Here is a 57,671-nt window from a genome sequence, read left to right as displayed (position 1 = left end):
AAGGACTTGAAGCCGTTCGTAAACGACCTGGCATGTATATCGGTTCGACTAGTTCTGAGGGTCTGCATCACCTTGTTTGGGAAATTGTCGATAATTCGATCGATGAAGTATTAGCAGGTTTTGCAACGAAAATCCATGTGATTATTGAAAAAGACAACAGTATCACCGTTATTGACGACGGTCGGGGGATACCTGTAGATATCCAGGCAAAAACTGGACGTCCTGCAGTTGAAACGGTCTTTACTGTTTTACATGCTGGAGGAAAATTCGGCGGTGGTGGGTACAAAGTTTCTGGTGGACTTCACGGAGTAGGATCTTCTGTTGTAAACGCGCTTTCTACACAGCTTGATGTCAAAGTATACAAAGAAGGAAATGTGTACTATCAAGAATATCGTCGTGGAGCTGTAGTGGACGACTTAAAGATTATCGAACAAACGGATCGCCATGGAACAACGGTTCACTTTACGCCAGACCCTGAAATTTTTACAGAGACAACTGAGTTTGATTTTTCAAAATTGGCTACCCGGATCCGTGAACTTGCTTTCTTGAACCGCGGGATGCGTATATCGATTGAAGACAAACGAGAAGAAGAACCAGTCATCAATGAATACCATTATGACGGCGGGATCAAAAGTTATGTCGAATACTTGAATGCAAACAAAACCGTGATTTTTCCAGAACCTGTATATTTGGAAGGTGAACAGCAAGATATCGCAGTTGAAGTCTCTATGCAATATACAGACGGCTACCATTCCAATATCATGAGTTTTGCCAACAATATCCATACGTATGAAGGCGGAACACATGAATCAGGATTCAAGACTGCTTTAACTCGTGTGATAAATGATTATGCCCGAAAACAAAAGCTGATGAAAGAAAATGACGACAACTTGACCGGTGAAGACGTGCGAGAAGGATTGACAGCTGTTATTTCTATCAAGCATCCTGACCCTCAATTCGAAGGACAAACAAAAACAAAATTGGGCAATTCCGAAGTACGGACAGTCACTGATCGGTTATTTAGCGAACATTTCATGAAATTCTTGCTGGAAAACCCAAGTGTGGGCCGTCAAATTGTTGAAAAAGGATTACTAGCTTCCAGAGCTCGTCTAGCAGCGAAACGTGCGCGTGAAGTAACGAGACGTAAAGGTGCTTTAGAGATTAGTAATCTGCCAGGAAAATTAGCGGACTGCTCTAGCAACGATCCTGAAAAATGCGAATTGTTCATCGTCGAAGGAGATTCGGCCGGCGGATCAGCTAAGCAAGGTCGTAATCGAGAGTTTCAAGCCATCTTGCCTATTCGTGGGAAAATCTTGAATGTTGAAAAAGCAAGCATGGACAAGATCTTGGCAAATGAAGAGATCCGGTCTTTATTTACTGCTATGGGTACAGGGTTTGGAGAAGATTTTGATGTATCGAAAGCTCGCTACCACAAATTAGTTATCATGACTGATGCCGATGTCGACGGCGCGCATATCCGTACATTGCTGCTGACTCTTTTTTATCGTTACATGCGTCCTATTGTTGAAGCTGGATACGTCTATATTGCTCAGCCACCTTTATACGGGGTAAAACAAGGGAAGAATATTACGTATGTACAACCAGGAAAAAATGCAGAAGAAGAGTTGAAACAAGTCGTTGCTTCACTTCCTGCCTCACCAAAACCAAGCGTTCAGCGTTATAAAGGACTTGGAGAAATGGATGATCATCAACTATGGGAAACAACTATGGACCCAAGCAATCGGATGATGGCCCGCGTCAGTGTGGACGATGCTATTGCAGCAGATCAGATATTTGAAATGTTGATGGGGGATCGAGTAGAACCCCGTCGTGCATTCATCGAGGAAAATGCACACTATGTGAAGAACTTAGATATTTAATCATGAAGGAGGAAAAAGAATGAGTGAAGAAATCAGAGAAAACATCCATGATGTCAATCTAACCAGCGAAATGAAAGACTCCTTCATCGATTATGCGATGAGTGTTATTGTCGCACGTGCACTTCCTGATGTCAGAGATGGTCTGAAACCCGTTCATCGCCGTATTTTATACGGCATGAACGAATTAGGTGTAACACCGGATAAAGCCCATAAAAAATCTGCCAGAATCGTCGGAGATGTCATGGGTAAATACCATCCTCATGGAGACAGTGCGATCTATGAGTCAATGGTACGGATGGCACAGCCATTCAGCTACCGTTATATGCTAGTGGATGGCCATGGAAACTTTGGTTCTGTTGACGGTGACGGTGCCGCTGCTATGCGTTATACCGAAGCACGGATGAGTAAAATCGCTACAGAAATGCTGCGTGATATCAATAAGAACACTGTTGATTTCCAAAGCAACTATGATGATACAGAAAAAGAACCAGTTGTACTACCTGCTCGCTTCCCGAATCTTTTAGTGAACGGAACAACGGGGATCGCCGTAGGTATGGCCACGAATATCCCACCTCATAACTTGTCTGAGGTAGTAGCGGCTATCGATTTGCTGATGGATAATCCTGATGTGACGACCAATGAATTGATGGAAGTATTACCTGGACCAGATTTTCCAACAGGTGGTTTGGTTATGGGAAAATCAGGAATCCGAAGAGCGTATGAAACAGGTAAGGGTTCTATTACCGTACGTGCAAAAGTTGAGATTACTGAGATGCCAAATGGTAAAGAACGGATCATCGTGACAGAATTGCCTTATATGGTCAATAAAGCAAAATTGATCGAACGGATTTCTGAACTGCACAGAGACAAGCGTATCGAAGGGATCACAGATTTGCGGGACGAATCTTCCCGTGAAGGTATGCGGATCGTCATTGACATCCGTCGTGACGCCAGCGCATCCGTTATCTTGAATAACTTATATAAATTGACATCCTTGCAAAATTCATTTGGATTCAATATGTTGGCGATCGAAAAAGGTGTGCCGAAAGTTTTGAGCTTGAAACAAATTCTTGAAAACTATATCGAACATCAGCGCGAAGTCATCACAAGACGGACAGTCTTTGAAAAAGAAAAAGCAGAAGCAAGGGCACACATTTTAGAAGGTTTGCGTATTGCTTTGGATCATATCGATGAAATAATTGCGATTATCCGCGGGTCTAAATCAGATGACGAAGCAAAAGCGACGATGATCGAACGGTTCGATTTATCCGATCGCCAGTCTCAAGCTATTTTAGATATGCGTTTACGCCGATTGACCGGTTTGGAACGGGAAAAAATCGAAAATGAATACCAAGAACTCTTAAAACTGATTGAAGATTTAACTGACATTCTGGCAAGACCAGAACGTGTTACAGAAATCATCAAGAATGAATTAGCAGACTTAAATCAACGATTTGGTGATAAACGACGCACAGAATTACTAGTCGGTGAGGTCTTAAGTCTGGAAGATGAAGATTTAATCGAAGAAGAAGAAATCGTTATTACATTGACAAACAATGGTTACATCAAACGTTTGGCAAATAATGAATTCAGAGCTCAACGAAGGGGTGGACGTGGTGTCCAAGGAATGGGTATCCACAATGACGACTTCGTCAAAAATCTGGTTTCTTGCTCTACCCATGATACATTGTTATTCTTTACGAATAACGGAAAAGTGTATCGGGCAAAAGGATACGAAATTCCAGAATACGGGCGCACAGCCAAAGGAATACCAATTATCAATTTACTAGGTATCGATTCGAGTGAAAGCATCCAGGCAATCATTGCGGTGACGGGAGAAGCAGAAGAAGGCCACTATCTCTTCTTTACGACGCGTCAAGGTACAGTAAAACGTACTTCTGTCACTGCTTTTGCTAACATCCGAAGTAATGGTCTGATCGCAATTGGTTTGAAAGAAGACGATGAGCTCGTCAATGTGCTACTGACAGATGGTCAATCTAATATCATTATTGGAACACATAACGGCTACTCTGTCACTTTCAAAGAAGAAGCAGTCCGCGATATGGGACGTACAGCTTCCGGGGTCAGAGGAATACGCCTGCGTGAGGAAGATTATGTCGTTGGGGCAGCCTTAATGAAGGAAGATCAAGAAGTATTAGTGATCACAGAAAAAGGTTACGGAAAACGGACAAAAGTATCGGAATATCCAGTGAAGGGCCGCGGAGGTAAAGGGATCAAAACGGCGAACATCACTGAAAAAAATGGTCCACTAGCTGGATTGACCACTGTTTCTGGAGATGAAGACATCATGCTGATTACAGATAAAGGTGTCATTATCCGTTTCAACGTATCGACTGTTTCTCAAACTGGACGTTCAACATTAGGCGTACGTTTGATGAAGATGGAAGCTGATACGAAAGTTGTCACGATGGCAGCAGTCGAACCAGAAGCTGCAGAACAAACAGTTGAAGAACAAGGATCAGAAGAATAACCATCAAGACTAAGTGTGTAAGCTAGCAAGAATAACCGATTAAAAAATCTGGTTATTCCTGCTGGCTTTTTTGATTAGTTGAATTTCTCTTAAAATATTCGAAACTGTTCATTCTGTATTGCTTTTGACCAAAATAGAGTGTATAATCAGAGCTTGTGAGTAGTCTAATTAATTAGATAACTCTCCTTGCTCTTAGGAACCTAAGAGCCGAAAGTCCACAGGGAGGTGAATATCAATGGAAAACACGAAATATGAAATCATGTACATTATTCGTCCAAACATTGATGAAGAAGCAAAAACTGCTTTAATCGAACGTTTCGATGCAATCTTGAAAGATAACGGAGCAGAAGTTATCGAATCAAAAGATTGGGAAAAACGCCGTTTCGCTTATGAAATGAACGGTTACCGTGAAGGTATCTATCACATCGTTAAAGTATCTTCTCCATCATCAGCAAATGCTGTCAATGAATTTGACCGTCTTGCTAAAATCAACGACGATATCATTCGTCACATGATTGTTAAAGAAGAAGCTTAATTGTTGTTTCATGTGAAACAATAGAAAACGATGAGAGGAGATGACTATTTTGATTAATAATGTTGTATTAGTTGGACGTCTGACGAAAGATCCAGATTTGCGTTACACAGCAAGTGGTACGGCAGTCGCAACATTTACTTTGGCTGTGAATCGTAATTTTACAAACCAAAGCGGCAATCGCGAGGCTGATTTTATCAACTGTGTGATTTGGCGCAAATCAGCAGAAACTTTAGCAAACTATGCTCGTAAAGGAACACTTTTAGGTGTTACTGGACGTATCCAAACTCGTTCTTATGATAATCAGCAAGGACAACGTGTATACGTGACAGAAGTAGTAGCTGACAACTTCCAATTGCTGGAAAGTCGTTCTGCATCTGAAAATCGCCAACAAAGCGGCGGATTCCAAAGTTCTGGTCAATCAGCTGGCGGATTTGGCGGAAACAATAACTCTAATCAAACATCTCAATCATCCAACGGTATGCCTGATTTCGACCGTGATACTTCTGACCCATTCGGCTCAAGTTCAACGATCGACATTTCAGACGATGATTTACCATTCTAAACGAATTTGATAGGAGGGAAATAGAATGGCACAACAAAGAAGAGGCGGACGTAAACGTCGTAAAGTAGACTACATTGCTGCTAACCATATTGAATATATCGATTATAAAGATATCGAATTACTAAAAAGATTTATTTCAGAACGCGGTAAAATCTTGCCACGTCGTGTAACTGGTACAGGCGCTAAAAACCAACGTAAAATTACTGTTGCAATCAAACGCGCTCGTATCATGGGCTTGCTACCTTTCGTTAGCGAAGACTAATAAATCCTAGGAATTGAATGACTGATCCTTTTGATCAGCTATTCAATTCCTTTTTTTCTGTAAAAATACCCTCTATTCGTTTAGTCGCTCGAATGACGAAAGTTATGGTAAAATCAAATTAGTCATATATGGGAGGAAAATTATGGAAAATAAAAACAATCATTTATCCCCGAAACCTCTCTTCCTTATCCTGTTTATATTAATCGAAGTATTGGTAGTCTTAATTTTACCATTTCGTTTTGTTAGCGCTTCGGTCATTCTATTGATGAATTTATGGGGTGTTCGCTATTGGTTGAAAATGAAACGTTGGCTTATTTTAAATAAACGTGAAAAAATCCAGCAGGCTTCGACTGTAGCTGAAACCAATCTAGCTTATGTCTCAGAAGTCATGCCTGTAGGAGTGATTGCTTATCAGCCATCAAGCCAAAAAATCGAATGGCTCAATCCATTAGCATTGAAAATCAAAGATCAAAGTGGATTAACAGAGGAAGAATTGCTAGATACTTTTTTTACTGCAAAAGAAAAAAAGAAAAACCAAGTCTATCTAGCAGATAAAACATTTCAGTTTGATATGGATACAGTAAAGGGTGTTGTTTATTTTAATGATATTACCCAAAACCAGTTGTTAAAACTCCATCAGACGAACAGTCAGCCGGTGATTGGTATTTTATCTATTGATAACTATGCAGATGCCATTGATAAATTAGATGACAAAGAGATTTCTTATTTGAACTCTTTCGTCACTACACTAGTTTCTGACTGGATGAATGAATACCATGTCTTTTTCAAAAGAATCAACGCAGAACGGTTTTTCTTCGTCGCACAGATGATCGATCTGAAAAAGATGATGGATAAAAAATTTGATTTGCTGGATCGCTTTCGAGCAGAAGCTGAAAAACAGAGCTCGCCTATCACCCTTAGTATGGGGATTGCTTATGGCTCAAGAACCCTCGATGAAATCGGTGGAGAAGCTCAGAATAATTTAGATGTTGCTTTAGTCCGTGGAGGCGACCAAGTTGTCGTGAAAGAGGTAAAAGAAGGAGCAAAACCTGTTTATTATGGGGGGAAATCTGCTAAGAATGTCAAACGCACGCGTGTTCGTTCTCGAGCGATGAGTACCGCTTTGCGTCGGATTTTTGATGAAACAGGCGATGTGTTTATCATGGGGCACAAGTTTCCAGATATGGATGCTTTAGGCTCTGCTTTTGGTGTCAGTTGTCTGGCACGCTTCAACCAGAAAAAAGCTTACATCGTTATCAATGAGAACGAGATCATTCCAGATGTAGAACGGTGTCTTGAAGAAATCCATAAGCATCCTGAATTAGAAATGCAACTAATCTCTCCAGAACGTGCCATAGAGCTGAAAAAAGAAGAGGACCTCCTCGTGATGGTGGATTACCATAAACCTTCTCTATCGATCTCTCAGGGCCTATATGAGCAATTTGATAAGATTGTGATCATTGATCACCATCGTCGTGGGGAAGAGTTTCCAAGTAAACCTCTGCTGACTTATATTGAATCTTCAGCTTCTTCAGCTTCAGAGCTAGTTTCTGAGCTGATCCAATACCAAAGCAGCAAAACAAATCGCTTAGATCGTTTTGAGGCCACATTATTGCTTGCAGGGATGGTTGTAGATACAAATAGTTTCAATGTCCGTACAACTGCACGAACTTTTGACGTTGCCAGCTATTTAAGGTCTTGTGGAGCAGACGCATCCTTAGTACAATATTTATTGAGCTCGGATTTAGCGACATACTTGGAGATCAGCAATTTGATTGCTGGAAGCGACTATGTGACTTCTGATATTGTTGTGGCGGCAGGGACAGACGAAAAAGAGTATAATAGTGTTATAGCAGCAAAAACAGCAGATACATTGCTTTCGATGATCAATATCAATGCAGCTTTCGTCATTACAAAGCGGACAGACGGCTTGATTGGGATCAGTGCCAGAAGTACCGGCACGATCAACGTCCAAATCATCATGGAATCCTTAGGTGGCGGAGGACACTTCACAAACGCAGCTACTCAACTGGAAAATACGACAGTTGAGGAAACAAAACAGAAGCTATTTGCTGCAATCAAAGAAAATATGAATCAAATATATGATAAGGAGTAATCCAAATGAAAGTAATTTTTTTACAAGATGTAAAAGGAAAAGGTAAAAAAGGGGACATCAAAGAAGTTCCAGCAGGTTATGCACAAAATTATCTAATCAAAAATAACTTGGCAAAAGAAGCAACGAAAAGCAGTATCAGTCAGTTAGCAGGACAAAAGAAAGCGCAAGAAAAACACGAAGCTGAAATCTTGGAAGAAGCTAAAAAGTTAAAAGAATTCTTGGAAAAAGAAGATACTGTAGTCGAATTGAAGGCGAAAGCAGGGGAAGACAGCCGTTTGTTTGGTTCGATCCCTTCAAAACAAATTGCTGAAGGGTTAAACAAACAATACAAAATCAAATTAGATAAACGAAAAATCGAATTAGAAAATCCGATCCGTTCACTAGGCTACACAAACGTACCTGTTAAGCTTCATCATGAGGTGACGGCTACGATCAAAGTTCATGTCGTACAAGAATAACAAATCTTGATAGCGATGTTCAGCTGGTAAGTATAACCAGAAGGAGAAAAGACAAACCGAAATTTATCTGAGAAAACAGCTGCAGCAATGAAAGCAAAAGCTGCAAATCGATTTCAGATTGATTTCGGTTTCTTTTTTGGGAACAGCAAAATAGCATAAAGAAAACGAGTATAATAAAAGAGAACTATTTTTTTATTACACTTTCGGTACGAATGATGACTTTTCTCTCATTTTCTTGTAAAATGAAGCAATTGAAGACAAGGAGCGATACGTATGAATGAAGTGTGGCAGGATCGAATCCCACCGCAAAATATTGAAGCTGAACAAGCGGTTTTAGGCTCTGTTTTTCTTGACGCAGAAACGATCATTGATGCCATGGAGTACATAGAGCCAAAAGACTTTTATCGTCGCGGCCATCAAATTATTTTTGAGACAATGATCGAGTTAAATGATCGTAATGAAGCGATTGACGTGGTTACTGTCAAAGACCGGCTGGAACAAGCCAATTTGTTAGAAGATGCCGGTGGTTTAAGTTATCTCTCAGACTTGGCATTAGCAGTTCCGACAGCAGCAAATATCGTCTACTATGCGAAAATCGTTGAAGAAAAATCATTGCTGCGTACATTGATCCAGACAGCAACAGGAATCGTTACGAAAGGATTCGAGCAAGGAGAAGAAGTTCAAACAATTTTAGATGATGCCGAACGCAGTATCTTGGAGGTTTCGGAAAAAAGAAATCGAAGCGGCTTTTTATCTATTGCTGAAGTACTGAACTCCACGATTGAAAATATCGATCGACTAGCTCAAAACAATGAAGAAATCACAGGTCTACCAACTGGCTATCAAGGTCTGGATAAAATGACAGCAGGTTTCCAGCCCGAAGAACTAATCATTCTTGCTGCACGTCCAGCGGTAGGTAAAACAGCGTTTGCATTGAATATTGCTCAAAATGTAGGAACAAAAACAGATCGTTCTGTTGCGATATTTAGTTTGGAAATGGGGGCAGAATCTCTTGTAAATCGGATGCTTTGTGCAGAAGGTTCGATTGAGGCCAGCCATTTACGTACAGGTCAGCTTTCGGAAGAAGAATGGTCGAATCTGATCGTTGCGATGGGGAGTCTTTCTCGAGCAAATATTTTTATCGATGATACACCAGGGATCAAAATCTCTGAAATCCGTGCGAAATGTCGGAAACTAGCTCAAGAAAAAGGCAATCTAGGCTTGATATTGATCGATTATTTGCAGTTGATTGAAGGTAACGGTAAAGAGAACCGTCAACAAGAAGTATCAGATATCTCTCGCCAACTGAAAAAACTGGCGAAAGAGCTGAAAGTACCTGTCATTGCTCTTTCACAGTTATCTCGTGGAGTAGAACAGCGACAAGACAAACGACCAGTGCTAAGTGATATTCGTGAATCCGGATCAATTGAACAAGATGCGGACATCGTAGCCTTCTTGTATCGAGATGATTATTATGAAAGAGAAGGCGGAGATGACGATGATGGAAACGAGCCAAAAAATGACAACGTCATCGAAGTCATCATCGAGAAGAACCGAAGCGGTGCACGAGGAACAGTTGAACTACTGTTTATCAAAGAATACAATAAGTTTTCGTCGCTTTCGCCAAGAGAAGAATTTTAAAGAAGAGGTTGTGAGCCTTGAGCAATCCCGAGAGCTCTCGTAAAAAGATGCAAGGAGTAACCGCAGGAACGACTAGAGTACTTAATTTAAACAGATCTCCAAAGGGATTGTGACAAAAGTCTTGTCACAGTCCCTTTTTCCGAATAAACGGTGTTCAATCAGCTGACCCTTGGTATTAGCTCAGCAAACGTCAAAATATGAGGAACTATTTTGACGTTTGCTTCTCTAATACTCAGGTCAAAACGCTGATCTTACGACCTCTTTTCCTTAAACGGTGTTCTCCTGCCAACTCCTCGGTCACAAGTCACAATATCATCAAACATGAGAAGCAGTTTTTTGAAATTGCTCCTTGTGACTCAGAGTTAAACGGCAGGCTCACAACCTCTTTCTTAAACGGTGTTCAAAAGCTTGCATCTGCGGTAATACGCCCAATCAAACGAAAAATATGAGAAGCTATTTTTGTTTGGCTGTTCTTATTACTTGATGCAGGACAGCTTTTTCACAACCTTTGATTCACGGTGTTCCAAAAGTAGCTTCTTCGAAAAGTAAGTCGGAATTTCACAAAAATATGAGAAGCAATTTTCGTACATTCCTTCTTATTTCTTGAAGCTGACCACTTCTGTTACAACCTCTTTTTTAATAACCACTCTAAAAAGATAAAGTTCGTTTTTTAAGCGTTTTTATAAAATAAAAATAAAAATCATTCGATTTTATTTGAAATATGTATCTATTATTGATACAATGGTTCAGGATTAAATAATATAGAACGAGGTGTTCACATGTCATCTGTAGTAGTAGTAGGTACGCAATGGGGCGATGAAGGGAAAGGAAAAATCACAGACTTTCTCAGTGAAAATGCTGAAGTGATTGCACGGTACCAAGGTGGCGACAATGCAGGGCACACAATTAAGTTTAACGGTGTGACTTATAAACTGCATTTGATTCCTTCTGGGATTTTTTATAAAGACAAGATCAGTGTGATCGGAAACGGCGTTGTAGTCAATCCTAAATCATTGGTTAAAGAATTAGCTTATTTACATGAAAAAGGTGTAGAAACAAGTAATTTGCGTATTTCTGACCGCGCGCACGTAATCTTGCCTTATCATATCAAATTGGACCAATTACAAGAAGATGCTAAGGGCGAAAACAAGATTGGTACAACGATTAAAGGAATCGGACCTGCCTATATGGATAAAGCAGCTCGTGTAGGTATCCGTATTGCAGACTTATTAGATAAAGAAATTTTTGAAGAACGTCTTCGTTTGAATCTAGATGACAAAAACCGTCAATTTGTAAAAATGTTTGATTCAGAACCACTTGATTTTGACGATATTTTTGAAGAATATTATGAATACGGACAACAAATCAAACAATACGTCACAGATACTTCCGTTATCTTGAATGATGCCTTGGATGCAGGCAAACGCGTGTTGTTTGAAGGAGCACAAGGTGTAATGCTGGATATCGACCAGGGAACTTATCCTTTTGTTACTTCTTCTAACCCAGTAGCCGGTGGGGTAACAATCGGAAGCGGTGTAGGGCCTTCAAAAATCAATAAAGTTGTCGGCGTCTGCAAAGCCTATACGTCACGTGTCGGTGATGGACCATTTCCAACTGAATTATTTGATGAAACAGGAGAACAAATCCGCGAAGTAGGACGAGAATACGGTACGACAACTGGTCGTCCGCGTCGTGTAGGCTGGTTTGATTCTGTAGTTATGCGCCATTCTAAACGAGTTTCAGGTATTACCAACCTATCTTTAAACTCGATCGATGTATTAAGTGGATTGGAAACAGTAAAAATTTGTACGGCTTATGAATTAGATGGCGAACTAATCTACCACTATCCAGCAAGCTTGAAAGAGTTGAACCGCTGCAAACCAATCTATGAAGAATTGCCAGGCTGGTCAGAAGACATTACAGGATGCAAAACACTTGCAGAACTGCCAGAAAACGCACGTAACTATGTACGTCGTATCTCAGAGCTTGTTGGTGTACGTATCTCAACATTTTCTGTCGGACCTGATAGAACACAAACAAACATCTTAGAAAGCGTCTGGGCGCAAATCTAAGGATAAAAACGACGACTGAATCAGGACGTTCTTACCAGAGCGAGTCGAAGTGTTTATCTATACGATAATAATAACTTGAACACTGTTTATTCAGAATAAGGGACTGTGACAAAAACCGTGTCACAGTCCCTTTTTTCGAATAAACGGTGTTCAAAAGCTTGCATCTACGGCACTAAGCCCAATCAGATGAAAAATATGGAGTGCTATTTTTATCTGATTGTTCTTACTGCTTGATGCAGAGCAGCTTTTTCACAACCTCTCCACTAAACGGTGTTCTCCTGCCAACTCCTCGGTCACAAGTCACAATATTCAACAAACATGAGAAGCTGTTTTTTGAAATTGTTCCTTGTGACTCGGAGCTAAACGGCAGGCTCACAACCTCTTGGTAAACGGTGTTCAATCAGCTGACCCTCGGTATTAGCTCAAAAAACGGCAAAATATGAGGAACTATTTTTTCCGTTTTTTGAGCTAATACTCAGGTCAAAACGCTGATTTCACAACCTCTGATTCACGGTGTTCCAGAAGTAGCTTCTACGGAAATAAGCCGAAATTTCACAAAAATTTGAGAAGCAATTTTCGTAAATTCCTTCTTATTTCTTGAAGCTGACCACTTCTGTCACAACCTCTTATTTTGATTAGAACTTGCGAAAATAAACCGGTTAAAGTGTGTCTAGCGCAAGAGATTTGCTATAATAGACGATAAGGGTAAAATGTAACGAGAAGGGGTTGAAAAATGTGTATCAAATTGTAACAGATTCTTGTTGTGATCTGCCATACCATGTATTAGCAAAAGAAAAAGTTGATTTTTTATCAATGAATCTCCAATTGAATGATCAAGAGTTAGTAGATGACCTCGGAAAGACATTCAATTATGACCGCTACATGAATCAGCTGAAAAATGGTGCGATGCCTACGACATCACAAATCAATGTTGGCCGATATTTAGAATTTTTCCGTTCTTATGCGGAAAAACAGATTCCTGTTTTATATGTGGCTTTTTCCAGTGGATTAAGCGGCTCTTACAGTAGTGCGCTTCAAGCGGTTGAATTGCTGAAGGAAGAATATGAAGACCCTGAGATCTATGTTTTTGATACAAAAGCTGCAAGTATTGGGGAAGGGCTTTTAGTATTGGAAGCTGTAAGATTGAAAAAAGAAGGTAAAAGCATCGAAGAAACCCTAGAGTGGCTGGAAAGTAATTATTTGAAAGTCCATTCATGGGTAACAGTAGACGATCTGAAATATCTAGAACGAGGCGGTAGGATTTCCAAAGCAAGTGCTACTCTTGGCAGTCTATTGAGTGTAAAGCCTATTATTACGGTGGATAAAGAAGGAAGGCTGACGAATGTTGACAAAGTTCGAGGAAGAAACAAGTCGATCCAGACAATCGTCAATGAGACGGTAAAAACAATCGTTGCACCACTTGATCAAATCGTTTATGTGGCTTACGCTGGGGACCTAGAGAGTGCGGAGAAGGCAAAACGGCTTTTGGAAGAACAGATAAAGATGAAAGATGTGAAACTTTATCCATTAGGCCCAACGATTGCCAGCCACACAGGCTATGGCTGTATCGCAATTTTTTCGATGGGAATCAGTCGATAAAAGCAGTAACTCATTCTGTAAAAAAGCCCAGAAATTGATTGTAACAAAAACAGCGACTCTTAAAAGATAGATGAGCATCCTATCTCTTAGAGGTCGCTGTTTTTTTATTTTTTAAGCTAAATAGGCCATTATGCCCATAACTCGTTCAATTGTTTTTGAATATCTGCATTTTCCAAAAATTCATCATATGTCGTATCAGCTCGATCGATCACACCTTTATCCGAAACGGCAATGATGCGGTTTGCCAATGTTTGGATAAATTGATGGTCATGTGACGCAAATAAGATTGAGCCAGTAAATGCCATCAAGCCGTCATTCAATGCTGTGATTGATTCTAAGTCTAAATGGTTCGTTGGATCATCTAATACAAGTACGTTAGCTTTCGAAAGCATCATTTTTGAAAGCATGCAACGGACTTTCTCTCCACCAGATAAAACATTCACTGGTTTCAATACTTCTTCACCAGAAAACAGCATTCTTCCTAAGAAGCTTCTTAAGAAGGTGTTATCATCTTCTTCTTTACTTGCATATTGACGCAACCAGTCTAAAATCGTTAGATCAGTATCGAATTCTTTCGTTGTATCCTTTGGTAAATAAGAATTACTTGTTGTCACACCCCAACGTACTGTTCCAGTATCTGGCGTAATTTCACCCATGATAACTTTGAATAGCGTTGTTGTTGTTATATCATTTTCTGCGACGAAAGCGACCTTGTCTTCTTTGCTCAAATTAAAAGATATATCATCTAAAATTTTCTTTCCATCAATCGTTACACTTACATTTTCTACCTGCAATAAGTCGTTTCCAATCTCACGTTCAGGTTTGAATCCAACGAATGGATAACGTCTAGAAGAAGGTTGGATATCGTCTAAAGTAATTTTTTCAAGCATTTTTTTACGTGAAGTTGCTTGTTTTGATTTTGATGCATTCGCACTAAAGCGGGCAATAAATTCTTGGAGTTCTTTGATTTGTTCTTCTTTTTTGGCATTTGCGTTTGCTTGAAGTTTAGCCGCTAGTTGACTAGATTCCAACCAAAAATCATAATTTCCTACATAAAGTTTGATTTTACCAAAATCCAGATCCGCCATATGTGTACATACTTTGTTCAAAAAGTGACGGTCATGGGATACAACGATCACAGTATTTTCAAAATTGATCAAAAATTCTTCCAGCCAATTGATCGATTGGATATCCAGACCGTTTGTTGGTTCGTCTAGCAAAAGAACATCAGGTTTACCAAATAGTGTTTGTGCTAATAACACTTTTACCTTTTGTCCACCAGTTAATTCACTCATTTGCTGATGGTGCAATTCTTCAGGGATGTTCAGACCTTGCAGTAAAACAGCTGCTTCTGGTTCAGCTTCCCATCCATTAAGCTCAGCAAATTCTCCTTCTAATTCAGCTGCTCGAATACCATCTTCGTCAGTGAAATCCTCTTTCATGTAAATCGCATCTTTTTCTTTCATCACTTCATACAGACGCTTGTGTCCCATGATGACTGTTTCAAGTACAGTATAGTCTTCATAGTCGTAATGGTTCTGTTTCAATACGGCCATCCGTTCATCTGGTCCCATAGTAACGGAACCTGTGGAAGGCTGCAGATCCCCTGATAACACTTTAAGGAACGTTGATTTACCTGCACCATTTGCACCAATCAAGCCATAGCAGTTTCCGGGGGTAAATTTAATATTCACATCATCAAATAGTTTGCGGTCTGAAAAGTGCAAACTCACATCATTTACAGTAATCAATTTTTTTCCTCACTTTTATCATTATTAGTTTTGACAAGTCTTATAGAATTATATAGGGGAAAGGTAAAAGATTCAAGGCAATCGAACATTCTTTGTGTTTCACGTGAAACAGAATGAAAAAAATAAAAATAAAAGCGGAGCGAAAATAGCTACTATAGGATTTATTAGTTTGCAACAGCATAATTTTTGACGTTATTTATAAGAGGGAGTACTATAAAACTGTAAAAGAAATGAAAGAAGGATTGAAAATGGATGAAAAAAGAACCATCGACTGGGGCTCATTGATTTTGGGAATTTTATTTGTACTTGTCTCATTGTTATCATTTCAAGACCCTGTCGGAAATTTAGTTGCAATTGTAGTAGTCTTTGCGATTTTTGCTTTTATTAAAGGAATATTTGAACTGTTTGCACGGAACAGATTAAAAGAGCTAACAGGATATAAAGGAAAAATGCCCTTAATAATCGGGATCATTGATATTCTAGTTGGCGTCTTTTTCTTATTCAATATTGGTGCAGGAGTCGCAGCATTGCCTTTTGTTTTTGCAGTATGGTTTATTGCTGATTCCGTTTTAGCGTTATTTACTGCTGACTTGGCAAGAGGAGTAAGTGAAGGATATTATTGGTTTACGATCATCGTCAATATTTTAGGAATTTTATTAGGTATTTTCTTATTGTTTAATCCAATTTCTTCTGCGTTGACATTAAGCTTTTTAGTTGGATTCTATTTTATGTTATTTGGTATCACACATATCGTCTATGCATTTAGATAAGCAAAATCAAACAAATAAAAAAGCCGGCTTCCGATTACAGTTTTACTGTTGTAATTGGAAGCTGGCTTTTTTATCATGGACAAATATGCACGAGGTGATTTTTAGGTGTCGAGACAAATTTATGCAAAAATGTGAGAAGCTATATACACAAATTGTATCTTAATACTCGAAGTATAGCGCAGTTGTCACAACCTCTTGATACACGGTGTTTAAAAGCTTGCATCTGCGGTAATAAGCCCAACCAAACGAAAAATAGGAGGAGCTATTTTTGTTTGGCTGTTCTTATTACTTGATGCAGACCAGCTTTTTCACAACCTCTTTTCATATAATTCATTCAATACTGGCAAATCATGGACTTCATATTTTTCTTTGAATGCTTGGATTTCTTCTTCAGAATATTTTCTTGGATCTAAATGCAGATCTTCTACTGGCAATGGGCGCTTGTTATTGATCTTCACATCGATTACTACAGGACGATCTGATTTTGCAGCTGCATCAAAGGCAAATCGAAGTTGCGAGTATTCTGTGACTGTAAAGCTATTTGCCCCGAGCGCTTCTCCAACTTTACCGAAATCTGCATCTTCTAAAAATACACCAAATTTCTTTTGTTCCGTATCTTCTTGTTCTGCTTCGATGAAACCAAAAGAATCATTCGAAAAGACAACATTAATAATTGGAAGCTGATATTTGACTTGTGTAATGATATCTTGCATGACCATAGCAAATCCGCCATCACCACTTAAGGTAAATACTTGTTTTTCTGGGTAGCTTAGTTGTGCGGCAATTCCTCCTGGCACACCATTACCCATAGTTGCGAACCATCCAGATGTCGTATGTTTTTGTTTACCGTTCATATTCAATAAACGAATAGAATGGATAGTCGTGTTACCGACATCTGTGACGAAAATCGCATCGTCTTCAGCAATACGATTGATTTCTTTATAGACAGCCTCTGGACGAATCGGTTCTTCCTCTCGATCTTCAAAAGATTTCAACCAATTTACCCATTTTTCTTTATTTTCTTGATTTGCTAGGTACCAGCTATCAGCAGGGCGAGCATCCCCTAACTCGACAAGTCTTTGCAAAGCTGTGTTTGCATCACCGAGGATCGACAAAGATGTTTCATGGCGTCGTCCAAATTTTGACGCATCGATATCGATTTGGATAAATTCAGCAGTTGGATTAAAAAATGCACGTCCAAATGGGAAGTCGCTACCGACAAATAAGATCAGATCGGCTTCTGCCAATGCTTCATTTCCGGGTTTAGTAGCGACACGTCCAGCAAAACCAAGAAAGTTTTCATAATCATCAGGAATAATTCCTTTTGCTAGAACGGAAGCGACAATAGGAACTGAAAAATGTTCTGAGAATTTTTTGATTTGTGGAAATCCGTTTCGCGTTCCTTGACCAACATAAAGAACTGGTTTTTTTGCTTTTTCAAGATAAGGCAAAGCAGCTAGCAAATCTTTTTCTTCTGGTAATATCACACTTGTTTTGTGAGTGTGAGCGGTGGAGAAAGGTTGTTCGTCAATTTCTTCAAAACCAAGATCAACAGGGATAGTCACGATAGCCACGCCTTTATGCTCATAGGCGGCTTTAATGGCTTCATCTACTACATGCGGAAGACTTTGTGGTGTCATGACTGTACGATTGTATACGCTGACATCTGCGAAAATAGGATTTTCATTTAGTTCCTGGAAAGAGTTATAGTTCATGGATGTAGAAGCAACTTGTCCTAAGAACGCTACTAGAGGCACATGGTCCATCTGTGCATCATACAAACCATTGATCAAATGTGTCGCACCAGGTCCTGCAGAGCCGAAGACAGCGCCGACTTTCCCCGTTAATTTTGCATCTGCAGCGGCTGCGAGTGCGCCGACTTCTTCATGACGAACTTGAATGTAGTTGATTTCGGTTTTTTCTTGATATAGCGCATCCATAATTGAATTGAAAGATCCTCCGGGAATGCCGTAAATATGGTCGATACCCCAGCTTTCAAGAACTTTTACCATTGCGATTCCTGCATTGATTTTTGACATGGTGTTTCACTCCTTTAGCAATGATGATACATAAATTTTTTGTATCTAGAGTATAGAACTTTTTATCGAAAATCCCAACTAATTCGTCTTTTCACAAAAATGTAGTCATGTTTTTGGGAATATGCTAGAGTAGTACATAGATAGATTCAAGAGAGGGGAATGGCATGGTTGAATGGCTATTGAGACTTGAACCTTGGCAGCAAGCACTTGCTGGGACAGCTTTTACTTATTTTATGACAGCTCTTGGTGCCGGGTTGGTTTTTTTCTTTAAAGAAATCAAAAAAGAAGTGCTAAACTTGATGTTAGGATTTGCTTCTGGTGTCATGATTGCTGCAAGTTTTTGGTCTTTGTTAGATCCGGCTATTACAAAAGCAGAAGAAAATGGAGATATTGCTTGGCTAGTTGTAAGTATTGGGTTTGGTTTAGGCGGTGTGTTTTTATATATGGCAGATAAAACACTGCCCCATATGCATTTTGGACCACAACATGAAGCAGAGGGATTGCCTACCCATTTAAAACGGACGATCTTGCTTGTTTTTTCTATTACATTGCATAACATTCCTGAAGGTTTAGCCGTGGGGGTAGCATTCGGTGCAGCAGCAACTGCGGATAATCCGACAGCCGCTATATTAGCCGCTGTTTCGGTGGCGCTAGGTATTGGTATCCAAAACTTCCCAGAAGGAGCAGCTGTATCAATCCCGTTGCGACAAGAAGGTCTGAGTCGTAAAAAGGCCTTTGTTTACGGACAAGCTTCTGGAATCGTTGAACCAATTGCTGGAGTGATTGGAGCGCTACTAGTAACGAAAGTGGAGCTGCTGCTTCCTTATGCACTTGCTTTTGCCGCAGGAGCAATGATTTATGTCGTGGTGGAAGAATTGATCCCCGAAGCACAGCAGACATTGTCCAGCAAACGTCATTTTGCAGTTTTTGGCGTCATGAGTGGATTTATCATTATGATGATTTTGGATGTGGCATTAGGATAAATAAAAAAATATATATGATATATCAAATAGGGCCGCGAACTTATATCGCGACCCTATTTTTTTAGTAAGTTATATCATAATGAAGTGAATGGTATCATACATTAATAATAGTTTTTTCTATGTGTATTTCCTTTGATCCAGCGAACAAGCCAGATGATAAGTGCGATTGGGATTAGAACTTTGACCGCAAACCATAAAAGCCCGCTTAGGACACTGACAAAAAGACTGATGACGAAGCTAGCTGCAATTAGCACTAAAAGAACCATGAAGATATTTAAGAACATATTTTTTTGACGCATACAAAACCCTCCTCTTGTTCATTCTTTACTATAGAAAAAGTATAACAGGGATTGTTTAAAAACACCTCCAACTGAAGACTGATTTTTACTTCATCTACTTAAATGATCAAACAATTGCTTTTTCTCTGGTTTATCATCTAAAATAGAGCGGAAAAGGAGGAGAATATCATGCCTAAAAATCGTCTTGAAGCATTTACAGATGCTGTAATCGCGATTATCATGACTATTTTAGTTTTAGAACTTCATGAACCTAACGGAGATACGTGGGAGGCGCTCGCTGCATTAGGTTACCGATTTTTTATCTATATTGTCAGTTTTATCATTTTAGCGATTTATTGGAACAATCATCATCATTTATTTCAAGTTGTACATAAGATAAATGGACGGGTCTTATGGGCGAACAGTTTCTTTGTTTTTGCGCTTTCGCTTTTTCCGTTTGCAACTTCATGGATCAGTGAGTACATCAATAGCCTGGCTCCAGAAATGACTTATGGTTTTGTTACCTTGACCGCTAATATTGCGTATTATATCTTGGCAAAAGAACTTGTCAAAGCAAATAAAGGCCACGAGAAAGCATTGAAGGCGATGTTGAATAATTACAAGAAATCGTATCTATCGATTGGCTTGAATGTGTTAGGAATTGTCTTAGGGTATTTAGTAGCACCCGTAGCCGTGCTGATCGCAAACATCGTGATTCTAGCTGCTTGGATCATCCCAAGTCGTACCATCGAATCACAATATCGGTAAAATGATCCGTGTTTAAAATTTAAGAGAAAAATATAGAAAAAATAAATAAACGATCAAATATCCGAGTGATACTAGTATTCAAAGGGATGCAGATGGATCAAAAAAGAATTCATGTAGGACTGATTACTAGTTTTGTCACGATGCTTATTTATTTGGATCAAGGTCATTTGACTTGGACAGTAGTTGGTGTCGTAGGATTTTTGACATTATTCACAGCAATAAAAAAATAAACATCTTTATGTAATCTGATGTTCTATCTATTTAAGAAAAGCATGTTTACAGCAGTATGATTCTGTTGTAAACGTGTTTTTATTTGTGGAAAATTTAATTTTTAGAAAAGTGTATCGAAAAATAGATAGTTAGTTTTTCCACAGTGGATAACTTCGTAAGAGATAAAAATAAAAAACTAGTCAAAGAAGGGCGTATAGATTTCTTTTGATAGGAGATATACAACAGAAATGAATAAATATTAACGTGTTTTCAAACAGTATAAAACGGTGTGGTTTTTGGAATAAAAAAATAACGTGTCTCATTTTATGCTTTTGTTATTTTATATTTAAAAAATAACGACACAGAAAATATCGTGTCTCAGATTTCTCTACTACTTCTAAAAACTACTGTTTTTTTCCTTTGAAATGCCTTCAAAAAGTAGGATCAGGCAGAATATACTGGCAGAATCAAGGAAAAGGGAGCCTAAATAAGGAGAAAAACCATAGAAAATGTAAAGTAATTACTTATAAAACAAGCTTTTTATAGAAAAACAATATACCTGAGCAGGGTATAAATTAAGACGGAATTCCTTTCTAGATTGAGATATTGACTAGGAAGAATGTTAAGCCTTTAAGCTAAAAAACCCTTTTTGTTAAATAAGGGGAATATAGCCTGTCAGTTTCAAACTGCAAGTCGTCCTGCTGCAATAATATAGTAGATTAGAGATGAAAATAGATTTTTTTAAACCAATGACTGAATAAAAAGACCGTCATAGATACACATTGGAATGTGTCTATTACGGTCTTTTTTTACGAACGATTTTATTGAAGACGGACAGTTCGGGTCAAAAATAAAAAAGCTACGATCAGAAATAAGAATAAAATGTATCCCAAAATAATGGCTAGACGGTCTAACTTATTTGTCGATAGATGTTTGTTTAGAAGCTGATAGGCCCATAAACCTATCAGTCCTCCTGTTGTATTAGTTATCAAATCAGTGATGTCCGCTACGCCAATACCGAATAGGAATTGAATCAATTCTGCCAAGAAGCTTACAAGGAAAATAATCCCTAATTTTTTAGAAAAGGAAAGCCCTTTGAAATTGACATTCAAAAGCACCCCAAAAGGAAAAAAGACAATCAAGTTATAAGTGGTTTCGCGCAAAACCGTCGTATTTTCAAAAGAAAAAGTAGAAAAAGGGACGAGATTGACATTGCTGTAAGAATAAGTGAGAAATTGTGGAAGATTAAATGATAGCTTGAATAAAATCAACCATAATAGAAAGAATAAATAAATCCCTAATAAAAATTTTGATACATACCGCATAGACATCTCCTCCATTTAAAAAGTATACCATCGAAAACCGCTGAAAAATCATAAAAAAGTATGAAGTTTAAGGACCAGCGTAGTTACCGTGCGAAAATTAGAAGCTTTTTTTGTTGGGAATCCGGTTTCTTTAACAAAGCTAAGATAGCGAGTTGCTTGGAAAACTTGCTATCTTTTTTATGTCAAAACGACTCGGAATGTTCGTGTTTTGTTCTAATTTCTCCAAGTTGTTTACTTTTTGATACTAATTTTATGAAAAATCAAGAAATAGTTGTTATACTAGGTAATGCTGACAAACGGGATTGGCATTTCATTTTGATTCAGCTTCTTTTCAAATCACTAGGAAGGAGGGATAGATTGTTCAAGACTTATTTTCGTTTCAATAAAATACAAGATAATCCTTTTCGTATCATGAACCTGATGCTACTTATCTTTATCGTATTATGGTTAGGTTACATAAATCATGACTTTTTGATTTCAAGTTTTTCATCATTAGGAATCTTTACTTTTTTCTATTATCAAAACATACCGATGAAATCTTTGTTGAAACGTATGTTTTTGATCGGTTGTGGTCTTTTGTTTGCTTTCGTTTTGGGGATCTTATCGACTTATGTTTTATGGCTTGAACCATTTGCCGTAGCTTTGGTTGCTTTTTCCAGCAGATTCGTGTTGCGATTATTCCATATCTCTAAACCAGGTGGCTTGTTTTTTGCGATGCTTTCTGCCATGGGAACGAGCATGCAGCTGCCAATCGCTCAATTACCGATCGTCTCGCTTTATTTTTTTATGGGTGTCGTTTTTGCCCTGATTGCGGCAGTGATTACAAAACTACTGGATTCACGGCCTGAGCAGACAATTGAAAAAGCAACTTTAAAAGAAAGATTTCACGAAGAGCCTTTAGTGATCATTGATTCTGTTTTCTACAGCGCTGCCTTATTTCTTTCCGTTTATGTCAGTCACGGCTTGAATCTGCATAATCCTTATTGGTTGACCTTGTCATGTGCATCGATTTTGCTAGCAGAAAATTTGGATGCGATGAAGCATCGACAAGTCCAATATCTGATTGGATCGATGGGTGGGTTATGTGTGTCGGCATTCTTGTCATTTGTGCCGTTTACGCAGTTGCAGACCATTTTTCTGATCACTTTTCTATATGGAATCGCACAATTTCTAGTTGCTAGAAATTATGCAGTTGCTAATATATTTCTTAATCCGATGGCGTTGATGCTATCTACACTTATTCGTGGAGCATACTTGATTTCTTTGATCGAATATCGTTTTTTAGGGATCGTCATAGGAAGTTTCATCGGTTTAGGTGTTGCGTGGGTAATGACGGTTGGTTTGCAACATTATTTAACGGTTGTTCGTCAAAAATTAGAATAGAAGGACAAATATATGTGCCAAAAGAGGTTATGACAAGATTTTTGTCACAACCTCTAATTCAAGGTGTTCAAAAGCCAGATTCTCAGCATTAAGTCAAATTCACACAAAAATGTGGAAAGGAACTTTCAAAAAAATTTTATATTTATTCTATCAAAAAATTTTGTTTATGATGGTAACTGAATAAACTTTCCTGAGATGGTCAATGCTTTCTTTGAAAGTCTTACAGATATTCTTTCTTCATAGAAAGTTTAAGTTTTATAGTTAGTGTACAATAAAAGTATGTTTATACCATATGGTGTCCGGATAATCAGTCATTTAAACAATGAGGTTCAAAGATATGAAAAGGGGAAATTTGATGAAGAAAATAAGCAATGAAATCCAAATTCTGGCAGAAACTTTAACTCTTCCCAAAGTCGTTATAGACCAAATGATTGTACAAGCAAAAAACATCCTTGATGAGGTGTTTGAGCAATATAGTCATGAACTAATGGATCCTAATAAAGCAAAGGCGGCTGCAAAGAAAATAGACAAAGTCTATGAAGAGGAACCTTTTGCAGCATTAGCTATTTATCTATATGCAGCTTCTCAAAGTTGGAAAAAAATTTATCAACCATTGAAGATTCCAAGAACTATCTATTTGGCAACAATGAATGCTTTTACTAGATTTATTCATGAACATTTCCAAGTAACAGGAAGCTATCGCTTTGACCGTGGTTTTTGGATTTGGCATTACACTAGTGGCTTGATCTTTCGGATTGGTGAATTGGAGTACGAAATGACATATTTTCCGAAAGGGTACACGGATCTAAGATTAGAAGGAAAGCAGTGCCTTTCTCTTCATATTCCTTCCGATGCAGATTTATCTCAGAATAAGATAAGAGATAGTTACGAAAGTGCCATTCGTTTTTTTGAACTTTATTTTCCTGATTACCATTACCAAGTGATGTACACAGATACTTGGTTACTATCACCCAATCTTACTAAATGGTTGAAAAAAGAGTCAAAAATCTGTCTTTTTGCAGCCGATTATCGATTATTATCAGTTGATGAACAGGACGATAATGGAGTCCCTTGGATCTTTGGACGAGTAGATGCCCAAATACATGATTATCCAGAAAGTACGAGTTTACAGCGACAAGCAAAAGAGCAATTGCTTGCAGGCGAGCACATTGGCTCTGGCTTAGGTATTCTCACTTCATAAGTTTAGTACTTCGAAATAGTTTAAAAGAGCGTGAGACAAAAGTAAAGAACACTTTTGTCTCACGCTCTAAACACGTATAAACGGCGGAAGCAGAAGCAACTCCTTCGGAAATAAGCTGAAATTCACAAAAATTTGAAAAGCAATTTTCGTGAATTTCTTCTTATTTCTTGGAGTTAAACGCTTCTGTCCCAGCCTCTTTTTTAGTGTTCTATCGAACAAACAGTACGTTCAATAGGTAAACTAGCTATAACAATAGATATTAAAGTTAACGGACAAGAGGGCCTTTTTTAGGTAGCTAAAACGTAATAATGAAAATTTATTTCTAGAGATAGGAGTCAATCAGCTAGTCTGATCGACTGTTTTAACAAGTTGACTTTCTTTTTAACTTTTGATACCATTTAAAACACAAATCGTAATTGTTTCGATTTGTGTTTTTTAGCATGACTACAATCAAAGAAGAAAGTGGGTCGTCCATATGGAAAAAACAGATATCTCAAGTGCATACCGCCGCTTGAAAAGTCCAAATATCAAAACACGAAAACGTGCGCTGAAGATCATCAAAGATGTGAAACGGAATAGTGGGAAAAGGTAAGAAGAAGGAAACTTAATTAAAAAAATAGCCGAAAAACGTTTTTCGGCTATTTTCAATAATCGGTTTTTGTGTAAGGTTTCCGAAAGAACTGCTGTTGATTTTCCATTTTTAACATATGATAAATTGGTAGAATCTTTCTTTTCAATTTGATACCATTCCCTAATTCCAGTTATATAGTTAACTACAGAACCACAAAGCACGTACGTTTATAAAAGTATTATCTGTAGTTATTTTTCAATTCCCTTTCAACCTCTTATTTTGACCAGTAGTATTGATCACTTTACCTTTTAACACCTTTGTTCGTTTTTGAAACATTTTTAGTTCCATTCTGTCACGATAGAAGGTTGGTTACAAAAATAAAAAAAGAACCGCGAACCCCTTTAGTATCAAAGGATTCACGGTTTCTTTTATTATTCCCACTCCACTGTTGCTGGTGGTTTAGAAGTGATGTCATACACGATACGGTTGACGTGGGCTACTTCGTTTACGATACGTACAGAGATTTTTTGCAAGACTTCCCATGGGATACGGGCAAAGTCAGCGGTCATTCCGTCGATTGAAGTTACAGCACGGATACCGACTGTGTAGTCGTAAGTACGTCCGTCACCCATAACACCGACAGAGCGGATCCCTGGAAGAACAGTGAAATATTGCCAGATATCACGGTCAAGTCCAGCAGCTGCGATTTCTTCACGCAAGATAGCATCAGATTCGCGTACGATTTCTAGCTTGTCTTCAGTGATTTCGCCAAGAACACGAATACCAAGACCAGGACCAGGGAATGGCTGACGCCAAACGATTGAATCAGGCATGCCTAACTGAGTCCCTAATTCACGGACTTCGTCTTTGAATAATGTGTTTAATGGTTCGATCAATTCAAATTGCATATCTTCTGGCAGTCCGCCTACATTATGGTGAGATTTGATCGTTTGTGCTGTTTCTGTACCAGATTCGATAACGTCAGTATACAACGTTCCTTGTGCTAAGAAAGAGACGCCTTCTTCACCAGCAAGTTTTGTTGCTTCGTCATCAAAAACATATACGAATTCATTCCCAATGATTTTACGTTTTTGTTCTGGGTCAGATACACCTTTCAACTTGTCTAAGAAGCGATCTCTTGCATCGACTTTGATGATGTTCAAGCCGAATTTTCCGCCTAGACTTTCCATTACTTGTTCCGCTTCGCCTTTGCGTAGCAGACCATGGTCAACGAAGATAGATGTCAATTGGTCACCAATCGCTTTTTGTAAAAGAACCCCAACGACACTAGAATCAACGCCGCCTGAAAGACCAAGCAAGACTTTTTTGTCACCAACTTGTTCACGGATTTTTTCTACTTGCATATCGATAAAGTTATCCATTGTCCAGTTACCTTCACAGTGACAAACATCAAAGGCAAAGTGGCGCAGCAATTCGATTCCGTATTCGGAATGACGTACTTCTGCATGGAATTGGATACCATAAAAATTACGTGTTGTGTCTTGGATAGAAGCAATCGGACAATCTTTGCTTGTTCCGACTGTTTCAAAGCCTTCAGGAACTTTAGTTACCAAGTCGCCATGGCTCATCCATACTGTTTGTTGTTTTGGTGTTTCTTTAAACAAGACAGCTTGATCGCTTGTTACTTCTAACAAGGCTTTCCCATATTCGCGGTTTTTAGCAGGCTCTACGGAACCGCCAAGTTTGTACGTGATCAATTGCATACCATAGCAAATCCCTAATACAGGAATACCTAAATTGAAGATCTCAGGATCGATCCCAAATGCATTCTCATCATATACACTGTTTGGTCCGCCAGAAAGAATGATTCCCTTTGGATTCATCGCTTTTACTTCTTCTGCAGTAATGCGGTGGCTCAATAATTCGGAAAAGACTCCAAGATCACGAATACGTCTTGTGATCAATTGGTTATACTGACTACCGTAGTCTAATACGATAATCTTTTCAACGTTCGTCATATCGGCAACGTTTGTCAAATTTATTACCCCTATCCCTTTAAATTTTATCTCAAAATAGTCAAACTATTTTAAAATGCTAATATTTTCGCATGAAAATCGAATCGATAATATGATTTTCAGTTTTATGGAGAATTATATCGGCTCTTCCTCGTGTAGGCAAGATATATTCCTGTAAATTTTTCAAATTCACATTTTTCCATACATCTTTTGCCATTTTAAAGGCTTCTTCACGATCTCCGATAGCAAAACGATAATAATAATTCTCTGGATTTTGGAAAGCCGTATCCAGTAACGCGCCAAAACGATCCAAATACCATTTTTCGATCAGCACGGGATCAGCATCGACATAGACAGAAAAATCAAAAAAGTCGCTGACGTAGATTTGCTGATTCGCAGGTAATTGAAGCGTATTGATCCCCTCAACGATCAAGATATCAGGTTGCTGGATCAATTCGTACTTGTCTGGAATGATATCATACACATCATGTGAGTAAACAGGTACTTTTATCTCTTCCTGACCAGATTTTACACGGTTCAAGAAATCGATCAGCATCTCCATATCATAACTTTCAGGAAATCCTTTACGGTCCATGATTCCACGCTCTTTTAATATACGATTTGGATAAAGAAATCCGTCAGTCGTGATCAGCTGAACGTTTCTTCGTTTGAAGGTACGAGACAAAATCGTCTGCAGCAGTCTGGCTGTTGTACTTTTTCCAACGGCTACACTTCCGGCGATCCCGATAATAAAAGGCGGTACTTCTACGTATTTATGAAGAAATAAACCTTTACTCAAGAACAAAGATTCAAATTCTTTCATATAAAGATAAATCAGATGAGCAAGAGGTACATAGATATCTCGAACATCCTGCATGGAAATGCGGTCATTCAAACTTTTGATATTATCTAGTTCATCTTGTGTCAAAGGTGCTTGCCCATTACGATAAAATTCTCGCCATTCTTCTCTTGCCACACGGTAGTAGTTCATTGGATCATTCATATTAGCCTCCTGCGTTCTCCCATCAATGGAACTATTTTAACACAAAATAAACGCAAACCCCACCACTTAAGAGAGATTGCCGATCTTTTTGTATAATCTTTATAATAGAAAGAAACGTAGTCTTATTCTTGACTTGCGCACGGATACATAAAAGGATAGACTGTTGTCATGAAAGAAATGAGAAGGATGGAAGACATGACAAATCATTACTATTCTGAACGCCCAGATACGGCGCACGATTTTGAACAATGGGCTTTTGAGTTAAAAGGCAGAACCTTTCAATTTGTAACAGATTCTGGTGTATTTTCACGTGAAACAGTGGATTATGGTTCACGTGTCCTGATTGATGCTTTCGATTGGGAAGAGTTACCTGATGAAGGAAAGATCTTAGATGTGGGATGCGGATATGGACCGATTGGGTTAGCTTTGGCATTTGCGACACAGCGGTTTGTTGAAATGGTCGACATTAATGAACGAGCGGTAAGTCTAGCGCAAGGAAACGCAAAGCGTAACCAAATCGAACATGTTGATATCCATCAATCGAATATCTATGAAGCAGTTCATGAAGAAACCTATGCAGCTATCGTAAGCAATCCGCCGATCCGTGCTGGAAAAAAAGTTGTACATGAAATTTTGACAGGCGCATATCATCGGTTGAAGAAGGGCGGTACACTGACAATTGTGATCCAGAAGAAACAAGGAGCGCCGAGTGCGCAAAAGAAAATGGAAGAAACATTTGGCAATGCAGAAATCGTCACAAAAGATAAAGGATATTATATCATCAAAAGTGTGAAAGAATAACTAGCTGAAAAATAGTGGAGCGACGAAAGAGTGGAACTGGGCGTACATATTACATATATGGTACGTATCAGTTCTTTTTTTGTTGAGAAGTTTTTAAAAACAAAGAACTATTTTTTCTTCAAAAAGAAATAGTAGGAACAGAGTCGTTGTTTTTTACGATAAAATAAATAAGATACAGAACTTGTATAGAAGGCTGCCAAGTCGGTAGATAAAGGAGATTTTTATCAAAAAACATACTTTCCTTTTTTCTCTATTCTTTTCTTGGGGGTTTTGGTACACTGATAGGGAATTTAGATAGAAGGGAGCCAATAGGATGAAGCTGACCATCAGAGATATCGCAGAAATGGCAGGCGTATCAGTAACAACTGTCTCACAGATTTTGAATAACAAAGGAAGCAGATTTAGTGATAAGACAAGGAAAAAAGTGTTGTCGATCGTGAATGAACATCATTATAAGCCCGATTATTTCGCTTCAAATGTGATCAATCGACATTCAAAGACCATCGGAATGATCGTCCCTGATGTCACTGATTTCTTCTTCTCCAAACTGATCGAAGGTGTAGAGAGCTATTTGAATCCTTTGGGCTATGTGATCATGTTATGCAATTCTCGTCATAGCCAAGAAAATGAGATCAAGTATTTACAAGAGCTTTCCCACCGCTCAGTGGACGGAATCTTGCTGGCCACACCAAATATTTTACCTGAGAAATACGCATTAGACAGCGGATTTTATCAAAAAATGCCAATCATTTTAATCGATCGCGGATTGAATCGTCGGGATAATGGACGGCTTATCGTAAAGGAATATGAGGGCGCCTATCAAGCTGTTTCGCTGTTTATTGAAAGTGGCCATACGAAGATCGGCATGCTGAAGGAAACCACTGGATACTATCAATTAGAAGAACGTTTCAACGGATATCGTCATGCGCTGAAAGATCATGGCCTGCCTTTTAATGGGAAATTTGTTGAACATGGAGAGTTGACTGTTCAAGGTGGATATACTGCATCAAAAAAATTACTCAAACATAAAGATATCACGGCTATTTTTTGCGGGAATGATGCCATGGCGATCGGATGCTATCAGGCGATCGATGAATTGGGCAAAAAAATCCCAGAAGATATCTCAGTCATAGGATTCGATGGATTAAAGCTGTCAGAATACATGATTCCGCAATTGACGACAGTGCAGCAGCCAAGTTTTGATATTGGATTTTATGCTGCACGTTTCCTGATCGATACGATCGAATTTCCTCAAAGAAAAGTTCCGAACAAAGTGTTCGAAACAAAATTAATTATTCGTGAGAGCGTAAAAGTATTGACAAAGGGCTAACTCGGCGGTATATTGCTTATGTAAGCATTTACAAAGGCGAGTTAGTGCTTTTTTTATTTTTAGTAAACCAGTTTACTAAAGTGGTTTACCTTTCCTAAAAATAATGTATAATACCGAATGAAGACAAGGAGGATCAGGCAATGCGAATGGTGGATCTGATTGAAAAAAAGAGGGATGGAAACGAGCTGTCGAAAGAGGAAATCGAGTACATCGTCACGAACTATACGAATGGAAAGATTCCAGATTATCAAGTCAGTGCCTTATTGATGGCAATTTTTTATCAAGACATGACAAATGAAGAAATCACGAACTTAACATTGGCGATTGCTAATTCTGGTGATGTCATCGATTTGAGTTCTCTTGAAGGAATAAAGGTAGATAAGCATTCGACAGGTGGCGTTGGTGACACGACCACATTGATTTTAGCCCCCCTAGTAGCTAGTGTTGGAGTGACAGTGGCTAAAATGTCTGGACGCGGTCTAGGTTACACAGGTGGTACACTAGACAAGCTAGAAGCAATTCCCGGATTTCAGATCGAGCTTTCGGATGAAGAATTTGTACGCATTGTTAATGAAAGTAAAGTAGCGGTAATTGGTCAATCAGGAAACTTGGCACCGGCGGACAAAAAATTGTATGCCTTGCGTGACGTCACAGCGACCGTTGATTCTCTTCCGCTGATTGCCAGTTCGATTATGAGTAAAAAAATCGCGGCAGGAGCAGATGCAATCGTTTTGGATGTGACCACTGGAGACGGTGCTTTCATGAAGAACATCGAAGATGCAAGACGTCTGGCAAAGACCATGACGAGCATTGGGAAACTGGCTAACCGAGAAACAGTGGCGGTTATCTCAGATATGTCAGAACCTCTTGGCGAAGCTATCGGAAATAGTCTAGAAGTTGTCGAGGCAATCGAAACATTACAAGGAAATGGTCCAGAAGATCTAGTAGAAATGTGCTACGCCTTAGGAAGCCAAATGGTTGTTCTTGCTGGCAAAGCTAAGACAACCGATGAAGCAAGAACGTTGCTTCAAGAAGCTCTGGAATCTGGTAAAGCGTTAGCAAAATTCAAAGAAATGATCCAAAATCAAGGGGGAGACCCAGCGATCGTGGAACATCCAGAACGAATTTTGACTGCACGCTACACAATGGAGCTTCCTGCTAAACAAAGCGGAGTTGTGTCAAAAATCGTGGCAAATGAATTAGGAATTGCTGCAATGATGCTAGGTGCTGGGCGTAAAACCAAAGAAGAAGATATTGATCACGCTGTTGGATTGAAACTGCATAAAAAAATTGGTGACACTGTGACAAAAGGTGAGTCACTATTGACGATCTATAGTAACGACGAAGAAATCACTTCTGTCATTGAATTATTATATAAAAATATTGAAATTGGTGAATCGGCAATGAAGCCAACGTTGATTCATGACATCATCACAGAATAAAGGAAAAAAGCGGACTTTACCGTTTTAAAGAAAAGGGGAAAAGAAATGGAACTAAACCGAATGATCGACCATACTATTTTGAAAGCAGACGCATCTAAAGAAGCTGTGATGCAAATTATCGAAGAAGCAAAAAAATACCATTTTTATTCTGTCTGCATCAATCCAGCATGGGTTGCGCTAGCGAAAGAACAATTACAAGGTGAGCCAGTAGCCGTATGTACAGTAATCGGGTTTCCTCTAGGAGCAAACACACCCGAGACAAAAGCATTTGAAACAACAGATGCCATCAATAACGGTGCAGATGAAGTCGATATGGTCATCAATATCGGTGCTTTGAAATCAAAGGATGATCAACAAGTCCAAAAAGATATCGAAGTAGTTGTTGAAGCAGCAAAAGATCGTGCGCTTGTCAAAGTTATTATTGAAACATCGTTATTAGATAGAGAAGAAATCATCCGAGCTTGCGAAATAGCAAAAGCTGCAGGCGCTGATTTTGTCAAAACATCAACTGGTTTCTCAACAGGCGGAGCAAAGGTAGAGGATGTCCGTTTGATGCGTGAAACTGTAGGACCAGAAATGGGTGTCAAAGCTTCCGGCGGTATCCATAACGAAGAAGAAGCAATGGCAATGATCGAAGCTGGTGCTACAAGAATCGGAACAAGCGCAGGAGTAGCAATCGTATCTGGTTCAACTGGTGAAGGCTATTAATTTTTTCAAAGGAGAAGCTCATGGCAGAACTCAAACAAGAATGGATCAACACAGCTATTGAAGCGTTAGATAAAGCCTATGTTCCTTATTCCCATTTTCCGGTAGGCGCTTGTCTCGTAACGGAATCAGGCAAGATTTATCAAGGTATCAACATCGAGAATGCATCATTTGGATTAACGAATTGTGCCGAGCGCACAGCTTTCTTCAAAGCCGTATCAGAAGGAGAAAGATCGTTTACCCATTTAGTCGTAGCAGGGCACACCCCGGATCCTATTTCTCCATGTGGTGCATGTCGGCAAGTAATGGCAGAGTTCTGTGCTCCTGATATGCCGGTTACGCTAGTGGGAGACAATGGTGTGACGAAGGCAACGACCGTTCGAGAACTACTGCCTTATGCATTTACTGAAAAAGATCTATAACTCATGTTCATTCAGTCAGCTGACTGTTGAAAAATAAAACAATTATTTTAGGAGGCTTTACAGAAATGAAAAAAGCAAAATTATTTGGTTTAGGTGCTGTCGCACTAGCAGCAGGGTTATTTTTAGGTGCATGCGGCAACAACGGCTCTACTGATTCATCCGGTGGCAAAAGCTCATCAGACACAACAACTGCAGCATTGATCACAGATACAGGTGGTGTAGACGACCGTTCATTCAACCAGTCAGCTTGGGAAGGATTACAAAAATGGGGGAAAGATCAAGGTCTTTCACGAGGCAATGATGGCTTCCAATACTTCCAATCTTCAAACGAATCAGATTATATCCCAAATATCGACCAAGCATTGAATGCTGGATTCAAAACGATTTTTGGTATTGGTTATAAACTAAAACCAGCGATCCAAGAACAAGCAACAAACAATACAGGTACGAACTTCGTTATCATCGATGATGTGATTGACGGATTAGATAACGTTGTATCTGCAACTTTCAAAGACAACGAAGCTTCTTATCTTGCAGGTGTTGCAGCAGCTTATACGACTGAAACAAACGTAGTCGGCTTTATCGGCGGTGTAAAAGGTGAAGTAATCGATCGTTTTGATGCTGGATTCAAAGCCGGTGTTGATGCAGGTGCGAAAGAATTAGGAAAAGAAATCAAAGTATTGAATCAATATGCTGGTGACTTCTCTGCTCCAGATAAAGGACGTTCAATTGCTCAAGGTATGTATGCACAAAACGCAGATATCATCTTCCATGCTTCAGGCGGTACAGGTAACGGTGTATTCCAAGAAGCAAAATCATTGAACGAATCAGGCGACAAAAAAGTATGGGTTATCGGTGTTGACCGCGACCAATCAGACGAAGGCGAATACACATTAAACGGCGAAAAGAAAAACTTCACATTGACATCTACACTGAAAGCAGTTGGAACAGTAGTAGAAGATTTGGCACAAAAATCAGCGGACGGTAAATTCCCTGGCGGCGAACACACTGTTTATGGATTGAAAGAAGACGGTGTTGGTCTAACAGAAGGACAACTTTCTGACGAAGCGAAAAAAGCAGTTGATGAAGCAAAAGAAAAAATCATTTCAGGTGACGTAAAAGTTCCAGAAACTCCTGAAGAAAACTAAAACCATTTCTATAGCCTTGTTAGACACATGTTTGACAAGGCTATGGTTTGATTAGAACAAGAATTGTTCATTTATCCAAGCTGCCTTGTGACAGTTTGGATAAGGGAACAACTCCCTGAAGTAATGTTTGTTTCAAAAGAAGAACGCTCACTAAGCGTGAATCTTAGTCAATCGTTGCCCTAGATAGAAATCGTTAGGATGTGAAAAAAAGGTGGTTCAAGAAAATATTGTCATAGAAATGCAGAATATTACCAAAGAATTTGGAACATTCAAGGCAAATGACAACATCAATTTACAAGTAAAGGCAGGAGAAATTCATGCGTTGCTTGGAGAAAACGGTGCTGGCAAATCTACATTGATGAACGTGCTTTCCGGATTATTAGAGCCGACATCAGGGAAAATTTTGATGCGTGGGAAAGAAGTAAAGATCACAAGTCCAACCAAAGCCAACCAATTAGGGATTGGGATGGTCCATCAGCACTTTATGCTTGTTGATGCCTTTACTGTAACAGAAAACATCGTGTTGGGAAGCGAGCCTAGTCGCGCAGGGATGCTTGACCATAAAAAAGCACGAAAAGAGATCCAAAAAGTTTCTGAACAGTATGGATTGTCAGTCAACCCAGATGCTTACGTTCGTGATATTTCAGTTGGGATGGAACAACGGGTAGAAATTTTAAAAACACTTTACCGAGGAGCAGATGTACTGATTTTTGATGAGCCGACAGCTGTATTGACCCCTCAAGAAATTGATGAATTAATCGTGATCATGAAGGAATTAGTCAAAGAAGGCAAGTCGATCATTTTGATTACGCATAAGTTAGATGAAATCAAAGCAGTAGCTGACCGCTGTACAGTTATCCGCCGTGGAAAAGGAATCGGTACAGTCAACGTTAAAGACGTAACCTCACAACAATTAGCCGATATGATGGTTGGAAGAACGGTTTCATTCAAAACGATGAAAAAAGAAGCGAAGCCTCAAGAAGTCGTTTTGTCTATTGAAAATCTAGTGGTGAAAGAAAATCGTGGATTAGAAGCCGTGAAAAACTTGAACTTAGAGGTTCGTGCTGGCGAAGTACTTGGTATCGCTGGAATCGATGGAAACGGGCAGTCGGAGTTGATCCAAGCTTTGACTGGTTTGCGAAAGGCAGAAAGCGGACATATCAAGCTAAAAGGGGAAGACATCACTAATAAAAAACCCCGAAAAATCACTGAACATGGTGTAGGACACGTGCCAGAAGACCGTCATAAATACGGGTTAGTCCTAGATATGACATTATCTGAAAATATCGCACTACAAACCTATCATCAAAAACCTTACAGTAAAAACGGCATGCTGAATTATTCAGTAATGAATGAACATGCCAGAGAATTGATCGAAGAATATGATGTTCGAACAACGAATGAACTTGTTCCCGCAAAAGCTTTATCAGGCGGAAATCAGCAAAAAGCAATTATCGCTCGTGAAGTCGACCGAGATCCTGATCTGTTGATTGTTGCAAATCCAACTCGTGGACTGGATGTAGGTGCGATCGAATTTATTCATAAACGTCTGATCGAACAAAGGGACAAATACAAAGCAGTGTTACTGATCAGTTTCGAATTAGAAGAAATTTTAAATGTTTCGGATCGTATTGCTGTTATCCATGAAGGAGAAATTGTCGGTATCGTTGATCCGAAAGAAACATCTGAAAATGAATTAGGTCTATTGATGGCGGGCTATACCTTAGAAGAAGCACGAAAAGAGTTAGAAAAGGGGGCTGGCGCACATGAATGATCGCAGCGAGAAATTCCGTAATTTATTAGTGCCTGTACTTTCAGTTGTTTTAGGATTGATCTTAGGCGCGATATTGATGGCTGCTTTTGGTTTTCAGCCCATCCAAGGTTATTCTTCTATGCTAGATGCAGCCCTTGGTTCGCAAAGAGGGATAGGTGAAACGTTAAGGCAAGCAACGCCGTTGATTTTTACAGCATTAGGTTTTTCTGTAGCTAACTCAGCTGGGTTTTTCAATATTGGGCTTTCTGGACAAGCACTTTGCGGGTGGATCGTCAGTGTCTGGGTGGCACTTGCGTTTCCAGATCTGCCAAAAGTTGTTTTGCTTCCGTTATGCGTGATCTTAGGTGCCTTAGCTGGTGCGATGGCAGCGGCTGTTCCAGGTTTACTTCGAGCATTTTTTGGAACAAGTGAAGTGATCGTAACAATCATGATGAACTATATCTTATTATACGTAAGCACATTTGCTTTACATGAAGTGATGCCTGAAAGCTATCGCTCAAGTTTGGACTCTTCCAATATGATCAGTCAAAATGCCTCACTGCGGTTACCATGGTTAACACAAGCTTTTGGCGGCTCTCGCGTAAACTCAGGATTATTTTTAGCAATCATCGCGCTTATTTTCGTTTGGCTGCTGATGAAGAAAACGACTTTAGGATTTGAAATCCGTTCTGTTGGATTGAATCCTTTTGCTTCTGAGTATGCAGGAATGAGTAGTAAACGTACGATCGTTTTGTCGATGGTCATTTCTGGCGCTTTGGCAGGGCTTGGCGGTGTGGTTGAAGGATTAGGAACGTATCAAAACTTCTTTGTTCAAACGACTTCGCTATCTATTGGATTTGACGGAATGGCTGTCTCCTTGCTTGGTTCTGGATCAGCAATCGGTATTCTTTTATCAGCGATCTTGTTCAGTATTTTGAAGATCGGTGGACTTGGCATGCAGACAGGAGCAGGTGTTCCGTTTGAGATCGTCAATGTATCGATTGCTTTGATTATCTTCTTTGTCGGGATCAACTTCCTGATTCGTTTCGTCATGGCTAAAGTCTTTCAAGGGAAAAAACAAGAAGAGATCGTTGCGATAATCGAATCGAAACCAACGAATCAAAACCATGAAGGGGGCGAACTATAATGTCGACTATCGAATTAATTGCCTTGATCCTTACTTCTACACTGGTTTATTCAACACCGCTAATTCTAACGTCACTAGGCGGAACTTTTTCTGAACGAAGCGGGATCGTAAACGTAGGGCTAGAGGGAATCATGGTCATGGGTGCTTTTAGTTCCATCGTTTTCAACTTGACGATGAGTCCATCACTTGGTTCTATGACACCATGGATCGCTATTTTAGTGGGTGGCGTCGTAGGTATCCTATTTTCTCTGATTCACGCAGTAGCAACAGTCAGTTTGCGTGCTGACCATATCATCAGCGGGACAGTAATTAATCTGATGGCACCTGCTTTAGGTGTTTTCTTGATCAAAGCATGGTATGGTAAAGGTCAAACTGATAACATCACGCAGAATCTGGGGTATTTTTCTTTCCCAGGATTAGCAGATATTCCGGTCATTGGACCAATTTTCTTTAAAAATACATTCTTACCTGCTTATTGTGCTATTTTGATTGCTGTCCTAGCTTGGGTGATCATCTTCAAGACGAAATTCGGCTTACGCCTCCGTTCAGTTGGTGAAAATCCTCAAGCTGCCGACACATTAGGTATCAATGTATATGCTATGCGTTATTCAGGCGTACTGATTTCTGGCTTGTTAGGCGGTATGGGCGGTGCTGTTTTTGCTCAGTCGATTTCCGGTAACTTTTCAGCTGGTACGATCGTTGGACAAGGGTTCATCTCCATGGCTGCTATGATCTTTGGTAAGTGGAATCCTTTAGGGGCAATGGGTGCCTCATTGTTCTTTGGTTTTGCTCAAAGCTTGAGTATCATTGGCGCACAATTACCAGTTATTTCTTCGATTCCGCCAGTATTGCTGCAAATTGCTCCATATTTGCTGACAATCATTGTGCTGGTTGTTTTCTTAGGGAAAGCTTCTGGTCCAAAAGCAAACGGGAAGAACTATATCAAATCAAAATAATCTTTTAGCGAATAAAAAGGGTGGGTTACGGGAAGTGTTTTTCGTCTCGCCCTTTTTGTTTTAAAGGCAATAAAAATAAAAAGAAAGAAGGAATAATCATGTTTAAACGCGTACATCTGATCGTCATGGATTCAGTAGGAATTGGAGAAGCACCAGATGCCGATAAGTTCGGTGATGTTGGTTCTGATACATTAGGACACATTGCGAAAGAAGCAGGATTGAACGTTCCACATTTAGAGCAGCTTGGTTTAGGAACAATCCGTCCTCTTGAAGGTGTGGAATCAGTGAAAGATCATCAAGGCTATGCGACGAAATTAGAAGAAGTTTCTGTAGGGAAAGATACGATGACAGGCCACTGGGAAATCATGGGATTGAATATCAAAACTCCATTTCGTGTGTTTCCTAACGGATTCCCTGATGATCTGATCAAACAAATCGAAGAATTTTCTGGCCGTAAAGTCGTATGTAACAAACCTTATAGCGGAACAGCTGTTATTGACGATTACGGTGAACACCAAATGAAAACAGGCGATTTAATTGTATATACTTCTGCCGATCCTGTCCTTCAGATCGCGGCACATGAAGAAATCATTCCTTTAGAAGAATTATATCGGATTTGCCAATTCGTTCGTGATATAACAAAAGATGATCCGTATATGATTGGCCGAATCATTGCACGTCCGTACGTGGGTGAACCAGGAGACTTCACACGAACAAGCAATCGCCATGATTATGCGTTGAATCCATTCGGACACACAGTCCTTGATTCTTTGAAAGAAGCAGGAAAGGACGTGATTGCTGTTGGAAAGATCAACGATATTTTCAACGGACAAGGAATCACTGAATCTGTCCGCACGAAAAGCAATATGGATGGCGTTGACCAGCTGCTGAAAGTTATGAAAAACGATTTTTCAGGAATCAGCTTTACCAATTTAGTAGATTTTGATGCATTATACGGTCATCGTCGGGATGTAGTCGGCTATGCGCATGCGATTGAAGAATTTGACTTACGAATTCCAGAATTGCTTGAAGCGATGGAAGAAGACGACTTGCTAATGATTACAGCCGATCACGGAAACGATCCGACGTTTACTGGTACCGATCATACGCGAGAATATGTACCGTTATTGGTTTACAGTAAAAAAATGAAAGAACAAGGGGCATTGCCTCAAGGATATTATTCAGATATTTCAGCAACGATTGCTGAGAACTTTAGTGTTTCTTCGACTGAAAATGGCGAAAGCTTCTTGAAATTATTAAAATAATCTTTTTAAATAGGAGAAAGCAAATGACCAAGTTAAGCGAGATGTTACAAGAAACGACCCAGTTTATCCTTGATAAAGGAGTAAAAGAAATTGATTTTGGTTTGATTCTAGGTTCAGGATTAGGTGAATTAGCAGATGAAATCGAAGATGCTGTAATGATTTCTTATGATGAGATCCCGTTCTTTCCTGTTTCGACAGTAGTTGGGCATGCAGGAAAGCTAGTTTATGGGTCTCTGGCAGGCAAGAAAGTGTTAGCCATGCAAGGGAGATTCCACTACTATGAAGGTCATTCCATGCAAACAGTGACCTATCCAGTACGTGTGATGGCCGGGCTAGGGGCCCATTCAGTCATTGTGACTAATGCATGTGGTGGTGTCAACGAATCATTTGTACCAGGAGATTTGATGCTGATTACCGATCATATCAATTTTACTGGTGAAAATCCTTTGATCGGTCCGAATGAAGATGCAATGGGCCCTAGATTTCCAGATATGAGTCAAGCTTATACGCCTGACTATCAAGCAACAGCAAAAGCAGCAGCAGAAAAACTAGGTTTGGATCTTAAAGAAGGCGTATATATGGGCTATTCTGGACCAACTTATGAAACGCCTGCGGAGATCCGAATGTCTCGGACAATAGGAGCCGATGCAGTAGGGATGTCGACTGTTCCAGAAGTCATCGTAGCAGCTCACAGCGGATTAAAAGTGTTAGGAATCTCTTGTATTACCAACTTAGCAGCAGGTATGCAAGCGAATCTGAGCCATGAAGAAGTTGTAGAAACAACTCAGAGAGTCAAACAATCTTTTAAAGCATTGGTTAAAGAAACATTGACATTATTGTAATAGGAGGAACAATAAAATGAGTGTGCATATTGAAGCGAAAGAAGGCGAGATCGCCGATAAGATTTTACTTCCGGGAGATCCTTTGCGAGCTAAATATATTGCGGAGACTTTTTTGGAAGATCCAGTTTGTTACAATCAGGTACGCGGTATGTTAGGCTTTACCGGCAAATATAAAGGAGAACGTATTTCTGTTCAAGGAACAGGAATGGGAATGCCATCAGCCACCATCTATGCCCATGAATTGATCCAGTCGTATGGTGTAAAGAAATTGATTCGAGTAGGTACATGCGGTGCATTGTCAAAAGACGTCCATGTTCGTGATTTAGTACTAGCACAAGGTGCAGCGACCAGTTCTTCGATGATCGAAAAAAATTTCCAAGCCTTTCATTTTCCTCCAATCAGTGATTTCAATCTATTACTGAAAGCATATGAGATAGCTAAAGAAAAGGGCTATACGGTTCATGTAGGAAATGTTCTTTCGGAAGATTCTTTCTACAAAGATGATTTGACAGAGACATTCCAATTAGCTGAACTTGGCGTTTTAGGAGTGGAAATGGAAGCAGCGGCTCTTTATTACTTAGGCGCGAAATACCATGTGCAGACATTAAGTTTGATGACCGTTAGCGACCATTTGATCACCGGTGAAGAAACAACAGCTGCAGAACGTCAATCTACGTTCAATGAAATGATCGAAGTAGGATTGGAAACAGCGATAGCAGAATAAGAAGGAAATGAAAAAGCTGCCCTGCATTAAGTAATAAGAACATCCAAGCAAAAATAGCTCCTCATGTTTTTGACTTGGCTGGACTTATTATTGCAAATGTAAGCTTTTGAACACCGTTTACTAAGAGGTTGTGAATCTGCCGTTTAACTCTGAGTCACAAGGAACAATTTCAAAAAACAGCTTTTCATGTTTGATGAATATTGTGACTTGTGACCGAGAAGTTGGCAGGAGAACACCGTTTATACGAAAAAAGGGACTGTGACAAATCGTGTCACAGTCCCTTTTTTATAGTGTTTTTTATAGGTAGTATTTTTTAGCAACTGTTAAGTCATCATTTAATTCATAAACAAGTGGTTGACCTGTTGGAATTTCAAGATCCATGATGTCTTCGTCAGAGATACCTTCGATATGTTTAGCTAGGGCGCGTAATGAGTTACCATGTGCAGCTACTAAAACAGTTTTGTTGTCTAGTAATGCTGGAGCAATTTCATCTTGCCAGAATGGCAAAGCGCGTTCTAATGTCACTTTCAAGTTTTCTCCACCAGGAATATCGCGTTTGTCTAACATTGCGTAACGACGGTCATTTGCTGCAGAACCTTCGTCAGTTTCTTCCATTAATGGAGGAAGAGTATCGTAAGAACGACGCCAGATGTGTACTTGTTCGTCGCCGTATTTTTCAGCTGTTTCTTTTTTGTTCAAACCTTGTAATTTACCATAGTGACGTTCGTTCAAGCGCCATGATTTGATTTGTGGTACCCAAAGTTGATCTGAATATTCTAAGATCAAGTTACATGTTTTGATTGCACGAGTTAAAACAGAAGTGTAAGCAACATCAAATTCGATTCCAGCTTCTTTGATTTTGCGTCCGCCTTCTTTTGCTTCTTCGATTCCTTCTGGTGCTAGATTTACATCAGCCCAACCAGTAAATTGGTTCAATGCATTCCATTCACTAAGACCGTGACGAGAAAAAACTAATTTTGGCATGTTTAGCTCTCCTTTTAAGATAGGTTTATATTTCTGAAATTTTCAGTTCTGTTTTATTGTACAATTTTTTGGAAGAGATTTCCATCGAAAAATTAGATAAGATTCTATGAGAAAACAAGTAGAGAATATAAAAAAACGAACAGTGCCCACGCAACTGTTCGTTTTTAGGTATTAGATGCATAATTGCTCGATTTCTTTTTCAGGTAAATTGATATATTTATAACATGTTCCAACTGAAACACCGCATTTTGAAGAAATAAATTGGATCGTTTCTTTTTTTTCATAATAGAGACGTCGGATTTTTTTGATCGTTTTTGCATCGATTTTTGGTCTTCCGCCGATTTTTCCTTTTTTACGAGCTTCATCTAATCCAACTAATGTACGTTCTTTGATCAATGCGCACTCCATGTTTGCTAGGTTTTCCATTAATTGGAAATAGATTTTTCCCATTTCGCGCGTATCGATTCCTTCATCAAGACTAATCAAGTGTAGCCCGCGATCTTTGAATAATTGCGTGAGTTCTGTTAATTGCCGCGTAGATTTGCCTAATCGATGAAGTTGGCAAATGACTAGTGCATCGCCTTGTTGCATGTCAGCGATCACTGACTCCAAATGAACAGCAGTAGAATCATTTTGTTCCACTTCATATGTCTCATGGAAAATTTCTTGACAACCAAAGTCAGATAATTGATCAACCTGAGTTGTTAAATCAACGTCATTTATGGTTGTGCGTGCATAACCAATAATTTTCATGGTGATTCCTTTCTAGCAGTGATTTTCTAACTGGATATAACAGTAAAAATGTAGCATAAAGTACGTCAAAAAGATAGTTTTTTCGCAAATTTTCCGCTGTCTTTTTTTATTGGATGATCAAGCAGTTTTTCTTTATTTACGACGGATTGCGTCAAGAATCTCAACGCCTTTTTCTGAGCCGACAACTACTTTAGAAACCATGTTTAGGAAAAGCCCATGTTCTACTACCCCAACAAGTTCATCTAAATAGGTAGCTAAGCTTTCTGGCTGTTCGATGACTTCTAGATGCAGATCAATGATGTAATGACCACCATCTGTGGTTAGGACTTCTCCGTTTTCGTCTGTACGCAAGACAGGTTGGAATCCTTTTTCTTCAAAAATATGAAGTAGCTGTTGGGAGCCATAAGGGATCACTTCAACTGGGAGTGGGAACTTCCCAAGTTTATCGACTAATTTAGAAGAATCAACGATCCAAATCGTTTCTTTTGAGTACGTAGCGACTATTTTCTCGAAAAGCAAAGCAGCGCCGCCGCCTTTGATCCCTTGAAAATCAGCACTGATTTCATCAGCACCGTCTATTGTCAAATCGACTACGGGGACTTCATCAATACTCTTTAACGGTATTCCTAATTTTTCCGCTTGTTCTTTTGTCGCATTTGAAGTAGTAACTCCTGTGATACGTAAACCTTCTTCACGCATACGGCGACCAATCTCTTCTACCATATAATAGGCGGTTGAACCGGTCCCGAGACCTACGATCATCCCGTCCTTTACGAATTTCGCGGCTTCAATGCCAGCTAATTGTTTTAAATTCATCTTTGCGTCCACCTTTTTTTAGTTTGAGCATCGTGCTTTCCTCACTATTTTAGCGTGATTTACGGTAAAAAGATACCATTCTTTTTTATTCCAATAAAGCTTTTTCAAAAAAAATTGCATCTCTTGTTGACATGTTTTTTCATTCGTGATATTCTAACAAAGGTGCTTTATCTACAGGTTTCTGTGAAGAAACGTGCTGACTGTTTATCAAAGCATATTTGATAAGGATGCAGACATTGCATTTATTTTTTATCGCAAAAAAAGAACCACCTGGATGTGTGGAACTAGACGCAAATCGTGGGAAGGAGGAAACAAGGAATGCCTACAATTAACCAATTAGTACGTAAACCTCGTAAATCAAAGGTGGAAAAATCTAATTCACCTGCTTTGAACAAAGGATATAACAGCTTTAAGAAAACTCAAACTAACGTAAACTCACCTCAAAAACGTGGGGTAGCAACTCGTGTGGGTACAATGACACCTAAAAAACCGAACTCAGCTTTACGTAAATATGCACGTGTTCGTTTGTCAAACTTAATTGAAGTTACTGCTTATATCCCAGGGATTGGTCATAACTTACAAGAACACAGTGTTGTATTATTACGCGGTGGTCGTGTAAAAGACTTACCAGGGGTACGTTACCATATCGTTCGCGGTGCTTTAGATACTGCTGGTGTTAACGACCGTAAACAAAGCCGTTCTAAATACGGAACTAAAAAACCTAAAGCTTAATTTTAATTATTAAACAAATGAAACTTGCTTCTATTATATAGAAGTAATTACTATGAACAATATTTCGGAAGGAGGAGTTACGGATGCCACGTAAAGGTCCTGTTGCAAAACGTGATGTTTTACCAGATCCTATTTATAACTCAAAATTAGTAACTCGCTTGATCAACCGTGTAATGGTTGACGGAAAACGCGGGATTGCAGCTAACATTATCTATAATGCCTTTGACTTGATCAAAGAATCTACAGGTAACGATCCATTAGAAGTGTTTGAACAAGCAATGAAAAACGTTCAACCTGTTCTTGAAGTTAAAGCACGTCGTGTTGGGGGTTCAAACTACCAAGTACCAGTTGAAGTTCGCCCTGAACGTCGCGTTACTCTAGGTCTTCGTTGGGTAGTAAACTACGCTCGCTTGCGCGGTGAACACACAATGGAAGAACGCTTAGCAAAAGAAATCATGGATGCTGCAAACAACACAGGTGCTTCTGTTAAAAAACGTGAAGACACTCATAAAATGGCTGATGCCAACCGTGCGTTTGCTCACTATCGCTGGTAAGATTCTCTCTGTTTGGTCGGCTTTTATAAGTCGACCTCAGATAGTGTCCTTATTTTTAGCAACTAGATAGTAAAGAGAGGAGAAACAAGGAGAATGACCAGAGAATTTTCTTTACAAAACACTCGTAATATCGGTATCATGGCCCACATCGATGCTGGTAAAACGACTGCTACTGAACGTATCTTGTACTACACTGGTAAAATCCATAAAATTGGTGAAACTCATGAAGGAGCTTCACAAATGGACTGGATGGAACAAGAACAAGAACGTGGTATTACGATCACTTCTGCTGCTACTACAGCACAATGGAAGGGTCACCGAATCAACATCATCGACACACCAGGACACGTAGACTTCACAGTTGAAGTTGAACGTTCATTGCGTGTACTTGATGGTGCTGTAACTGTTCTTGATGCACAATCAGGTGTTGAGCCTCAAACTGAAACAGTTTGGCGTCAAGCAACAACTTATGGTGTACCTCGTATCGTATTTGCAAACAAAATGGACAAGATCGGTGCTGACTTCTTATATTCAGTATCAACTTTACATGACCGTTTGCAAGCAAACGCTCACCCAATCCAATTACCAATTGGTGCGGAAGACGACTTCACAGGAATTATCGACCTTGTAACAATGAAGGCTGAAATGTATACAAACGATCTTGGAACAGAGATCGAAGAAACAGAAATTCCTGAAGAATACCGCGAATTAGCTGAAGAATGGCGCGAAAAATTGGTTGAAGCTGTAGCTGAAACTGATGAAGAACTTACTTTGAAATACTTAGAAGGTGAAGAAATCACTGAAGCTGAGTTAAAAGAAGGTATCCGCCGCGCAACAGTTAACGTAGAATTCTACCCAGTACTATGTGGTTCAGCATTTAAAAACAAAGGGGTTCAATTACTATTGGACGCTGTTCTTGATTACTTGCCATCACCGTTAGATATCCCAGCTATCAAAGGGATTGACCCTAAAACTGATGAAGAAGTAGAACGTCCTGCAGACGACAGCGCTCCTTTCTCAGCTTTAGCATTTAAAGTTATGACTGACCCATTCGTAGGTCGTTTAACTTTCTTCCGTGTGTACTCTGGTGTTTTACAATCAGGTTCATACGTACAAAACGCAACAAAAGGCAAACGTGAACGTGTTGGTCGTATCCTACAGATGCATGCCAACTCTCGTTCAGAAATCTCTGAAGTTTACGCTGGAGATATCGCTGCTGCTGTTGGTTTGAAAGACACAACTACTGGGGACACACTATGTGATGAAAAGAGTCTAGTTATTCTTGAATCCATGGAATTCCCAGAACCAGTTATCCAAGTCGCTATTGAACCTAAATCAAAAGCTGACCAAGATAAAATGGGTGTGGCTTTACAAAAACTATCTGAAGAAGATCCTACTTTCCGTGCTGAAACAAACGTGGAAACAGGCGAAACAATCATCGCTGGTATGGGTGAACTTCACTTAGATATCATCGTTGACCGTATGCGTCGTGAATTCAAAGTTGAAGCTAACGTAGGTGCGCCTCAAGTATCTTACCGTGAAACTTTCCGTGCTGGCACTCAAGCCGAAGGTAAGTTTGTACGTCAGTCTGGTGGTAAAGGTCAATACGGTCACGTATGGATTGAATTTACACCAAATGAAGAAGGTGCTGGTTTCGAATTTGAAAATGCGATCGTCGGTGGGGTTGTTCCTCGTGAATACATTCCAGCTGTTGAAACTGGTTTGAAAGATGCTATGGAAAATGGTGTCTTAGCTGGCTATCCATTAGTAGATATCAAAGCTAAACTTTACGATGGTTCATACCATGATGTCGATTCAAATGAAACTGCCTTCCGTGTTGCTGCTTCTATGGCATTACGTGCAGCAGCTAAGAAAGCTAATCCAGTAATCCTTGAACCAATCATGGCTGTAGAAGTTGTTATCCCTGAAGATTACTTAGGTGATGTTATGGGTCACGTAACTGCTCGTCGTGGACGTGTTGAAGGTATGGAAGCTCGCGCTGGCGGCCAACAAGTTGTTCGTGCGATGGTTCCACTTGCTGAAATGTTTGGTTATGCTACAACTCTTCGTTCTGCTACTCAAGGTCGTGGTACATTTACAATGACATTTGACCACTACGAAGATGTACCAAAATCAGTACAAGAAGAAATCATTAAGAAAAACGGCGGAAAAGCTGAATAATTTCTTAAAACCGGATAGTCCTGCAAAGAGATTATCCAAAGAGACTATATTTTTAATATAGTTTCGTGTAAAATAATTATCGATGATATGGGCATGTGGTGTACCTTGTGTACATCATATACCTATCAGACAAATAAAAAATATATTGTATTTTTAGGAGGACATTTTAAAATGGCAAAAGAAAAATTTGACCGTTCTAAACCACACGTTAACATTGGTACTATCGGACACGTTGACCATGGTAAAACTACATTAACAGCTGCAATCACAACTGTACTATCTAAGAAAAACGGCGGCCAAGCTATGGCTTACGATCAAATCGATGGTGCTCCAGAAGAACGCGAACGCGGAATCACAATCTCAACAGCTCACGTTGAGTATGAAACAGATACACGCCACTACGCTCACGTTGACTGCCCAGGACACGCGGACTACGTTAAAAACATGATCACTGGTGCTGCTCAAATGGACGGAGCTATCTTGGTAGTTTCTGCTGCTGACGGCCCAATGCCTCAAACTCGTGAACACATCCTATTGTCTCGTCAAGTTGGTGTTCCTTACATCGTTGTATTCTTGAACAAAGTAGACATGGTTGATGACGAAGAATTACTAGAATTAGTTGAAATGGAAGTTCGTGACCTATTAACAGAATACGAATTCCCTGGTGACGATGTTCCTGTAGTTGCTGGATCAGCTTTGAAAGCTCTAGAAGGCGACGCTTCATACGAAGAAAAAATTCTTGAATTAATGGCTGCAGTTGACGAATACATCCCAACTCCAGAACGTGACAACGACAAACCATTCATGATGCCAGTTGAAGACGTGTTCTCAATTACTGGACGTGGTACTGTTGCTACAGGTCGTGTTGAACGTGGACAAGTTCGCGTTGGTGACGAAGTTGAAGTTGTTGGTATTGCTGAAGAAACTTCAAAAACAACAGTTACTGGTGTTGAAATGTTCCGTAAATTGTTAGACTACGCTGAAGCTGGAGACAACATTGGTGCTTTACTACGTGGTGTTGCACGTGAAGACATCCAACGTGGACAAGTTTTAGCTAAACCAGGTACAATCACACCTCATACAAAATTCTCTGCAGAAGTATACGTGTTGACAAAAGAAGAAGGTGGACGTCATACTCCATTCTTCACTAACTACCGTCCACAATTCTACTTCCGTACAACTGACGTAACAGGTGTTGTTGAATTACCAGAAGGAACTGAAATGGTTATGCCTGGCGACAACGTAACAATGGAAGTTGAATTAATCCACCCAATCGCTATCGAAAACGGTACTAAATTCTCAATCCGTGAAGGCGGACGTACAGTTGGTGCCGGTGTCGTTACAGAAATCAAAGCTTAATTCACTTAAGTTTTAAAGTAAAGCAACATTTATTCGGACGTAATCGCTCGGAACGAAGGTCTCAGGATCTTTGTTCCGAGCTTTTTTATTTATTGCAGGATCAGGGAAAAAGACAGGAGCATTATAATAGAAGAAACACGAAATAAAAGAGTCAGTATTTTCTAAATGAAACTTTATGAAAACAAAATGTTTTTTACAAGAAAAAGCCTTGCTTTGTGAGTTTATATATATTATAATGACAAAGGTGCGTTTACTTTAGTGAATTGCACAGACGTAATCAGAATGATTTCGTCGGCTAAGAAACGAGAGGTTGCGACACGCCCGGACGCTTTGCCACGAACGAGCGTGACGGAAATTTTCGTGGAGCTATGTCTACTTTTCAAAATAGGCGAAGGAGGGAACAAGATGGCAAAACAAAAAATTCGTATCCGTTTAAAAGCGTATGAACACCGTATTTTAGATCAATCAGCGGATAAAATCGTGGAAACTGCAAAAAGAACTGGAGCTAGCGTGTCTGGTCCAATTCCATTACCAACTGAACGCAGTCTTTACACAATCATCCGTGCGACTCATAAATACAAAGATTCACGCGAACAATTCGAAATGCGTACACACAAACGTCTTATCGACATTGTGAACCCAACACCAAAAACTGTTGATGCTTTGATGAAGCTAGACTTACCATCTGGTGTAAACATCGAAATCAAATTATAAAACTAAAACAAAAATAATGGAGGTGTACTCATGACCAAAGGAATCTTAGGGAAAAAAGTGGGAATGACACAAATCTTCACTGAATCTGGTGAATTAATTCCAGTAACTGTTGTAGAAGCTACTCCAAACGTAGTACTACAAGTGAAAACAATGGAAACGGATGGCTACGAAGCTATTCAAGTTGGTTACCAAGATATGCGTGAAGTTTTATCAAACAAACCTGCGAAAGGTCATGTTGCAAAAGCAAACACGGCTCCTAAGCGCTTCATTCGTGAATTCAAAAATGTTGAGCTAGGAGAATATGAAGTAGGAAAAGAAATTACAGTAGATGTTTTCCAAGCAGGAGACATTATTGATGTAACAGGTACTACGAAAGGTAAAGGATTCCAAGGGGTTATCAAACGCCACGGACAAAGCCGCGGACCAATGGCTCACGGTTCTCGTTACCATCGTCGTCCTGGGTCAATGGGTCCAGTTGCACCTAACCGTGTATTTAAAAACAAACGTCTTGCTGGCCGTATGGGTGGCAACCGCGTAACTATCCAAAACTTGGAAGTTGTACGTGTCGATGCAGAAAGAAATGTTATCTTGATCAAAGGTAATGTTCCTGGAGCTAAAAAATCTTTAATCACTATCAAATCAGCTGTGAAAGCTAAATAATTGTAGGAAGAAAGGAGGAACTAAGGAATGCCGAATGTAGCATTATTCAAACAAGATGGAAGCCAAAACGGTGAAATCACACTTAACGAAGAAATCTTCGGAATTGAACCTAATGAAAGTGTTGTTTACGATGCAATCGTAATGCAACGTGCGTCATTAAGACAAGGAACACACGCGGTTAAAAACCGTAGCGCTGTTCGCGGCGGCGGACGTAAACCATGGCGTCAAAAAGGAACAGGTCGTGCACGTCAAGGATCTATCCGCTCACCACAATGGCGTGGAGGTGGCGTAGTCTTTGGACCAACACCACGTTCTTACAGCTACAAACTTCCTAAAAAAGTTCGTCGTTTAGCAATGAAATCTGTATTGTCAGAAAAAGTTGCTGAAAACAACTTGGTAGCAATCGAAGGCTTGAACTTCGACGCACCAAAAACAAAAGAATTCAAACAAGTTCTTGCTAACTTATCTATCGACTCTAAAGTATTGGTTGTTCTAGAAAAAGGTAACGACTTTGCTGCTTTATCAGCACGTAACTTACCAAACGTTTCTGTAGTAACTTCTGATAATGTGAGTGTGCTAGACGTTGTATCAAATACAAAAGTGTTAGCAACACAAACTGCTCTTACTCAAATTGAGGAGGTGCTTGCATAATGAACTTACTAGACGTAATCAAACGCCCAGTGATCACTGAAAAATCAATGCTTGCCATGGATGACAAGAAATACACTTTTGAAGTGGACACTCGCGCAAACAAAACTTTAGTAAAACAAGCGGTAGAAGCTGCTTTTGACGTTAAAGTCAAAAACGTGAACATCGTGAACGTACGTGCGAAATTTAAACGTATGGGCAAATATGCAGGATATACAAAAAAACGTCGCAAAGCGATCGTTACATTGACTGAAGATTCAAAAGAAATCCAATTATTCGAAGCTGCTGAATAAGCACTAATAGATAACTCATTAAATTAGGAGGGAAAAACGTGGCGATTAAAAAGTACAAACCTACCTCAAATGGTCGTCGTAACATGACAGGTTCTGATTTTGCTGAAATCACAACATCAACACCTGAAAAATCATTGTTACAACCATTGAAAAACCATGCTGGACGTAACAACAACGGCCGCATCACTGTACGTCATCAAGGTGGCGGACACAAACGCCAATATCGCGTGATCGACTTCAAACGTAACAAAGATAACGTTGTTGCAACTGTTCAAACGATCGAATATGATCCAAACCGTTCAGCTAACATCGCGTTAGTACACTATGAAGATGGAGTGAAAGCTTACATCTTAGCACCTAAAGGACTAGAAGTGGGTATGAAACTTGTTTCAGGTCCAGAAGCAGATATCAAAGTCGGAAATGCTCTTCCATTAGAAAACATTCCAGTTGGTACTGTTATCCACAACATTGAAATGAAACCTGGTAAAGGTGGACAATTGATCCGTTCTGCTGGTACAAGTGCTCAAGTACTTGGTAAAGAAGGCAAATACGTATTGATCCGCTTGAACTCTGGTGAAGTTCGTATGATCTTAGCTGCATGCCGTGCTACAATCGGTTCTGTAGGTAACGAACAACACGAATTAATCAACATCGGTAAAGCTGGACGCTCTCGTTGGATGCGTAAACGCCCAACTGTACGTGGTAGCGTAATGAACCCTAATGATCATCCACACGGTGGTGGTGAAGGTAAAGCTCCTATCGGACGTAAAGCACCAGTTTCTCCTTGGGGTCAACCAGCTCTTGGTTACAAAACTCGTAACAAAAAAGCTAAATCAGACAAACTTATTGTTCGTCGTCGCAAAAATAAATAATTACTTTGACCATGTGTCGCACATTTTGAGAGGAGGTTCACCATGGGTCGTAGTTTAAAGAAAGGACCTTTTGTCGATGAGCATTTAATGAAAAAAGTTGAAGCTCAAGCAGGGGTTGAAAAGAAAAAAGTTATCAAAACTTGGTCACGCCGTTCAACAGTTTTCCCAAGTTTTGTTGGATATACCATCGCAGTTTATGATGGACGTAAACATGTACCAGTTTACATCCAAGAAGACATGGTAGGACACAAATTAGGTGAATTTGCACCTACAAGAACTTATCGTGGACATGCTGCTGACGATAAGAAAACGAAACGCTAATTTGAGGGGAGGATAAATCCAAATGGCAGAACAAATCACATCAGCTAAAGCAACTGCAAAAACAGTTCGCACTTCACCTCGAAAAGCCCGTTTAGTAATTGACCTTATCAGAGGTAAAAGTGTCGCAGATGCAATTTCAATCTTGAAATTCACACCAAACAAATCTGCTGGAATCATTGAAAAAGTATTGATGTCAGCAGTTGCGAATGCAGAAAATAACTTTGACTTAGATGTTGAAAACTTGGTAGTAAGCGAAGCTTTTGTTAACGAAGGACCTACAATGAAACGTTTCCGTCCTCGTGCAAAAGGATCAGCTTCTCCAATCAACAAACGTACAAGTCATATCACGGTAGTCGTATCAGAAAAATAAGGAGGGATAATCAGTGGGTCAAAAAGTACATCCAATTGGAATGCGTGTAGGCATCATCCGCGACTGGGATGCTAAATGGTATGCTGAAAAAGAGTATGCTGAGTTCTTACACGAAGATTTAAGAATCCGTAAATTTATTTCAACTAAACTTGCTGATGCTGCTGTATCAACAGTTGAAATCGAACGCGCAACAGGTCGCGTAAACATTTCAATTCACACAGCTAAACCAGGTATGGTTATTGGTAAAGGCGGTTCTGAAGTCGAAAGCCTAAGAAAAGAATTAAACAAATTAACTGGTAAAAGAATCCATATCAATATCGTGGAAATCAAAAAACCAGATCTAGATGCAAAATTAGTAGGTGAAGGAATCGCACGTCAATTAGAAAACCGTGTTGCTTTCCGTCGCGCTCAAAAACAAGCCATCCAACGCTCAATGCGTGCTGGCGCTCAAGGGATCAAAACTCAAGTATCTGGTCGTCTAAACGGAGCAGATATCGCTCGTTCAGAAGGATACTCAGAAGGAACTGTTCCTCTTCATACTTTACGTGCGGACATTGATTACGCATGGGAAGAAGCAGATACAACATACGGAAAACTAGGAGTTAAAGTGTGGATCTATCGTGGAGAAATTCTTCCAACTAAAAAAAACACTGAGAAAGGAGGGAAATAATCATGTTAGTACCTAAACGTGTAAAACACCGTCGTGAATTCCGCGGAAAAATGCGCGGGGAAGCTAAAGGCGGAAAAGAAGTAGCATTCGGTGAATACGGTTTGCAAGCTGTTGATTCACATTGGATCACAAACCGCCAAATCGAAGCTGCTCGTATCGCAATGACTCGTTACATGAAACGTGGTGGGAAAGTATGGATTAAAATTTTCCCTCACAAATCTTATACTGCCAAAGCAATTGGGGTGCGTATGGGTTCTGGTAAAGGGGCACCTGAAGGATGGGTTGCACCAGTAAAACGTGGTAAAATCATGTTTGAAATCGCAGGCGTTCCTGAAGAAGTAGCTCGTGAAGCGTTACGTCTAGCTTCTCACAAATTACCAATGAAAACTAAGATCGTAAAACGTGAGGAAATGGGTGGTGAATCGAATGAAGGTTAAAGAAATCAGAGAATTAACCACTGCCGAAATGCTTGATCAAGAAAAACAATTAAAAGAAGAATTGTTTAATCTTAGATTCCAATTAGCAACAGGTCAATTAGAAAACACTGCACGTATTAAAGAAGTACGTAAATCGATTGCACGCATCAAAACTGTGTTGCGTGAACAAGCTAAGTAATTATGGAAGGAGGCCATTAAGCGTATGACTGAAGGAAGAAATCAACGCAAAGTTTATCAAGGTCGCGTGGTTTCAGACAAAATGGATAAAACAATTACCGTTGCTGTCGAAACAAAGAAAAACCACCCTATCTATGGCAAACGCATGAACTATTCTAAGAAATACAAAGTGCATGATGAAAACAACACAGCAAAAGTTGGCGACATCGTGAGAATTATGGAAACTCGTCCATTATCAGCTACAAAACGTTTCCGTTTGTTGGAAGTAGTCGAAGAAGCAGTTATTATCTAATAACACGAGATTTTCCTATATAGATTGAATGCAAAATCTGAAAGGAGGATACACAACGTGATCCAAGCAGAAAGTCGTTTAAAAGTCGCTGATAACTCAGGCGCACGTGAAATTTTGACGATCAAAGTCCTTGGTGGATCTGGTCGTAAAACTGCTAACATCGGTGATGTGATCGTTGCTACGGTTAAACAAGCAACGCCAGGTGGGGTTGTCAAAAAAGGTGACGTCGTTAAAGCCGTTATCGTTCGAACAAAATCAGGAGCTCGTCGTACAGACGGTTCATATATTAAATTTGATGAAAATGCTGCAGTGATTATTCGTGATGATAAAAGCCCTCGTGGAACACGTATCTTTGGGCCAGTTGCACGTGAACTACGTGAAAACAACTTCATGAAGATCGTTTCACTAGCACCAGAAGTTTTATAATCTTGAGACACTTATCAAAGGAGGTGCGAAACAGTTATGTTTGTTAAAAAAGGCGATAAAGTTAAAGTTATCACTGGAAAAGACAAAAACAAAGAAGGCGTTGTACTAGCAGCGTTCCCGAAAAAAGATAAAGTTATTGTCGAAGGTGTAAATGTCGTTAAAAAACACCAAAAACCTTCTCAAGTTGCTCCTCAAGGTGGAATTGTTGAGATGGAAGCGCCAATTCATGTTTCTAACGTGATGGTGGTTGACTCTACTGGTGTAGCTGGCCGAGTTGGCTACAAAGAAGTAGACGGCAAAAAAGTCCGTGTTTCTAAAAAAACCGGTGAAGTTTTAGATAAATAAAAGTTTAAGGAAGGAGGGTCTTACTGAATGAACCGCCTAAAAGAAAAATATCTTAAAGAAGTAACTCCATCATTGATGGAAAAATTTAACTATAGCTCTGTTATGCAAACACCTAAAGTTGAAAAAATCGTCATCAACATGGGTGTTGGTGATGCGGTATCAAACGCTAAAAACTTAGATAAAGCAGTTGAAGAATTAACTTTGATCACTGGTCAAAAACCAATGATTACAAAAGCTAAAAAATCAATCGCTGGATTCCGTTTACGTGAAGGAATGCCAATTGGTGCAAAAGTTACATTGCGCGGAGAAAGAATGTACGAATTCTTAGACAAATTGGTTTCTGTTTCACTACCACGTGTACGTGACTTCCATGGTGTAAGTAAAAAAGCCTTTGACGGTCGTGGAAACTATACTTTAGGTATTAAAGAACAATTGATCTTCCCAGAAGTAGATTATGATTTAGTAGATAAAGTACGTGGTATGGACATCGTTATTGTAACAACAGCAAACTCTGATGAAGAATCTCGTGAGTTGTTGACACAATTAGGCATGCCATTCCAAAAATAATTAAAGGAGGCGAACTACGTGGCTAAAAAATCAATGATTGCTAAAAACAAACGTCCTGCAAAATTTTCAACACAAGCTTATACTCGTTGCGAACGTTGCGGACGTCCACATTCAGTTTATCGTAAGTTCCATCTTTGCCGTATTTGCTTCCGCGAACTTGCCTATAAAGGTCAAATTCCCGGCGTGAAGAAAGCTAGCTGGTAAAAAGTAAATTCGCATAAGAAGGAGGTAAAAGATCAATGGTCATGACAGATCCAATTGCAGATTTTCTAACTCGTATCCGTAACGCAAACATGGTTAAACATGAGTCTTTAGAAGTACCTGCATCAAAAATTAAACGTGACATCGCTGAAATCTTGAAACGTGAAGGTTTCGTTCGTGATGTTGAATACATCGAAGATGACAAACAAGGCGTGATCCGTGTTTTCCTAAAATTTGGTAAAAACGGCGAACGTGTTATCACAAACTTAAAACGTATCTCTAAACCAGGTTTGCGTGCTTATGTCAAAGCTGACGAAGTACCAAAAGTATTGAACGGTTTAGGTATCGCAATCATTTCGACTTCTGAAGGTGTTGTCACTGATAAAGAAGCTCGTGAAAAAAATATCGGCGGCGAAGTTATCGCTTACGTATGGTAATCAAGTAGAATCTACAAGGAGGTGTCTTTAAGTGAGCCGTATCGGAAATAAAGTCGTTGTTATCCCTGAAGGAGTAACAGTTACTCAAGACGGAAACAACGTTACAGTTAAAGGACCAAAAGGTGAATTGACTCGTACTTTTTCAGCAGATATCAAAATGAATATCGAAGGAAACGAAGTAACTTTCACTCGTCCAAACGACAGTAAAGAAATGAAAACAATTCATGGAACAACTCGTGCGAACTTCAACAACATGGTTGTAGGTGTCAGCGAAGGTTTCCAAAAAGCGTTAGAACTAATCGGGGTTGGGTACCGTGCACAATTACAAGGATCAAAACTTGTATTGAACGTTGGTTACTCACATCCAGTAGAAATCACACCACCAGCTGGAGTAACTGTTGAAGTACCAGCTAACACACAAGTAATTGTTAAAGGTGCGAACAAAGAAGAAGTTGGCGAATTAGCTGCAAACATTCGTGGAACTCGTCCTCCAGAACCTTATAAAGGTAAAGGTATTCGTTATGTTGGCGAATATGTACGCCGTAAAGAAGGTAAAACTGGTAAATAATCGTTTAGAAAAATTGCATAGAAGCCAGCAGCAGGAAAAAGGCATTTGGCTGAAGTTTACCTTCAAAAAAATACATTTTTACTTGTGCCGCAGCTTCTATTTTTCGAAACGTATTTACTGCTTGAAATAGTAGTACAATAAAAATAAAGAGGTGACAATTGTGATTACAAAACCAGATAAGAACAAAACACGTCAAAAGAGACATCGTCGTGTACGTAACAATATCTCTGGTACTGCTGAGCGCCCACGCTTGAACGTTTTTCGTTCTAACAAAAACATCTACGCTCAAATTATTGATGACGTAGCGGGTGTAACGCTAGCAAGTGCCTCTACCTTGGATAAAGAAATTTCAGGTGGAACAAAAACAGAAGCAGCACAAGCTGTCGGTAAACTAGTTGCTGAACGTGCAGCTGAAAAAGGCATTAAAGTAGTAGTCTTTGACCGTGGTGGATACCTTTACCATGGCCGTGTGCAAGCTTTAGCTGAAGCTGCTCGCGAAAATGGACTAGAATTTTAGAAGAAGGAGGAATACCATTCATGGTTTATATCGATCCAAAACATTTGGAATTAGAAGACCGCGTTGTTGCAATTAACCGTGTAACAAAAGTTGTTAAAGGTGGACGTCGTCTACGTTTTGCTGCTTTAGTTGTTGTCGGTGACAAAAACGGACACGTAGGATTTGGTACAGGTAAAGCTCAAGAAGTTCCTGAAGCAATCCGTAAAGCAATTGAAGATGCGAAGAAAAACTTAGTTGAAGTACCTATGGTTGGTTCAACAATCCCACACGAAGTAATCGGTGCTTTTAGTGGTGGTAGAATCCTAATGAAACCTGCTGTAGAAGGTTCTGGGGTTGCTGCTGGTGGACCAGTTCGTGCCGTATTAGAATTAGCTGGGGTAGCAGATATCACTTCTAAATCTTTAGGCTCAAATACACCAATCAACGTTGTTCGCGCAACAGTTGAAGGTTTGAAACAATTGAAACGTGCAGAAGAAGTTGCAGAACTTCGCGGCAAATCAGTTGAAGAATTAATCGGATAAGGAGGACAACAATAATGGCTGAATTAAAAGTTACTTTAAAACGCAGTATTATCGGACGTCCTCAAAACCAACGCGATACAGTTAAAGCGTTAGGTCTTACAAAGATTAACAGTTCAGTGGTTAAGCCTTCTAATGAAGCAATTAAAGGCATGATCAATACTGTTTCTCACCTAGTGGACGTTGAAGAAATTTAATTTAGAAAAATCATAACTAGAACATTAAGGAGGTGCCAAACCTATGAAACTTCATGAATTAAAACCTGCTGAAGGTTCACGCCAAGTACGTAACCGTGTTGGTCGTGGTACTTCATCTGGTAACGGAAAAACTGCCGGACGCGGACAAAAAGGACAAAAAGCTCGTTCAGGCGGCGGTGTGCGTTTAGGATTTGAAGGGGGACAAACACCATTGTTCCGTCGTTTACCAAAACGAGGATTCACAAACGTGAACCGTAAAGACTATGCAGTCATTAATCTTGATGTATTGAACCGCTTTGAAGACGGAGCTGAAGTAACTCCTGTTGCTTTAGTTGAAGCTGGAATCGTGAAAAACGAAAAAGCTGGAATCAAAGTATTAGCTAATGGGGAACTAAACAAGAAATTAACTGTGAAAGCAGCAAAATTCTCTAAAGCAGCTCAAGAAGCAATTGAAGCGGCTGGTGGATCAATCGAGGTGATCTAATGTTTAGACTATTAAAAGATGCTTTTAAAGTAAAAGACATTAGATCGAAAATCCTATTTACTGTATTTGTGTTGTTTGTATTTCGCCTAGGTGCACATATTACTGTACCAGGCGTAAATGCTGCTTCATTGCAAAACCTTTCTTCTTTGCCATTTTTCAACATGTTGAA

General features: G+C 39.5%; 64 protein-coding genes (2 of these 64 only partly in view). 55 read left to right on the top strand and 9 right to left on the bottom strand.

All coding sequences use genetic code 11. The features are described from left to right. The 10 genes from gyrB to OS139_RS08890 all read left to right on the top strand — a co-directional run. Positions 1-1,880, top strand: the 3' portion of a protein-coding gene (gene gyrB, locus OS139_RS08935) for a DNA topoisomerase (ATP-hydrolyzing) subunit B (protein WP_002288364.1). 67 nt of this gene lie to the left of the window's left edge; the window shows 1,880 of its 1,947 coding nt (coding positions 68-1,947); its start codon lies beyond the left edge, outside the window; it ends in the stop codon at positions 1,878-1,880. A gap of 19 nt (positions 1,881-1,899) precedes the next feature. Continuing rightward, positions 1,900-4,371, top strand: a complete 2,472-nt coding sequence (gene gyrA / locus OS139_RS08930; protein ID WP_002325156.1) for a DNA gyrase subunit A — start codon at positions 1,900-1,902, stop codon at positions 4,369-4,371. 235 nt (positions 4,372-4,606) lie between these two features. Next, positions 4,607-4,906 (top strand): 30S ribosomal protein S6, encoded by a 300-nt coding sequence (gene rpsF / locus OS139_RS08925; protein WP_002288366.1) that lies wholly within the window; start codon positions 4,607-4,609, stop codon positions 4,904-4,906. A 49-nt stretch (positions 4,907-4,955) separates the two neighbouring features. Further along, on the top strand, positions 4,956-5,468 hold the full coding sequence (ssb, locus tag OS139_RS08920) for a single-stranded DNA-binding protein (RefSeq protein WP_002288368.1): 513 nt from the start codon (positions 4,956-4,958) through the stop codon (positions 5,466-5,468). A gap of 25 nt (positions 5,469-5,493) precedes the next feature. Further along, the gene (gene rpsR / locus OS139_RS08915; RefSeq protein ID WP_002288370.1) at positions 5,494-5,730 is read left to right on the top strand and encodes a 30S ribosomal protein S18; all 237 of its coding nucleotides are present in this window, start codon (positions 5,494-5,496) and stop codon (positions 5,728-5,730) included. Positions 5,731-5,872: 142 nt separating this feature from the next. After that, the gene (locus tag OS139_RS08910; protein WP_002288371.1) at positions 5,873-7,846 is read left to right on the top strand and encodes a DHH family phosphoesterase; all 1,974 of its coding nucleotides are present in this window, start codon (positions 5,873-5,875) and stop codon (positions 7,844-7,846) included. Between the two features lie 5 nt (positions 7,847-7,851). Continuing rightward, positions 7,852-8,304 carry a 50S ribosomal protein L9 gene (gene rplI, locus OS139_RS08905; protein ID WP_002288372.1) on the top strand — a complete coding sequence of 151 codons (453 nt, stop codon included), beginning with the start codon at positions 7,852-7,854 and terminating at the stop codon, positions 8,302-8,304. Between the two features lie 273 nt (positions 8,305-8,577). Continuing rightward, complete coding sequence (dnaB, locus tag OS139_RS08900) at positions 8,578-9,945, top strand: replicative DNA helicase (protein ID WP_002288373.1); 1,368 nt, start codon at positions 8,578-8,580, stop codon at positions 9,943-9,945. Positions 9,946-10,724: 779 nt separating this feature from the next. Then, positions 10,725-12,017, top strand: a complete 1,293-nt coding sequence (locus tag OS139_RS08895; protein ID WP_002288375.1) for an adenylosuccinate synthase — start codon at positions 10,725-10,727, stop codon at positions 12,015-12,017. A 735-nt stretch (positions 12,018-12,752) separates the two neighbouring features. After that, the gene (locus OS139_RS08890) at positions 12,753-13,616 is read left to right on the top strand and encodes a DegV family protein (RefSeq protein ID WP_002288377.1); all 864 of its coding nucleotides are present in this window, start codon (positions 12,753-12,755) and stop codon (positions 13,614-13,616) included. A 128-nt stretch (positions 13,617-13,744) separates the two neighbouring features. Here OS139_RS08890 and OS139_RS08885 read toward each other — a convergent pair whose 3' ends face one another. After that, positions 13,745-15,367 (bottom strand): ABC-F family ATP-binding cassette domain-containing protein, encoded by a 1,623-nt coding sequence (locus OS139_RS08885; protein WP_002297801.1) that lies wholly within the window; start codon positions 15,365-15,367, stop codon positions 13,745-13,747. A 248-nt stretch (positions 15,368-15,615) separates the two neighbouring features. On the opposite strand from OS139_RS08885, the gene OS139_RS08880 reads away from it, so the two are divergent. Beyond that, the gene (locus OS139_RS08880) at positions 15,616-16,137 is read left to right on the top strand and encodes an HdeD family acid-resistance protein (protein WP_325066879.1); all 522 of its coding nucleotides are present in this window, start codon (positions 15,616-15,618) and stop codon (positions 16,135-16,137) included. A gap of 308 nt (positions 16,138-16,445) precedes the next feature. On the opposite strand, the gene spxB is transcribed toward OS139_RS08880, so the two are convergent. After that, on the bottom strand, positions 16,446-18,176 hold the full coding sequence (gene spxB / locus OS139_RS08875; RefSeq protein ID WP_002332028.1) for a pyruvate oxidase: 1,731 nt from the start codon (positions 18,174-18,176) through the stop codon (positions 16,446-16,448). A 164-nt stretch (positions 18,177-18,340) separates the two neighbouring features. Between spxB and OS139_RS08870 the strand changes: the two genes are divergently transcribed. Then, positions 18,341-19,159: a ZIP family metal transporter gene (locus OS139_RS08870; RefSeq protein ID WP_002294342.1), complete on the top strand. Its 819-nt coding sequence runs from the start codon at positions 18,341-18,343 to the stop codon at positions 19,157-19,159. Positions 19,160-19,260: 101 nt separating this feature from the next. Here OS139_RS08870 and OS139_RS08865 read toward each other — a convergent pair whose 3' ends face one another. After that, entirely contained in the window at positions 19,261-19,458 is a 198-nt protein-coding gene (locus tag OS139_RS08865) for a hypothetical protein (protein WP_002294340.1), read from the bottom strand. 168 nt (positions 19,459-19,626) lie between these two features. Between OS139_RS08865 and OS139_RS08860 the strand changes: the two genes are divergently transcribed. Together OS139_RS08860 and OS139_RS08855 are read left to right on the top strand one after the other, a co-directional pair. Next, positions 19,627-20,205 carry a TMEM175 family protein gene (locus tag OS139_RS08860; protein ID WP_002288651.1) on the top strand — a complete coding sequence of 193 codons (579 nt, stop codon included), beginning with the start codon at positions 19,627-19,629 and terminating at the stop codon, positions 20,203-20,205. Between the two features lie 92 nt (positions 20,206-20,297). Beyond that, positions 20,298-20,435 carry a hypothetical protein gene (locus OS139_RS08855; RefSeq protein WP_002294338.1) on the top strand — a complete coding sequence of 46 codons (138 nt, stop codon included), beginning with the start codon at positions 20,298-20,300 and terminating at the stop codon, positions 20,433-20,435. A gap of 801 nt (positions 20,436-21,236) precedes the next feature. On the opposite strand, the gene OS139_RS08850 is transcribed toward OS139_RS08855, so the two are convergent. Further along, positions 21,237-21,740, bottom strand: coding sequence for a VanZ family protein (locus OS139_RS08850; protein ID WP_002332027.1), 504 nt, complete (start codon positions 21,738-21,740; stop codon positions 21,237-21,239). Between the two features lie 357 nt (positions 21,741-22,097). Here OS139_RS08850 and OS139_RS08845 point away from each other — a divergent pair, with 357 nt between their 5' ends. The 3 genes from OS139_RS08845 to OS139_RS08835 all read left to right on the top strand — a co-directional run bounded on the left by OS139_RS08845 (position 22,098) and on the right by OS139_RS08835 (position 24,916). Further along, on the top strand, positions 22,098-23,123 hold the full coding sequence (locus tag OS139_RS08845; protein WP_002325164.1) for an FUSC family protein: 1,026 nt from the start codon (positions 22,098-22,100) through the stop codon (positions 23,121-23,123). Positions 23,124-23,445: 322 nt separating this feature from the next. Continuing rightward, on the top strand, positions 23,446-24,324 hold the full coding sequence (locus OS139_RS08840) for an acyltransferase domain-containing protein (protein ID WP_016627881.1): 879 nt from the start codon (positions 23,446-23,448) through the stop codon (positions 24,322-24,324). Positions 24,325-24,799: 475 nt separating this feature from the next. Then, positions 24,800-24,916 carry a putative metal homeostasis protein gene (locus OS139_RS08835; RefSeq protein WP_002288644.1) on the top strand — a complete coding sequence of 39 codons (117 nt, stop codon included), beginning with the start codon at positions 24,800-24,802 and terminating at the stop codon, positions 24,914-24,916. Positions 24,917-25,326: 410 nt separating this feature from the next. Here the strand turns inward: OS139_RS08835 and guaA are convergent, their stop codons facing one another. Continuing rightward, on the bottom strand, positions 25,327-26,892 hold the full coding sequence (gene guaA / locus OS139_RS08830) for a glutamine-hydrolyzing GMP synthase (RefSeq protein ID WP_002298578.1): 1,566 nt from the start codon (positions 26,890-26,892) through the stop codon (positions 25,327-25,329). Between the two features lie 58 nt (positions 26,893-26,950). Next, positions 26,951-27,874 (bottom strand): type I pantothenate kinase, encoded by a 924-nt coding sequence (coaA, locus tag OS139_RS08825; protein WP_002288627.1) that lies wholly within the window; start codon positions 27,872-27,874, stop codon positions 26,951-26,953. 195 nt (positions 27,875-28,069) lie between these two features. On the opposite strand from coaA, the gene OS139_RS08820 reads away from it, so the two are divergent. From OS139_RS08820 to deoD, 12 genes are all read left to right on the top strand, one after another. Then, complete coding sequence (locus tag OS139_RS08820; protein WP_002325169.1) at positions 28,070-28,675, top strand: class I SAM-dependent methyltransferase; 606 nt, start codon at positions 28,070-28,072, stop codon at positions 28,673-28,675. A gap of 313 nt (positions 28,676-28,988) precedes the next feature. Continuing rightward, positions 28,989-30,005, top strand: a complete 1,017-nt coding sequence (locus tag OS139_RS08815; protein ID WP_002291103.1) for a LacI family DNA-binding transcriptional regulator — start codon at positions 28,989-28,991, stop codon at positions 30,003-30,005. Between the two features lie 140 nt (positions 30,006-30,145). Beyond that, positions 30,146-31,447: a pyrimidine-nucleoside phosphorylase gene (locus OS139_RS08810; protein ID WP_002289207.1), complete on the top strand. Its 1,302-nt coding sequence runs from the start codon at positions 30,146-30,148 to the stop codon at positions 31,445-31,447. Positions 31,448-31,492: 45 nt separating this feature from the next. Further along, a complete protein-coding gene (gene deoC / locus OS139_RS08805) occupies positions 31,493-32,155 on the top strand; it encodes a deoxyribose-phosphate aldolase (protein WP_002332025.1) in 663 nt (220 codons plus the stop codon). 20 nt (positions 32,156-32,175) lie between these two features. After that, a complete protein-coding gene (locus tag OS139_RS08800) occupies positions 32,176-32,574 on the top strand; it encodes a cytidine deaminase (protein ID WP_002291109.1) in 399 nt (132 codons plus the stop codon). A 65-nt stretch (positions 32,575-32,639) separates the two neighbouring features. After that, a complete protein-coding gene (locus OS139_RS08795) occupies positions 32,640-33,722 on the top strand; it encodes a BMP family lipoprotein (RefSeq protein ID WP_002332024.1) in 1,083 nt (360 codons plus the stop codon). A gap of 211 nt (positions 33,723-33,933) precedes the next feature. After that, positions 33,934-35,496 (top strand): ABC transporter ATP-binding protein, encoded by a 1,563-nt coding sequence (locus tag OS139_RS08790; RefSeq protein WP_002289202.1) that lies wholly within the window; start codon positions 33,934-33,936, stop codon positions 35,494-35,496. Continuing rightward, positions 35,489-36,622: an ABC transporter permease gene (locus OS139_RS08785; protein ID WP_002332023.1), complete on the top strand. Its 1,134-nt coding sequence runs from the start codon at positions 35,489-35,491 to the stop codon at positions 36,620-36,622. Before OS139_RS08790 ends, OS139_RS08785 begins: the two co-directional genes overlap by 8 nt. After that, positions 36,622-37,578, top strand: coding sequence for an ABC transporter permease (locus OS139_RS08780; RefSeq protein ID WP_002289200.1), 957 nt, complete (start codon positions 36,622-36,624; stop codon positions 37,576-37,578). Before OS139_RS08785 ends, OS139_RS08780 begins: the two co-directional genes overlap by 1 nt. A gap of 98 nt (positions 37,579-37,676) precedes the next feature. Next, positions 37,677-38,843, top strand: a complete 1,167-nt coding sequence (deoB, locus tag OS139_RS08775; RefSeq protein WP_002289199.1) for a phosphopentomutase — start codon at positions 37,677-37,679, stop codon at positions 38,841-38,843. A 23-nt stretch (positions 38,844-38,866) separates the two neighbouring features. After that, entirely contained in the window at positions 38,867-39,685 is an 819-nt protein-coding gene (locus tag OS139_RS08770) for a purine-nucleoside phosphorylase (protein ID WP_002289198.1), read from the top strand. A gap of 16 nt (positions 39,686-39,701) precedes the next feature. Further along, entirely contained in the window at positions 39,702-40,409 is a 708-nt protein-coding gene (gene deoD, locus OS139_RS08765) for a purine-nucleoside phosphorylase (protein WP_002289197.1), read from the top strand. Positions 40,410-40,706: 297 nt separating this feature from the next. Here deoD and gpmA read toward each other — a convergent pair whose 3' ends face one another. From gpmA to rpiA, 3 genes are all read right to left on the bottom strand, one after another. Then, complete coding sequence (gpmA, locus tag OS139_RS08760) at positions 40,707-41,393, bottom strand: 2,3-diphosphoglycerate-dependent phosphoglycerate mutase (protein WP_002294321.1); 687 nt, start codon at positions 41,391-41,393, stop codon at positions 40,707-40,709. 171 nt (positions 41,394-41,564) lie between these two features. Continuing rightward, the gene (locus OS139_RS08755; RefSeq protein WP_002294320.1) at positions 41,565-42,146 is read right to left on the bottom strand and encodes a recombinase family protein; all 582 of its coding nucleotides are present in this window, start codon (positions 42,144-42,146) and stop codon (positions 41,565-41,567) included. 132 nt (positions 42,147-42,278) lie between these two features. Beyond that, a complete protein-coding gene (rpiA, locus tag OS139_RS08750) occupies positions 42,279-42,962 on the bottom strand; it encodes a ribose-5-phosphate isomerase RpiA (protein WP_002294319.1) in 684 nt (227 codons plus the stop codon). Between the two features lie 318 nt (positions 42,963-43,280). On the opposite strand from rpiA, the gene rpsL reads away from it, so the two are divergent. The 26 genes from rpsL to secY all read left to right on the top strand — a co-directional run. Continuing rightward, positions 43,281-43,694, top strand: coding sequence for a 30S ribosomal protein S12 (rpsL, locus tag OS139_RS08745; protein ID WP_002294318.1), 414 nt, complete (start codon positions 43,281-43,283; stop codon positions 43,692-43,694). An 83-nt stretch (positions 43,695-43,777) separates the two neighbouring features. Next, entirely contained in the window at positions 43,778-44,248 is a 471-nt protein-coding gene (rpsG, locus tag OS139_RS08740; RefSeq protein ID WP_002290440.1) for a 30S ribosomal protein S7, read from the top strand. Positions 44,249-44,341: 93 nt separating this feature from the next. Continuing rightward, positions 44,342-46,429, top strand: coding sequence for an elongation factor G (fusA, locus tag OS139_RS08735; protein WP_002294317.1), 2,088 nt, complete (start codon positions 44,342-44,344; stop codon positions 46,427-46,429). Between the two features lie 171 nt (positions 46,430-46,600). Beyond that, a complete protein-coding gene (gene tuf / locus OS139_RS08730; protein WP_002290442.1) occupies positions 46,601-47,788 on the top strand; it encodes an elongation factor Tu in 1,188 nt (395 codons plus the stop codon). Between the two features lie 405 nt (positions 47,789-48,193). Then, positions 48,194-48,502, top strand: a complete 309-nt coding sequence (gene rpsJ, locus OS139_RS08725) for a 30S ribosomal protein S10 (protein ID WP_002290443.1) — start codon at positions 48,194-48,196, stop codon at positions 48,500-48,502. Positions 48,503-48,532: 30 nt separating this feature from the next. Beyond that, positions 48,533-49,162 (top strand): 50S ribosomal protein L3, encoded by a 630-nt coding sequence (gene rplC / locus OS139_RS08720; protein WP_002290445.1) that lies wholly within the window; start codon positions 48,533-48,535, stop codon positions 49,160-49,162. A 27-nt stretch (positions 49,163-49,189) separates the two neighbouring features. Then, complete coding sequence (rplD, locus tag OS139_RS08715; protein ID WP_002290446.1) at positions 49,190-49,813, top strand: 50S ribosomal protein L4; 624 nt, start codon at positions 49,190-49,192, stop codon at positions 49,811-49,813. Further along, positions 49,813-50,103, top strand: a complete 291-nt coding sequence (rplW, locus tag OS139_RS08710; protein WP_002290449.1) for a 50S ribosomal protein L23 — start codon at positions 49,813-49,815, stop codon at positions 50,101-50,103. Before rplD ends, rplW begins: the two co-directional genes overlap by 1 nt. A gap of 38 nt (positions 50,104-50,141) precedes the next feature. After that, the gene (rplB, locus tag OS139_RS08705; RefSeq protein WP_002290451.1) at positions 50,142-50,975 is read left to right on the top strand and encodes a 50S ribosomal protein L2; all 834 of its coding nucleotides are present in this window, start codon (positions 50,142-50,144) and stop codon (positions 50,973-50,975) included. 42 nt (positions 50,976-51,017) lie between these two features. Then, the gene (gene rpsS / locus OS139_RS08700) at positions 51,018-51,296 is read left to right on the top strand and encodes a 30S ribosomal protein S19 (RefSeq protein WP_002288655.1); all 279 of its coding nucleotides are present in this window, start codon (positions 51,018-51,020) and stop codon (positions 51,294-51,296) included. Positions 51,297-51,318: 22 nt separating this feature from the next. After that, positions 51,319-51,666, top strand: coding sequence for a 50S ribosomal protein L22 (gene rplV, locus OS139_RS08695; RefSeq protein WP_002288657.1), 348 nt, complete (start codon positions 51,319-51,321; stop codon positions 51,664-51,666). A gap of 13 nt (positions 51,667-51,679) precedes the next feature. Continuing rightward, positions 51,680-52,336, top strand: coding sequence for a 30S ribosomal protein S3 (rpsC, locus tag OS139_RS08690; protein ID WP_002288659.1), 657 nt, complete (start codon positions 51,680-51,682; stop codon positions 52,334-52,336). A 2-nt stretch (positions 52,337-52,338) separates the two neighbouring features. Further along, complete coding sequence (gene rplP / locus OS139_RS08685; protein ID WP_002288661.1) at positions 52,339-52,773, top strand: 50S ribosomal protein L16; 435 nt, start codon at positions 52,339-52,341, stop codon at positions 52,771-52,773. Then, the gene (gene rpmC, locus OS139_RS08680; protein ID WP_002288664.1) at positions 52,763-52,951 is read left to right on the top strand and encodes a 50S ribosomal protein L29; all 189 of its coding nucleotides are present in this window, start codon (positions 52,763-52,765) and stop codon (positions 52,949-52,951) included. The genes rplP and rpmC overlap by 11 nt, the downstream gene beginning before the upstream one ends. 24 nt (positions 52,952-52,975) lie before the next feature. Further along, positions 52,976-53,242, top strand: a complete 267-nt coding sequence (gene rpsQ / locus OS139_RS08675; protein ID WP_002288668.1) for a 30S ribosomal protein S17 — start codon at positions 52,976-52,978, stop codon at positions 53,240-53,242. A 57-nt stretch (positions 53,243-53,299) separates the two neighbouring features. Then, positions 53,300-53,668 carry a 50S ribosomal protein L14 gene (rplN, locus tag OS139_RS08670; RefSeq protein ID WP_002288669.1) on the top strand — a complete coding sequence of 123 codons (369 nt, stop codon included), beginning with the start codon at positions 53,300-53,302 and terminating at the stop codon, positions 53,666-53,668. 36 nt (positions 53,669-53,704) lie between these two features. Continuing rightward, positions 53,705-54,013: a 50S ribosomal protein L24 gene (gene rplX / locus OS139_RS08665; RefSeq protein ID WP_002332022.1), complete on the top strand. Its 309-nt coding sequence runs from the start codon at positions 53,705-53,707 to the stop codon at positions 54,011-54,013. Between the two features lie 27 nt (positions 54,014-54,040). Continuing rightward, the gene (rplE, locus tag OS139_RS08660; protein WP_002288671.1) at positions 54,041-54,580 is read left to right on the top strand and encodes a 50S ribosomal protein L5; all 540 of its coding nucleotides are present in this window, start codon (positions 54,041-54,043) and stop codon (positions 54,578-54,580) included. A gap of 18 nt (positions 54,581-54,598) precedes the next feature. Further along, the gene (locus OS139_RS08655; protein ID WP_002288673.1) at positions 54,599-54,784 is read left to right on the top strand and encodes a type Z 30S ribosomal protein S14; all 186 of its coding nucleotides are present in this window, start codon (positions 54,599-54,601) and stop codon (positions 54,782-54,784) included. Positions 54,785-54,819: 35 nt separating this feature from the next. After that, positions 54,820-55,218 (top strand): 30S ribosomal protein S8, encoded by a 399-nt coding sequence (rpsH, locus tag OS139_RS08650; RefSeq protein ID WP_002288675.1) that lies wholly within the window; start codon positions 54,820-54,822, stop codon positions 55,216-55,218. A 31-nt stretch (positions 55,219-55,249) separates the two neighbouring features. Beyond that, the gene (gene rplF / locus OS139_RS08645; RefSeq protein WP_002288677.1) at positions 55,250-55,786 is read left to right on the top strand and encodes a 50S ribosomal protein L6; all 537 of its coding nucleotides are present in this window, start codon (positions 55,250-55,252) and stop codon (positions 55,784-55,786) included. Positions 55,787-55,946: 160 nt separating this feature from the next. Continuing rightward, positions 55,947-56,303, top strand: coding sequence for a 50S ribosomal protein L18 (gene rplR, locus OS139_RS08640; RefSeq protein ID WP_002288679.1), 357 nt, complete (start codon positions 55,947-55,949; stop codon positions 56,301-56,303). 20 nt (positions 56,304-56,323) lie between these two features. After that, entirely contained in the window at positions 56,324-56,824 is a 501-nt protein-coding gene (gene rpsE / locus OS139_RS08635; RefSeq protein ID WP_002288681.1) for a 30S ribosomal protein S5, read from the top strand. A 14-nt stretch (positions 56,825-56,838) separates the two neighbouring features. Beyond that, positions 56,839-57,018 (top strand): 50S ribosomal protein L30, encoded by a 180-nt coding sequence (gene rpmD / locus OS139_RS08630; protein ID WP_002288686.1) that lies wholly within the window; start codon positions 56,839-56,841, stop codon positions 57,016-57,018. A 43-nt stretch (positions 57,019-57,061) separates the two neighbouring features. After that, positions 57,062-57,502: a 50S ribosomal protein L15 gene (rplO, locus tag OS139_RS08625; RefSeq protein ID WP_002288687.1), complete on the top strand. Its 441-nt coding sequence runs from the start codon at positions 57,062-57,064 to the stop codon at positions 57,500-57,502. Further along, positions 57,502-57,671 carry the 5' end (the start) of a preprotein translocase subunit SecY gene (secY, locus tag OS139_RS08620; RefSeq protein ID WP_002288688.1) on the top strand. The gene runs 1,126 nt beyond the window's last position, so the window shows 170 of its 1,296 coding nt (coding positions 1-170); it begins with the start codon at positions 57,502-57,504; its stop codon lies off the right edge, out of view. The genes rplO and secY overlap by 1 nt, the downstream gene beginning before the upstream one ends.

The sequence above is a fragment of the Enterococcus sp. E4-223 genome, from assembly GCF_035727065.1.
Lineage (GTDB): Bacteria > Bacillota > Bacilli > Lactobacillales > Enterococcaceae > Enterococcus_B > Enterococcus_B faecium.
This window is presented reverse-complemented; position numbering and strand designations above follow the sequence as displayed.

Coding starts and splice junctions, on each gene's coding strand:
- rplC (WP_002290445.1), top strand. CDS start 48,533: ATGACCAAAGGAATCTTAGGGAAAAAAGTGGGAATGACACAAATCTTC.
- OS139_RS08785 (WP_002332023.1), top strand. CDS start 35,489: ATGAATGATCGCAGCGAGAAATTCCGTAATTTATTAGTGCCTGTACTT.
- OS139_RS08855 (WP_002294338.1), top strand. CDS start 20,298: ATGGATCAAAAAAGAATTCATGTAGGACTGATTACTAGTTTTGTCACG.
- OS139_RS08770 (WP_002289198.1), top strand. CDS start 38,867: ATGACCAAGTTAAGCGAGATGTTACAAGAAACGACCCAGTTTATCCTT.
- OS139_RS08815 (WP_002291103.1), top strand. CDS start 28,989: ATGAAGCTGACCATCAGAGATATCGCAGAAATGGCAGGCGTATCAGTA.
- rpiA (WP_002294319.1), bottom strand. CDS start 42,962: ATGAATTTAAAACAATTAGCTGGCATTGAAGCCGCGAAATTCGTAAAG.
- OS139_RS08800 (WP_002291109.1), top strand. CDS start 32,176: ATGGCAGAACTCAAACAAGAATGGATCAACACAGCTATTGAAGCGTTA.
- deoC (WP_002332025.1), top strand. CDS start 31,493: ATGGAACTAAACCGAATGATCGACCATACTATTTTGAAAGCAGACGCA.
- rpmD (WP_002288686.1), top strand. CDS start 56,839: ATGGCTGAATTAAAAGTTACTTTAAAACGCAGTATTATCGGACGTCCT.
- tuf (WP_002290442.1), top strand. CDS start 46,601: ATGGCAAAAGAAAAATTTGACCGTTCTAAACCACACGTTAACATTGGT.
- dnaB (WP_002288373.1), top strand. CDS start 8,578: ATGAATGAAGTGTGGCAGGATCGAATCCCACCGCAAAATATTGAAGCT.
- OS139_RS08880 (WP_325066879.1), top strand. CDS start 15,616: ATGGATGAAAAAAGAACCATCGACTGGGGCTCATTGATTTTGGGAATT.
- rplI (WP_002288372.1), top strand. CDS start 7,852: ATGAAAGTAATTTTTTTACAAGATGTAAAAGGAAAAGGTAAAAAAGGG.
- spxB (WP_002332028.1), bottom strand. CDS start 18,176: ATGTCAAAAATCAATGCAGGAATCGCAATGGTAAAAGTTCTTGAAAGC.
- rpsF (WP_002288366.1), top strand. CDS start 4,607: ATGGAAAACACGAAATATGAAATCATGTACATTATTCGTCCAAACATT.
- deoD (WP_002289197.1), top strand. CDS start 39,702: ATGAGTGTGCATATTGAAGCGAAAGAAGGCGAGATCGCCGATAAGATT.
- rplP (WP_002288661.1), top strand. CDS start 52,339: ATGTTAGTACCTAAACGTGTAAAACACCGTCGTGAATTCCGCGGAAAA.
- fusA (WP_002294317.1), top strand. CDS start 44,342: ATGACCAGAGAATTTTCTTTACAAAACACTCGTAATATCGGTATCATG.
- deoB (WP_002289199.1), top strand. CDS start 37,677: ATGTTTAAACGCGTACATCTGATCGTCATGGATTCAGTAGGAATTGGA.
- rpsH (WP_002288675.1), top strand. CDS start 54,820: ATGGTCATGACAGATCCAATTGCAGATTTTCTAACTCGTATCCGTAAC.
- rplO (WP_002288687.1), top strand. CDS start 57,062: ATGAAACTTCATGAATTAAAACCTGCTGAAGGTTCACGCCAAGTACGT.
- OS139_RS08850 (WP_002332027.1), bottom strand. CDS start 21,740: ATGCGGTATGTATCAAAATTTTTATTAGGGATTTATTTATTCTTTCTA.
- rpsL (WP_002294318.1), top strand. CDS start 43,281: ATGCCTACAATTAACCAATTAGTACGTAAACCTCGTAAATCAAAGGTG.
- OS139_RS08795 (WP_002332024.1), top strand. CDS start 32,640: ATGAAAAAAGCAAAATTATTTGGTTTAGGTGCTGTCGCACTAGCAGCA.
- rpsE (WP_002288681.1), top strand. CDS start 56,324: ATGGTTTATATCGATCCAAAACATTTGGAATTAGAAGACCGCGTTGTT.
- OS139_RS08810 (WP_002289207.1), top strand. CDS start 30,146: ATGCGAATGGTGGATCTGATTGAAAAAAAGAGGGATGGAAACGAGCTG.
- rplE (WP_002288671.1), top strand. CDS start 54,041: ATGAACCGCCTAAAAGAAAAATATCTTAAAGAAGTAACTCCATCATTG.
- rpsG (WP_002290440.1), top strand. CDS start 43,778: ATGCCACGTAAAGGTCCTGTTGCAAAACGTGATGTTTTACCAGATCCT.
- rplD (WP_002290446.1), top strand. CDS start 49,190: ATGCCGAATGTAGCATTATTCAAACAAGATGGAAGCCAAAACGGTGAA.
- OS139_RS08870 (WP_002294342.1), top strand. CDS start 18,341: ATGGTTGAATGGCTATTGAGACTTGAACCTTGGCAGCAAGCACTTGCT.
- rplV (WP_002288657.1), top strand. CDS start 51,319: ATGGCAGAACAAATCACATCAGCTAAAGCAACTGCAAAAACAGTTCGC.
- rpmC (WP_002288664.1), top strand. CDS start 52,763: ATGAAGGTTAAAGAAATCAGAGAATTAACCACTGCCGAAATGCTTGAT.
- OS139_RS08840 (WP_016627881.1), top strand. CDS start 23,446: ATGAGGTTCAAAGATATGAAAAGGGGAAATTTGATGAAGAAAATAAGC.
- rpsJ (WP_002290443.1), top strand. CDS start 48,194: ATGGCAAAACAAAAAATTCGTATCCGTTTAAAAGCGTATGAACACCGT.
- OS139_RS08865 (WP_002294340.1), bottom strand. CDS start 19,458: ATGCGTCAAAAAAATATGTTCTTAAATATCTTCATGGTTCTTTTAGTG.
- OS139_RS08820 (WP_002325169.1), top strand. CDS start 28,070: ATGACAAATCATTACTATTCTGAACGCCCAGATACGGCGCACGATTTT.
- OS139_RS08835 (WP_002288644.1), top strand. CDS start 24,800: ATGGAAAAAACAGATATCTCAAGTGCATACCGCCGCTTGAAAAGTCCA.
- OS139_RS08755 (WP_002294320.1), bottom strand. CDS start 42,146: ATGAAAATTATTGGTTATGCACGCACAACCATAAATGACGTTGATTTA.
- rplW (WP_002290449.1), top strand. CDS start 49,813: ATGAACTTACTAGACGTAATCAAACGCCCAGTGATCACTGAAAAATCA.
- rpsQ (WP_002288668.1), top strand. CDS start 52,976: ATGACTGAAGGAAGAAATCAACGCAAAGTTTATCAAGGTCGCGTGGTT.
- rpsS (WP_002288655.1), top strand. CDS start 51,018: ATGGGTCGTAGTTTAAAGAAAGGACCTTTTGTCGATGAGCATTTAATG.
- OS139_RS08910 (WP_002288371.1), top strand. CDS start 5,873: ATGGAAAATAAAAACAATCATTTATCCCCGAAACCTCTCTTCCTTATC.
- OS139_RS08895 (WP_002288375.1), top strand. CDS start 10,725: ATGTCATCTGTAGTAGTAGTAGGTACGCAATGGGGCGATGAAGGGAAA.
- rpsR (WP_002288370.1), top strand. CDS start 5,494: ATGGCACAACAAAGAAGAGGCGGACGTAAACGTCGTAAAGTAGACTAC.
- gyrA (WP_002325156.1), top strand. CDS start 1,900: ATGAGTGAAGAAATCAGAGAAAACATCCATGATGTCAATCTAACCAGC.
- gpmA (WP_002294321.1), bottom strand. CDS start 41,393: ATGCCAAAATTAGTTTTTTCTCGTCACGGTCTTAGTGAATGGAATGCA.
- OS139_RS08860 (WP_002288651.1), top strand. CDS start 19,627: ATGCCTAAAAATCGTCTTGAAGCATTTACAGATGCTGTAATCGCGATT.
- coaA (WP_002288627.1), bottom strand. CDS start 27,874: ATGAATGATCCAATGAACTACTACCGTGTGGCAAGAGAAGAATGGCGA.
- rplX (WP_002332022.1), top strand. CDS start 53,705: ATGTTTGTTAAAAAAGGCGATAAAGTTAAAGTTATCACTGGAAAAGAC.
- OS139_RS08780 (WP_002289200.1), top strand. CDS start 36,622: ATGTCGACTATCGAATTAATTGCCTTGATCCTTACTTCTACACTGGTT.